Annotated in this window: 50 protein-coding genes and 2 tRNA genes (1 of these 52 running past the window's edge); 24 read left to right on the forward strand and 28 right to left on the reverse strand. The window is 66.5% G+C overall.

What is annotated here, in order from left to right; translation table 11 throughout:
- Positions 1–1213 carry the 3' end of a bifunctional diguanylate cyclase/phosphodiesterase gene (locus ACSUZJ_RS16885; RefSeq protein WP_499410042.1) on the forward strand. It extends 1637 nt beyond the left edge of the window, so only the last 1213 of its 2850 coding nucleotides appear in the window; the start codon falls outside the window, past its left edge; its stop codon occupies positions 1211–1213.
- Positions 1214–1295: 82 nt separating this feature from the next.
- Entirely contained in the window at positions 1296–1511 is a 216-nt protein-coding gene (locus tag ACSUZJ_RS16890; RefSeq protein ID WP_499410043.1) for a hypothetical protein, read from the forward strand.
- A gap of 152 nt (positions 1512–1663) precedes the next feature.
- On the opposite strand, the gene ACSUZJ_RS16895 is transcribed toward ACSUZJ_RS16890, so the two are convergent.
- Positions 1664–2035, reverse strand: a complete 372-nt coding sequence (locus ACSUZJ_RS16895; protein WP_499410044.1) for a hypothetical protein — start codon at positions 2033–2035, stop codon at positions 1664–1666.
- A 61-nt stretch (positions 2036–2096) separates the two neighbouring features.
- Positions 2097–2234, reverse strand: a complete 138-nt coding sequence (locus ACSUZJ_RS16900) for a hypothetical protein (protein ID WP_499410045.1) — start codon at positions 2232–2234, stop codon at positions 2097–2099.
- A gap of 189 nt (positions 2235–2423) precedes the next feature.
- Here ACSUZJ_RS16900 and ACSUZJ_RS16905 point away from each other — a divergent pair, with 189 nt between their 5' ends.
- Positions 2424–2612: a hypothetical protein gene (locus tag ACSUZJ_RS16905; RefSeq protein WP_499410047.1), complete on the forward strand. Its 189-nt coding sequence runs from the start codon at positions 2424–2426 to the stop codon at positions 2610–2612.
- 55 nt (positions 2613–2667) lie between these two features.
- Here ACSUZJ_RS16905 and ACSUZJ_RS16910 read toward each other — a convergent pair whose 3' ends face one another.
- Both ACSUZJ_RS16910 and ACSUZJ_RS16915 read right to left on the reverse strand, forming a co-directional pair.
- Positions 2668–2865 carry a hypothetical protein gene (locus ACSUZJ_RS16910; RefSeq protein WP_499410048.1) on the reverse strand — a complete coding sequence of 66 codons (198 nt, stop codon included), beginning with the start codon at positions 2863–2865 and terminating at the stop codon, positions 2668–2670.
- Between the two features lie 62 nt (positions 2866–2927).
- The gene (locus ACSUZJ_RS16915) at positions 2928–3110 is read right to left on the reverse strand and encodes a hypothetical protein (RefSeq protein ID WP_499410050.1); all 183 of its coding nucleotides are present in this window, start codon (positions 3108–3110) and stop codon (positions 2928–2930) included.
- Between the two features lie 153 nt (positions 3111–3263).
- Between ACSUZJ_RS16915 and ACSUZJ_RS16920 the strand changes: the two genes are divergently transcribed.
- Positions 3264–4178, forward strand: coding sequence for an alpha/beta hydrolase (locus ACSUZJ_RS16920; protein ID WP_499410051.1), 915 nt, complete (start codon positions 3264–3266; stop codon positions 4176–4178).
- Here ACSUZJ_RS16920 and ACSUZJ_RS16925 read toward each other — a convergent pair.
- On the reverse strand, positions 4144–4461 hold the full coding sequence (locus ACSUZJ_RS16925; RefSeq protein ID WP_499410052.1) for a 2Fe-2S iron-sulfur cluster-binding protein: 318 nt from the start codon (positions 4459–4461) through the stop codon (positions 4144–4146). The two genes, ACSUZJ_RS16920 and ACSUZJ_RS16925, sit on opposite strands and share 35 nt — an antisense overlap.
- A gap of 125 nt (positions 4462–4586) precedes the next feature.
- Here ACSUZJ_RS16925 and ACSUZJ_RS16930 point away from each other — a divergent pair, with 125 nt between their 5' ends.
- Both ACSUZJ_RS16930 and ACSUZJ_RS16935 read left to right on the forward strand, forming a co-directional pair.
- The gene (locus ACSUZJ_RS16930; protein WP_499410054.1) at positions 4587–5597 is read left to right on the forward strand and encodes a L,D-transpeptidase family protein; all 1011 of its coding nucleotides are present in this window, start codon (positions 4587–4589) and stop codon (positions 5595–5597) included.
- A 33-nt stretch (positions 5598–5630) separates the two neighbouring features.
- Positions 5631–6329: a M23 family metallopeptidase gene (locus ACSUZJ_RS16935; RefSeq protein ID WP_499410056.1), complete on the forward strand. Its 699-nt coding sequence runs from the start codon at positions 5631–5633 to the stop codon at positions 6327–6329.
- Positions 6330–6438: 109 nt separating this feature from the next.
- On the opposite strand, the gene ACSUZJ_RS16940 is transcribed toward ACSUZJ_RS16935, so the two are convergent.
- From ACSUZJ_RS16940 to ACSUZJ_RS16960, 5 genes are all read right to left on the reverse strand, one after another.
- On the reverse strand, positions 6439–8226 hold the full coding sequence (locus ACSUZJ_RS16940) for a M4 family metallopeptidase (RefSeq protein ID WP_499410057.1): 1788 nt from the start codon (positions 8224–8226) through the stop codon (positions 6439–6441).
- 160 nt (positions 8227–8386) lie between these two features.
- Positions 8387–8992 carry a hypothetical protein gene (locus ACSUZJ_RS16945; protein ID WP_499410058.1) on the reverse strand — a complete coding sequence of 202 codons (606 nt, stop codon included), beginning with the start codon at positions 8990–8992 and terminating at the stop codon, positions 8387–8389.
- A 10-nt stretch (positions 8993–9002) separates the two neighbouring features.
- On the reverse strand, positions 9003–10187 hold the full coding sequence (locus ACSUZJ_RS16950; RefSeq protein ID WP_499410060.1) for a zinc-dependent alcohol dehydrogenase: 1185 nt from the start codon (positions 10185–10187) through the stop codon (positions 9003–9005).
- A 199-nt stretch (positions 10188–10386) separates the two neighbouring features.
- Positions 10387–11274, reverse strand: coding sequence for a KPN_02809 family neutral zinc metallopeptidase (gene ypfJ / locus ACSUZJ_RS16955; protein ID WP_499410061.1), 888 nt, complete (start codon positions 11272–11274; stop codon positions 10387–10389).
- Positions 11271–11447, reverse strand: coding sequence for a hypothetical protein (locus tag ACSUZJ_RS16960; RefSeq protein ID WP_499410062.1), 177 nt, complete (start codon positions 11445–11447; stop codon positions 11271–11273). Before ACSUZJ_RS16960 ends, ypfJ begins: the two co-directional genes overlap by 4 nt.
- 184 nt (positions 11448–11631) lie before the next feature.
- On the opposite strand from ACSUZJ_RS16960, the gene ACSUZJ_RS16965 reads away from it, so the two are divergent.
- A complete protein-coding gene (locus ACSUZJ_RS16965) occupies positions 11632–12573 on the forward strand; it encodes a methyltransferase (protein ID WP_499410064.1) in 942 nt (313 codons plus the stop codon).
- Between the two features lie 145 nt (positions 12574–12718).
- Positions 12719–14770 (forward strand): tetratricopeptide repeat-containing diguanylate cyclase, encoded by a 2052-nt coding sequence (locus tag ACSUZJ_RS16970; RefSeq protein WP_499410066.1) that lies wholly within the window; start codon positions 12719–12721, stop codon positions 14768–14770.
- 10 nt (positions 14771–14780) lie between these two features.
- On the opposite strand, the gene ACSUZJ_RS16975 is transcribed toward ACSUZJ_RS16970, so the two are convergent.
- From ACSUZJ_RS16975 to ACSUZJ_RS16995, 5 genes are all read right to left on the reverse strand, one after another.
- Positions 14781–15554: a sulfite exporter TauE/SafE family protein gene (locus ACSUZJ_RS16975; protein WP_499410067.1), complete on the reverse strand. Its 774-nt coding sequence runs from the start codon at positions 15552–15554 to the stop codon at positions 14781–14783.
- An 89-nt stretch (positions 15555–15643) separates the two neighbouring features.
- Positions 15644–15733 (reverse strand) — tRNA-Ser (locus tag ACSUZJ_RS16980).
- A gap of 352 nt (positions 15734–16085) precedes the next feature.
- Positions 16086–16175 (reverse strand) — tRNA-Ser (locus ACSUZJ_RS16985).
- Between the two features lie 107 nt (positions 16176–16282).
- Positions 16283–17578 (reverse strand): serine--tRNA ligase, encoded by a 1296-nt coding sequence (serS, locus tag ACSUZJ_RS16990; protein WP_499410069.1) that lies wholly within the window; start codon positions 17576–17578, stop codon positions 16283–16285.
- Positions 17579–17715: 137 nt separating this feature from the next.
- Positions 17716–19017, reverse strand: coding sequence for a replication-associated recombination protein A (locus ACSUZJ_RS16995; RefSeq protein ID WP_499410070.1), 1302 nt, complete (start codon positions 19015–19017; stop codon positions 17716–17718).
- Positions 19018–19250: 233 nt separating this feature from the next.
- On the opposite strand from ACSUZJ_RS16995, the gene ACSUZJ_RS17000 reads away from it, so the two are divergent.
- Positions 19251–23129, forward strand: a complete 3879-nt coding sequence (locus ACSUZJ_RS17000; protein ID WP_499410071.1) for a hypothetical protein — start codon at positions 19251–19253, stop codon at positions 23127–23129.
- Between the two features lie 23 nt (positions 23130–23152).
- On the opposite strand, the gene ACSUZJ_RS17005 is transcribed toward ACSUZJ_RS17000, so the two are convergent.
- From ACSUZJ_RS17005 to ACSUZJ_RS17015, 3 genes are all read right to left on the reverse strand, one after another.
- Positions 23153–24088 carry an NADP-dependent oxidoreductase gene (locus ACSUZJ_RS17005; RefSeq protein WP_499410072.1) on the reverse strand — a complete coding sequence of 312 codons (936 nt, stop codon included), beginning with the start codon at positions 24086–24088 and terminating at the stop codon, positions 23153–23155.
- Between the two features lie 134 nt (positions 24089–24222).
- Positions 24223–24858, reverse strand: coding sequence for an outer membrane lipoprotein chaperone LolA (gene lolA, locus ACSUZJ_RS17010; RefSeq protein ID WP_499410074.1), 636 nt, complete (start codon positions 24856–24858; stop codon positions 24223–24225).
- Positions 24859–24996: 138 nt separating this feature from the next.
- Complete coding sequence (locus ACSUZJ_RS17015; protein ID WP_499410076.1) at positions 24997–27519, reverse strand: DNA translocase FtsK; 2523 nt, start codon at positions 27517–27519, stop codon at positions 24997–24999.
- A gap of 185 nt (positions 27520–27704) precedes the next feature.
- Between ACSUZJ_RS17015 and trxB the strand changes: the two genes are divergently transcribed.
- The 4 genes from trxB (at position 27705) to ACSUZJ_RS17035 (ending at position 32355) form a co-directional block, all read left to right on the forward strand.
- A complete protein-coding gene (trxB, locus tag ACSUZJ_RS17020) occupies positions 27705–28661 on the forward strand; it encodes a thioredoxin-disulfide reductase (RefSeq protein ID WP_312549466.1) in 957 nt (318 codons plus the stop codon).
- A 10-nt stretch (positions 28662–28671) separates the two neighbouring features.
- Positions 28672–29340, forward strand: a complete 669-nt coding sequence (locus tag ACSUZJ_RS17025; protein ID WP_499410079.1) for a Smr/MutS family protein — start codon at positions 28672–28674, stop codon at positions 29338–29340.
- A gap of 111 nt (positions 29341–29451) precedes the next feature.
- Complete coding sequence (locus ACSUZJ_RS17030; RefSeq protein ID WP_499410081.1) at positions 29452–31659, forward strand: ATP-binding protein; 2208 nt, start codon at positions 29452–29454, stop codon at positions 31657–31659.
- An 87-nt stretch (positions 31660–31746) separates the two neighbouring features.
- Complete coding sequence (locus ACSUZJ_RS17035) at positions 31747–32355, forward strand: trimeric intracellular cation channel family protein (RefSeq protein WP_312549489.1); 609 nt, start codon at positions 31747–31749, stop codon at positions 32353–32355.
- Positions 32356–32653: 298 nt separating this feature from the next.
- Here ACSUZJ_RS17035 and ACSUZJ_RS17040 read toward each other — a convergent pair whose 3' ends face one another.
- The 3 genes from ACSUZJ_RS17040 to ACSUZJ_RS17050 form a co-directional block, all read right to left on the reverse strand.
- Positions 32654–33223 carry a hypothetical protein gene (locus tag ACSUZJ_RS17040; RefSeq protein WP_499410083.1) on the reverse strand — a complete coding sequence of 190 codons (570 nt, stop codon included), beginning with the start codon at positions 33221–33223 and terminating at the stop codon, positions 32654–32656.
- Positions 33224–33305: 82 nt separating this feature from the next.
- Positions 33306–33644: a P-II family nitrogen regulator gene (locus tag ACSUZJ_RS17045; RefSeq protein ID WP_499410085.1), complete on the reverse strand. Its 339-nt coding sequence runs from the start codon at positions 33642–33644 to the stop codon at positions 33306–33308.
- Between the two features lie 35 nt (positions 33645–33679).
- Positions 33680–35728: an NAD(+) synthase gene (locus tag ACSUZJ_RS17050; protein WP_499410087.1), complete on the reverse strand. Its 2049-nt coding sequence runs from the start codon at positions 35726–35728 to the stop codon at positions 33680–33682.
- 88 nt (positions 35729–35816) lie between these two features.
- On the opposite strand from ACSUZJ_RS17050, the gene ACSUZJ_RS17055 reads away from it, so the two are divergent.
- Complete coding sequence (locus ACSUZJ_RS17055; RefSeq protein WP_499410089.1) at positions 35817–36968, forward strand: GNAT family N-acetyltransferase; 1152 nt, start codon at positions 35817–35819, stop codon at positions 36966–36968.
- A 115-nt stretch (positions 36969–37083) separates the two neighbouring features.
- Here the strand turns inward: ACSUZJ_RS17055 and ACSUZJ_RS17060 are convergent.
- Positions 37084–38444, reverse strand: a protein-coding gene (locus tag ACSUZJ_RS17060) for an IS3 family transposase (protein ID WP_499408834.1) whose coding sequence is annotated in 2 segments (ribosomal slippage) — positions 37084–37965 and positions 37968–38444 — 1359 coding nt in all. Because the reading frame shifts where the segments join, the coding sequence is not laid out codon by codon here.
- Positions 38445–38499: 55 nt separating this feature from the next.
- A complete protein-coding gene (locus tag ACSUZJ_RS17065) occupies positions 38500–39393 on the reverse strand; it encodes a LysR family transcriptional regulator (RefSeq protein WP_499410091.1) in 894 nt (297 codons plus the stop codon).
- Between the two features lie 318 nt (positions 39394–39711).
- Between ACSUZJ_RS17065 and ACSUZJ_RS17070 the strand changes: the two genes are divergently transcribed.
- The 10 genes from ACSUZJ_RS17070 to ACSUZJ_RS17115 all read left to right on the forward strand — a co-directional run bounded on the left by ACSUZJ_RS17070 (position 39712) and on the right by ACSUZJ_RS17115 (position 50821).
- A complete protein-coding gene (locus ACSUZJ_RS17070) occupies positions 39712–42000 on the forward strand; it encodes a TonB-dependent receptor (protein WP_499410093.1) in 2289 nt (762 codons plus the stop codon).
- 102 nt (positions 42001–42102) lie between these two features.
- Positions 42103–42999: an alpha/beta fold hydrolase gene (locus tag ACSUZJ_RS17075; protein WP_499410095.1), complete on the forward strand. Its 897-nt coding sequence runs from the start codon at positions 42103–42105 to the stop codon at positions 42997–42999.
- 33 nt (positions 43000–43032) lie between these two features.
- Complete coding sequence (locus ACSUZJ_RS17080; RefSeq protein ID WP_499410097.1) at positions 43033–44232, forward strand: substrate-binding domain-containing protein; 1200 nt, start codon at positions 43033–43035, stop codon at positions 44230–44232.
- A 1-nt stretch (position 44233) separates the two neighbouring features.
- On the forward strand, positions 44234–45028 hold the full coding sequence (locus ACSUZJ_RS17085) for an ABC transporter ATP-binding protein (protein ID WP_499410099.1): 795 nt from the start codon (positions 44234–44236) through the stop codon (positions 45026–45028).
- Positions 45021–45758 (forward strand): ABC transporter ATP-binding protein, encoded by a 738-nt coding sequence (locus ACSUZJ_RS17090; RefSeq protein WP_499410101.1) that lies wholly within the window; start codon positions 45021–45023, stop codon positions 45756–45758. Before ACSUZJ_RS17085 ends, ACSUZJ_RS17090 begins: the two co-directional genes overlap by 8 nt.
- Before the next feature lie 10 nt (positions 45759–45768).
- The gene (locus ACSUZJ_RS17095) at positions 45769–46803 is read left to right on the forward strand and encodes a branched-chain amino acid ABC transporter permease (protein WP_499410103.1); all 1035 of its coding nucleotides are present in this window, start codon (positions 45769–45771) and stop codon (positions 46801–46803) included.
- A 3-nt stretch (positions 46804–46806) separates the two neighbouring features.
- Positions 46807–47880 carry a branched-chain amino acid ABC transporter permease gene (locus ACSUZJ_RS17100; RefSeq protein ID WP_499410105.1) on the forward strand — a complete coding sequence of 358 codons (1074 nt, stop codon included), beginning with the start codon at positions 46807–46809 and terminating at the stop codon, positions 47878–47880.
- A gap of 407 nt (positions 47881–48287) precedes the next feature.
- Positions 48288–48971, forward strand: a complete 684-nt coding sequence (locus ACSUZJ_RS17105; RefSeq protein ID WP_499410107.1) for a choice-of-anchor J domain-containing protein — start codon at positions 48288–48290, stop codon at positions 48969–48971.
- A gap of 19 nt (positions 48972–48990) precedes the next feature.
- Entirely contained in the window at positions 48991–49410 is a 420-nt protein-coding gene (locus tag ACSUZJ_RS17110; protein WP_499410109.1) for a post-PEP-CTERM-1 domain-containing protein, read from the forward strand.
- Positions 49397–50821, forward strand: a complete 1425-nt coding sequence (locus ACSUZJ_RS17115; protein ID WP_499410111.1) for a PA domain-containing protein — start codon at positions 49397–49399, stop codon at positions 50819–50821. Before ACSUZJ_RS17110 ends, ACSUZJ_RS17115 begins: the two co-directional genes overlap by 14 nt.
- A gap of 91 nt (positions 50822–50912) precedes the next feature.
- Here ACSUZJ_RS17115 and ppa read toward each other — a convergent pair whose 3' ends face one another.
- The 5 genes from ppa to hemC all read right to left on the reverse strand — a co-directional run bounded on the left by ppa (position 50913) and on the right by hemC (position 55778).
- Entirely contained in the window at positions 50913–51455 is a 543-nt protein-coding gene (gene ppa / locus ACSUZJ_RS17120; protein WP_499410113.1) for an inorganic diphosphatase, read from the reverse strand.
- Between the two features lie 243 nt (positions 51456–51698).
- Positions 51699–52865: a heme biosynthesis protein HemY gene (locus ACSUZJ_RS17125; protein WP_499416575.1), complete on the reverse strand. Its 1167-nt coding sequence runs from the start codon at positions 52863–52865 to the stop codon at positions 51699–51701.
- Between the two features lie 33 nt (positions 52866–52898).
- Positions 52899–54038: a uroporphyrinogen-III C-methyltransferase gene (locus ACSUZJ_RS17130; protein WP_499410115.1), complete on the reverse strand. Its 1140-nt coding sequence runs from the start codon at positions 54036–54038 to the stop codon at positions 52899–52901.
- Positions 54035–54814: a uroporphyrinogen-III synthase gene (locus tag ACSUZJ_RS17135; RefSeq protein WP_499410117.1), complete on the reverse strand. Its 780-nt coding sequence runs from the start codon at positions 54812–54814 to the stop codon at positions 54035–54037. The genes ACSUZJ_RS17130 and ACSUZJ_RS17135 overlap by 4 nt, the downstream gene beginning before the upstream one ends.
- Complete coding sequence (gene hemC, locus ACSUZJ_RS17140; protein ID WP_499416577.1) at positions 54807–55778, reverse strand: hydroxymethylbilane synthase; 972 nt, start codon at positions 55776–55778, stop codon at positions 54807–54809. Before hemC ends, ACSUZJ_RS17135 begins: the two co-directional genes overlap by 8 nt.
- Between the last annotated feature and the right edge of the window lie 62 nt (positions 55779–55840).

Genomic DNA, 55840 nt, shown 5'->3' on the forward strand with positions numbered 1-55840 from the left:
CCGCTTCAAGTTCGTCAACGACAGCATGGGCCACAAGGCCGGCGACGTGCTCCTGATGACGGTGGCGGCGCGCCTGCGCTCCTCGCTGCGCGATTCGGACACGGTGGCGCGCCTGTCGGGCGACGAATTCGTGGTCATCCTGTCCGAGCACGGCGAACAGTCGCTGAGCCCGGACATCGTGCAGCGCGTGATGGATGCGGTGGCCCAGCCGGTCATGCTCGGCACCAAGGAGTTCTTCGTCACCTGCAGCATCGGCGTGGCCGTCTACCCGAGCGAAAGCACGCCGGCCGACGCCCTGATCGAACACGCCGACATCGCGATGTACCGCGCCAAGAAGCTGGGGCGCAACAACTTCCAGTTCTACACCCCGGCGATGAACGAGGAATCGCTGGAACGCGTGCGCATCGAAAGCGCCCTGCGCAACGCCCTCGAGCGCGAGGAATTCGTGCTGTACTACCAGCCCCAGCTCGACATCCAGAGCGGCAGGATCGTGGGCATGGAAGCGCTGATCCGCTGGCAGCATCCGGAGCTGGGCATGGTGCCGCCGGGGCGCTTCGTGAGCATCGCCGAGGAAACCGGACTGATCGTGCCGATCGGCGCCTGGGTAATGCGCACCGCCTGCGCCCAGAACAAGGCCTGGCAGGATGCCGGCTTCGAGAAGCTGCGCGTGGCCGTGAACCTCTCGGCGCGCCAGTTCGGCGCCGCCGACCTCATCGAGAGCATCGAGCAGGTGCTGCAGGACACCGGGCTGGAGCCGAAATACCTGGAGATCGAGCTCACGGAAAGCCTGTTCATGAGTGACGTCACGCCGGCAGTGGAACTGCTGCACCGGATGAAGGCGCTCGGGGTGAACCTGTCGATCGACGACTTCGGCACCGGCTACTCCAGCCTGTCCTACCTGTCGCGCTTCCCGATCGACGTGCTGAAGATCGACCGCTCGTTTGTCGCCGACATCACGCGCGACGCCAACGACGAGGCGATCGTCACCTCGATCATCGCGCTGGCGCACAACCTGAAACTGGCCGTGATCGCGGAGGGCGTGGAAACCGGCGAACAGCTCGACTACCTGCGCCGCCACGGCTGCGACGAGATCCAGGGCTATTATTTCAGCCGTCCGGTGCCGGCGCCCGAATTCGAGCAGCTGCTGGTGGAGGGTCGCGGCCTGGCGCCGAGCGCCGCGCTCGCGGACGAGCTCGATCCTGCGACGGCATAATTGCTTGTAGGATCTATCCTTGTAGCAATTTCTGCATCATTCCTCTACAATGACAGTTTCTGTATTGCAATTGATGGGATTAATGAAGATGGAAGAAGTGCAAGGCCACGCGCCGGCCACGGCGCGGCCGCGGGTCATCCGAACCGACCTGCGCACGCGCGACCTGGTCAACCAGGCGGTGGCCTCGATTCCCACGCTCGGCCTGCAGCGTGCGGCCGAATTCCTTGCGGCGATGAACGTCCCGGCGGAAATCGCCGTGCGTACGCTGGTGTATCCGCAGCGGCGGCGGCGCGGCTGAAAAAAACCGGCCGCAACAGCGCTGTCTGCACAAGACATCGTTCGGTAGGGGTGGGCACTCCCTGCCCACGCGTTACGCACCTGCCGAGCAGTCAGATGCGGCGAGGTGTCGCCCACAACCTATGCCATGGACGCAAAACCGGCCAGGACGCCTTACTTGCGCGGTTCCTGCGCCAGGATGTCGGCGAGCGACTCCTGACCCTTGGCGGTCACCTCGAAACCACCCTCCGCGCGCGGCGCGATGTGCGATTTGCGGCTGAGGAACTGGACGACGTCGCCCGCCACCGGGGCCGCCGGATCCTGGGCCAGGGCTTTCAGGGCCTCGATACAGCTGCGCAGGAACAGGACCTCGCGGCCTTTCTCGGTCAGGTCCAGGCTGCCGTTCCTGGCGTACTGGATCATCTTCAGGCCCGCGAGGCGCTTCGCGTTGCGTCCGACGCAGGCATTGACCCGGTCGGTGCGCGCGCCGCCGCGAATGAATTCGAGCGCGTTGTATTCGTCAGTCGTCAGTTTTTCGTTCTTCATTGCCGCTTTCATGGTTCGTTGCGGGCGTCATGGTAACCGCCGCAACGCCCCACGGGCAAATTTATCGCAAGGTCCGCAGGGCAATCCAGACCAGGCCGGCGCCGACGATGCCGGCAACCGCCAGCACGCCCTGGAAGCGGCGCGAGGTGAAACCGTAGTGACGGCCGAGGTAAATCTTGTTGTGCAGCGAATTGCCCATCTGTGTGTCTCCGTGTTGAAACTGGCTATGTAGAGATATTATAAAAAACTTCACAAATGGGGAACGTTCGGCACCGAACATAATTGTAACTTTGTGTGAATAACAACACCGTCGGCAAGTCTAGCGCGCGCCGAAGGCGAGGCTTGGCTGTTAGGATTGTTCCAACATTGTCCATGCAAGGAGCACACCATGAGTAATCCACGACAGAGTTCGGACCCGGCGGCCAAGGGCGGCGTCATCCTCCACGAGGACGACATCGGCAGCGGCGAAAAGACGCCGGGCGAGAAGGAAACGGAAGCGATGATCCGCGAGATTCCGCCGCTGGAGTCGGGCGGGAAGAAGGATCAGGAGCCAGGCGGGAACAAGGGCCAGGCTTGAGGGAATGAATCGGTGGGCGGCGCGCCGCCCACGCGAGACTGCATTTTTTCCGCCGTTACTCCGCCCGAATCGGCGGTTCGGGAATCGAGGGTTCCTCGACCGGTGCGTGCGCCGGATCGGGCACGTCGTCGGGCACCGGAATGGTGGGTGGGGTCGGGGTCTGCTCCGGATCGGGCGTCGAATGGGCGCGCAGCGCGCCGTGCTCGCCGCGCGGGTCGTTCGTTTCCATCATCGTCCTTTCTGCACTTTCCATGAATTCCCCGCGGACCGGGCTGCTTGCCCGTCCGCGGGACGTCGGCGATTACCTTGAATCGCTCAGTGATTCTGCTTCTGCTTGGCGCCGCCGCCGGCGCCTTCACCGGTGCCGGCGCGCACGCGCGACTTGGCGTCGTGGCTGCTCTTGTCCTGCTTGCCGGCGCGCTGCTTGGCCAGGTCTTCTTCCGACATGTGTTCCGACTGCTTGTTTTGCGGGCTGCCGCCCGATTTCGACTGGCTCATCGTGATCCTCCCATGGTTGTGAAAACATTGACGTTTTGCGCAGCCTAGCATGGAAGAACAGGAAAGGTTTTCAATCGTGCGCGTCCAGAAAACGCCGCAAAGTTGCAGCATGGTTGGAGGTATAGTGCAGGCTTTCCCCAACAATTTTCTTCGATGACACTGCGATCCATGATTCTTGCCGCCCTGCTCCCCGCGACCGTTGTTGCCGCCCCGATGAAGCTCGACGACTACATGGCCCTAAGCGGCCCCGCGCCGGCCGAGCGCGTCGCCTACGGCCCCGCGCCCTCGCAATACGCCGAACTGTTCGTCCCCGAGGGCGCCGGTCCCTTCCCGGTCGCGGTGCTTGTGCACGGCGGCTGCTGGACCGAAAAATTCGGCGGCATCACCCAGTTGCGCAACATGGCCGGGGCCCTGCGCGAGCGCGGCATCGCGGTGTGGAACGTGGAATACCGGCGCGTCGACGAGCCGGGCGGCGGCTACCCCGGCATGTACCAGGACATGCACGCGGCGCTCGAACGCTTGCGCAGCCAGGCCGGGGCGCACCGCCTCGACCTGGAGCGCGTGGTGGCCGTCGGCCATTCGGCGGGCGGGCAACTGGTGCAGTGGATCGCCGGCCGCGAGCGCATCCCGAAGACCAGCCCGCTGTATCGCGAGCGCGTGCTGCCGGTGCGCGCGGTGGTGAGCCTGGGCGGCCTGGCCGACCTGCGCCGCGAACGCGCGTTGATCAAGGCCAGCTGCGGACGCGACACGGCGGAACTGGCCGGCCACCCGAGCCCGCAGCGGCCGGACGTGTATGCCGACACCAATGCCGCCGAGCTGATGCCCAACGGTACACACACGATCCTGGTGACGGGGGAACTGGACACCATCTCGCCGCCGCGGGTGGCGCAGGACTACGCCGCGCGCGCCAGGGCGGCCGGCGACAGCGCCGAGGTCGTGATCCTGCCGGGCGCCAGCCACTACGACGAGGTGGCGGCGACTTCGCCTGCCTGGCCGCTGGTGGCGGCCGCGATCGAACGGGCGCTGGCCGCTGCTACCCCGCCTTCCGCTTCGCCAGCGGCGCGTTGACGACCACGTCACCGGTCGGCACGGCGACGCAGGGCAACAAGTAATTTTCGCGTTTCTCCTCGATCGACAGGCCGGGCCAGTCGACGAGGTAGCGCACCGTGCCGCTCTCGAGGCGGCAAAGGCAGGTGCGGCAGGTGCCGTTGCGGCAGGAGCTGGGGAGCTCGACGCCGGCGCTTTCCGCGGCCTGCAGGATGGTCCTGCCGCCGCCCGGGAAGCTGGCGCCGAGCGGTTGCAGCGTGATTGCGCAGCTTATGGCATCGTGAGTCTGGACGTCGTGGGTCATGGCTGGATTGTAGCGCGTGGCGGCGGCGCGGCGCCTCAGTTCGTTTCCGCACAGACCGTAAAAGGTCGCACGCCTACGCTGAGCTTTCCCTTAGCAAGTATCGCAGGTGCCATATGCAGAAAATCATGACTCCCCTCTTCCTCGCCGTCCTGGCCGGCGCCGTTCCATTCGCATCCGCCCAGGTTGCAGCGCCTGCCCAGAATGCCGCCGCCATCCAACCCGGCTTGCCGAATGCCGCGCCGCTGCAGGCGGCCCAACAACAGGCGCCGACCGACCAGGCCGCTGAACGCGCCGAATTCGAGCGGATGCTGCGCGCCCAGGTCCTGCTCGACCGCCTGCACATCTCGCCCGGCGAGATCGACGGCGCCTATGGCTCGAACATGCGCCAGGCGCTGTCCACCTTCCAGAAGACACGCAATCTCGACGTGACCGGCAAGCTCGACGACGCGACCTGGAGCGCGCTGAACCAGGACACCACGCCGACCCTGACGCAATACGTGCTGACCGACGAAGACGTCGCCGGCCCTTTCCAGAAAATTCCCGAAGACATGATGGAGAAGGCCAAGCTGCCCAAGCTCGGCTATGCCTCGCCGCTTGAAGGCCTGGGCGAGAAATTCCACGCCAGCCCCGAGCTACTGGAACGCCTGAACCCGGGCAAGAATTTCGCGCGCGCCGGCGAACAGATCGTGGTGCCGAGCGTGCACGGCGGCGCGCCCCTGCCCCAGGCCGCCAAGGTCGTGGTCAGCGACAGCCGCAAGGTGCTGATGCTGTTCGATGCCAACGACCGCCTGATCGCCCAATACCCGGCCTCGACCGGCAGCGAACACGATCCTCTCCCGGTCGGCAACTGGAAGATCGAGGGCGTGCACCCGAACCCGACCTACCACTACAACCCGAAACTGTTCTGGGACGCCGAACCGGGCGACAAGAAGACGACGATTGCCGCCGGCCCCAACAATCCGGTCGGCGTGGCCTGGATCGACCTGTCCAAGCCGCACTACGGCATCCACGGCACGCCGGTGCCGAAGTTCATCGGCAAGACCGAGTCGCATGGCTGCATCCGCCTGACCAACTGGAGCGCCGCCGAAGTGGCGCAGGTGGTCGCAGCGGGGACGAACGTGGTTCTTCAGGAGTAGTCACCCAAGGCAAATCAACGAAGGGAGGTTCGCATGAGATGGCTGGTCACATTCCTTCTGGGCGTGCTGGTGGGCGCCGGCGGTCTTTTCGTCTACCTGCGCGGGTTCGCCGACGCGCCGGATCCGATCGTCACCGACGGCGGCGCGCTGCCGGCCCCGCCCGCCGACCCACCGCAAGCCAGCACGGCCGACAGTCCGCTCGTGCAGACCGACCTGGCGGACGCCGACCTGCCGATCCGCCCCGCCCCGCAAGCCTCGACCGGCGCGCCGGCCGCGCCGGAACTGACGGCCGACGGCAACATGCCGGGCAAGCTCCTGGTGCCGGTCGAAGGCATCGCCTACAGCCAGCTGACCGACACCTTCGATCAGCCACGCGGCCAGGAACGCCACCACGAAGCGCTCGACATCATGGCGCCGACCGGCACCCCGGTGCGCGCCGCCGGCGACGGCAGGCTCGTCAAGCTCTTCAACAGTAAACCAGGCGGCATCACGCTCTACCAGTTCGACCCGACGGAGAAATATGCCTACTACTACGCCCACCTGGACCGCTACGCCGACGGCATCAAGGAGGGCATGCAGCTCAGGCGCGGCGACCTGATCGGCTACGTCGGCGCCACCGGCAACGCCGACCCGAACGCGCCGCACCTGCATTTCGCGGTGGTGGCGCTCACGCCCGAGAAACAGTGGTGGAAAGGCACGCCGGTCAATCCCTACCCGATGCTGGGTGACTAGCACTATGGGGCCGGGGTGGTAGGGTGGACACCTGTGTCCACGCGGTATGGAACGCCTGATGAAAGATTATTTCACCGAAGCCGCTAAAGTGAAATAATCTTCCATCACGCTACTGTACCGCCACCTCATCCACATCCGCCCCCACATTGATCGCCGCGTACGCCCGCTGCACCGCAATGTCCTCGGGGCTGCCGGCCCCGTACAACTCCTGGGCCGCCTCGATCATCCTGGCGCGCGCATCCGCGTAATTCGTGCTCGAGGTGAACTTGGTCGTGTTCGCCTTGAACCAGATGCGGAAGGCCTTGTCGGTGCCGATGCCCGTCATCGCGGCCGGCTGCTTGACCAGGTACTTGCTGTAGTAATCGCCATCCTTGTCCGCCTTCGAGCCCTGGGACAGGAAATAGAACATGCGGTTGTTCGGCCCGCTGCTGTAGTGGACGTCGAGGCGGCGCAGCGAAGTGCTCCAGGCGTCCGGGCTGCTGCCGTCCTTGCTCGGCCGGTACATCCAGCGCAGCGGCGTCTTGTTGCGGCCGATCTCGGCACCCAGCATCCAGTCGTTGCCGCCGTTCGGGATGGTCTCGCCCTTGCCGCCGGCGCGCGCATAGGCTTCGGCGATTTCGCCGCCGATGTCCGAGCTCGATTCGTTCAGGCCGCCCGATTCGCCGGAGTACACCAGGTCCGAGGTGGCGGCGGTGACGCCGTGGCCCATCTCGTGGCCGATCACGTCGATCGCGCCCAGGCTGGTGAAGGTCGAGCCGTCGCCGATGAACATGCAGCGGCAGGTATCGCTGTAGTAGGCGTTGTCGTAGGCGGTGTTGACGTGCACGGCGATGTAGCTGGCGGTGTTGTGGCCGTCGAGCGATTGCCAGCCGAGCGCGTTCTTCAGCGAATCGTAGGTGTTCATCAGCCCCCACATGGCGTTCACCGCCGCGGTCTGGCCGTTGGCATCAAGCGTGCTGCCGCCGCGGATGTACTGCTTGCCGTCGCCCCAGGTATTCGTGCTGTTGGTGTAGAGCTTGCCGGCGCTGCTGGTGTTGTTGGCGTTGGTGATCGCCATCGCGCCATAGGTGCCGCCGGTGCCGCGCTCGGGGTCGAGCATCTGGTAGGTTTCGCCCGACAGCGTGGTGCTGATCGGCACCTCGCCGTTGTACTGGCTCTTGCCTATGCCAATCACGGTCTGCAGCATGCTCCAGCGGTCGATGATGTGGGCGTCCTTCGCGCTGACGACCGTGTCGTGGTAGACCAGCTTGTTGGCGCGCTGCATGCGGGTGCGCACCAGGTAGGCCAGCTCGTAGTGGTCCACGACCTCGACCACGTCGAGCGCGTTGAGCTCGGCCTCGAGCTTGTTGACCGCCGCGGGCACGCGCTCGATCTTCATCACCGGGTAGATCAGGAGCTCAGCCTTCGGCGGCGCCACGTGGGTGAGCTTGGCTCCCGCCGCAGCGCCGGCGCTTGCGCCTGCCGCCGCGATGGCCGCGTCGATCGCCGCCTTGGCCGGGATCGAGGGCTTGACGCTGAAATCGAGCGTGACGGCCCCAAGCCGGTTCGCATTGCCGCGGCCGAGATGGACACGGCGGTCGGACGCCGCTTCGGACATGATGTTGCCCGCCGCGTCGACCACGACCACCGATTCGGAGCCGAACACGCGCAGGCCCTTGTAGGTGTGCGCAGCCCGCACGACCTGGGTTCCCTGCATGCCCGGATGCTGCTTCGCGACCAGGAAGCCGTGGTTGTTGTCGAGGCCGCGGGCGGCGCGCTGGGCCGCCAGCTTGGACACCAGGGCCGCGTTCGATTGGCTGCTTGCCGCCTTCGGGGCGCTCATCATGGGCGCGGCGGCCGCGCCGTTCGCGAACAGGGCGGCCACCAGAGCCGCCAGCAGGGTTGCACGCAGGTTCATCTCGTCTCCAGTCTGAACATGCCGGCCTCAGGCGTGGGCCGGATACTCCAGCAGTGTGGACGAGCCTCAAACGAGCAATTTTGCTCAAACGCAAGAAGCCCCGTCCGCAGCGCCGGGACGCAACGGACGAGGCTTCTTTTTTAATGCAGGCGCGGCGAGATCAGTAACGCTCGTTGCGCCGCTTCATCAGGTAGTATGCGGCCGCGCCGATGGCGCCGGCGATCGCCACCTTCTTCGCCAGGCCGGCCTTGTTGTGCTGCCATTCGGACTTGATGCCCATCTCGCCCAGGATATTCGGCACATGGCCCTGGGCCAGGTCCTCGATGACGCCTTCGACCACGTTCACGCGGTCCGCGGCCAGCAGCAGCAGCCAGTGGCGGATGTCGTTCTCGGTCATGGTGAAGGCGGCGCGCCTCAGCATGCCGGACAGGCCCGAAGGCGGCTGCACGGTGCCGAACACCTGGGTGATGCCCGGACGCTCGGTCGAGACCAGCACCTCGACCTTTTGCGCCTGCGGTACCGGCTCGGGAATGTCGGCCGGGGTGTAGCGCGGCGGCGTGCGCTCCATCGGCACGCCGGGGCGGTTGGCGCGGTCCAGGTCGGCGCCCCAGCCCTTGATGTGGCTCAGCTGCTCGCGCGTCGGGCGCTGCATGCGCAGCTGCGGCTGGACCTCGTGGGTATGCCCGTGGTGGTTGGGGTGGTCGAGGTCCTGCCCGTGGTGATGGTGATGATGGTCGTGCTCTTTCACGTCGGTGCGATCGTTCATGCATGACTCCTCAAATCGTTGCGCTGGCCTTCACCGCGCGGATCTCGTGGGCGCGTGGCGGGATCAGGATGGGCTTGATGCAGTTGTCGAGCTTGCTCGAGAAGATGTGGTAGGCATCGGCCACCTCTTCCAGCGGCACGCGGTGCGTGATGATCTGCTTCGGATCGATGTGGCCGGCGCGGATGTGCTCGATCAGGCGCGGCAGGTGGCGCTTCACGCTGGCCTGGTTCATGCGCATGGTAATGCCCTTGTTCAGCGCGTTCCCCATCGGCACCATGTTGAAGGTCGGGCCGTAGACGCCGACGATGGACACGTTGCCGCCCTTGCGCACCGCATTGATGCACCAGTGCAGCACGGTGGCGGCGCCGGCCTGCATCTTCATCAGTCGGCCGGTGAGGGTCTGGGCTACGCTGCCGGCAGCGTCGCACCCGACCGCATCGATGCAGACGTCGGCGCCCAGCCAGTCGGTCATCTTCTTGATGTGCAGCGCCATGTCGCCCACCTCCTTGAAGTTGACCACCTCGCACTGGGCGTAGCGCTTGACGAATTCCAGGCGGTACTCGACCTCGTCGACCACGATCACGCGCCCGGCGCCGAACAGCCAGGCCGACTTGGCGGCGAAGATGCCGACCGGGCCGGCGCCGAACACGACGACGGTGTCGCCTTCCTGGATCGAGCCCATCTCGGCGGCCTGGTAGCCGGTCGGCAGCGCGTCGGTCAGCAGCACGGCGTCGTCGTCGACGATGTCGTCGGGGATGACCATCGGGCCGACATCGGCCATGGGCACCCGCACGTATTCGGCCTGGCCGCCGTCGTAGCCGCCGGCCGTATGCGAATAGCCGTAGATCGAGCCGACCGCGGTGGACTCGGCGTTCATGTTATGACAGTTACCGTAGAGTTCTTTCTGGCAGAAGAAGCAGGAGCCGCAGAAAATGTTGAACGGCACCAGCACGCGGTCGCCCACCTTCAGGTTCTGCACGCCCGATCCGACGTCTTCGACGATGCCGATGAATTCATGGCCGAAGGTGTGGCCGACGCGGGTATCCGGCACCATGCCATGGTACAGGTGCAGGTCGGAACCGCAGATGCAGGAGCGCGTCACGCGCACGATGGCGTCGCCCGGGTGTTCGATCACGGGGTCGGGCTTGTGTTGGGCGCGAACGCGGTAGGGCCCGCGGTAGTTCATTGCCAGCATAGAATCCTCCTCGATGGTTTGCAGCACACGCAAATACGCAGGTGCATGAGTAATTCCAAACTTATGTCAAAACGCTATCCATTACGATACGCGCACGGCAATAAATGCAAATTTTTGTCGGTCCAGCCCTGCTTTTATCGCATATTATTCACAGCAGGAAACCGTCTGTTCCTGTCGGCAGCACAAATCATTGCCACGCTTAAAGCTGGCGCGCCTCGAAGGTATTGCACTGCTGAACATCCCCGCTCTCGATGCCGCGCCGGAACCAGCGCACGCGCTGGGCCGAGCTGCCGTGGGTGAAGGAATCGGGCACCACCACGCCGCGCGACTGCTTCTGCAGGGCGTCGTCGCCGATCGCCGTGGCCGCCGCCAGCGCGGTCTCGACGTCGCCGCTCTCCAGGATGGCTTCCTTCTGGTTGGCGTGATAGGCCCAGACGCCGGCCAGGCAGTCCGCCTGCAATTCCAGCCGCACAGAAAGCGCATTGCCCTCGGTCTCGGAAGCCTGCTGCTGGGCGTTGTGAACCTGGTCGGAAATACCCAGCAGGTTCTGCACGTGGTGCCCGACCTCGTGCGCGATCACGTAGGCCTGGGCGAATTCGCCGCTGACGTTGAAGCGCTGCTGCATCAGGCGGAAGAAGCTCAGGTCGATGTAGACGTTCTGGTCGGCCGGGCAGTAGAAGGGTCCGGTGGCGCTGTTGCCGGCGCCGCAGGCGGTGTCGGTGCGTCCCTCGAACAGCACCAGGGTCGGCGGCCGATAGCTCGCGCCCTGGGAGCGGAACAGCGGCGTCCAGACGTCCTCGGTGTAGCCGAGCACGGTGCGCACGAAGCGCGACTCGCGGTCGGTCGCCTGGGGCGCGTCCGGATCGCGCTGCTGCACCACCTGGGGCGCCGGTCCGCCGCCGCCGAGCAGGCCCAGCACCACGCGCGGATCGACGCCGAAGAAGAACGAGGCCACCAGCGCGATCGCCACCGTGCCCAGGCCGATCGAGCGGCCCCCGAGGCCAAAGCCGCCGAAGCCGCCGCCACCGCCGCCACCGCCGCGGCGGTCCTCGACGTTCTCGCTCTCGCGGTCCCCTTCCCACCTCATCGCGACCTCCGCAGATTGGTCGCGTTCATGCTTTCGCGGGCGTCCTTCAGGCGGAATTCCTCCTCGACGGCAAGGTGTGCGCGGGCGTCGTCCAGCAGGTGGCGCTCATGGCGTTCGCGCTCGACTTCACGGTCGATGCGCAGGTGTTCCTGGTCCGGCAGCAATGGCTTCATGATGATCCTTGGGCAATGGCAGGCCCGGCCGGCACCCCTTATGCCGGCCCGCAGCGTGTTGCCAGTATGGACGCGCCGCGCCCGCCGGTATGTTCGGGCATTCACATAAAGCGCGCCGCCGCGCCGGGCGCGCTATGTGCGCCACCGTACAGCCGGCGGCCCGCCGATCCGCGATGCTCGTGGAATGACCTCGACCATCCACGATCCCGACGCCCTCCTCGAACTGGGCCAGGCCCTGCAGCGCGCAGGCTACCGCTTCACCACCGTCACGCCCGCCACCCACCGGCGCGTGAACGACCGTCCCGGCAATGAGCGTGCGCGCGACCTGCGCGGCGTGTTCGGATGGAGCCGGCCGTTCGGCGAAGACACCCTGCCGGGCGAGATCCTGGCCCTGATGCGCCGCGCCGGCGTGGTGCGCGAAGTGAAGAACGGCCTGTGCGCCACCGTGCGCGCCTCGACCATCGGCGAGCGACTCTACTTTCACTCGGCCTTCCCGACACGCGAGGACAACGCGGTCTTCTTCGGTCCGGACACCTACCGCTACATCGCCGCCCTGAAGCGTTCGATGGAAACCCTGGCGCCGCCCCGGCGCGCGGTCGACATCGGCACCGGCAGCGGCGCCGCCGCGATCGAGGTGGGCTGCCGCTTCCCCGGCTGCGAATCGATCGGCGCCGACATCAACGACTACGCACTCGAACTGGCCGCCGTGAACGCGCGGCTGGCCGGCTGCGCCATCCTGCCGACCGTGCATTCCGACCTGCTGAACGGCCTGGACGGCGGCTTCGACCTGGTACTGTCGAATCCCCCCTACATCCTCGACCCGTCGAAACTGCGCTACCGCCACGGCGGCGACATGCGCGGCGCCGGCCTGTCGGTCGCCATCGTCGACGCGGCCCTGGCGCGCCTGCATCCCGGCGGCAGCCTGCTGCTGTACACCGGCATCGCCATCGTCGATGGGCGCGACGAATTCCTGGACACCATCCGGCCGAAGCTCGCGGCGCGCGGCGCCAGCTGGACCTACGAGGAACTCGATCCCGACATCTTCGGCGGCCAGCTCGACTGCGAGGGCTACGAAGAGGTGGACAGGATCGCCGCGGTCTGGTTGCAGGCGACGCTGCCCGCATGAGGCCGCGCAGCCAGCTGTTGCGCGCAAACATCAGCGTGCCTGCCGGCCGCCGCCCGGCGCAATATTCCCACAAGCCAACTATTATTTCCGTGGATAATTAGCGATCCTGCGCGTCCCGCGCCTGTTCCCCGCCGAATCGTCCACCATGCCGCTTGCCGCCCGCCTCGTCCTGTCCGCCGCAGCTTCCCTGCTCTGTGCCAGCCTGTGGGCAGCGCCCGTCAGCCAGGATGCTGCGCAGGCCGAGCTGCGGGCGATCCGCAGCTTGTCCGAAACCTCGGCCCGGCAAGCCCTGCAGCGCCTGGTCGCCCTGCAGTCGGCAGTAGGGAAGGACGCTCCCTACGCTTTGCGGCGCGAACTGCTGCGCACCGAAGTCTGGCTGCGCGAGGACGCCGGCCAGCTCGACCAGGTCTATCGCGCCGACCGCGAGGCCCTCGCGCTGGCGCTCGCCAACCACGACCGTGCCGGCGCCGTGCTTGCCAGGCTCGGCCTGGTCAAGCAGCTCATCGACGAAAACCGCGCCAACGAAGCCCAGGCCGAACTCGAACGCATCCTGAAGGACCTGCCGCACGACGCCCCGCTCCAGGTCAAGGTCGCGGTGGCGAGAATCCAGGGCGACGTGCTCAATGCGCGCGCCCAGTACGACCAGGCCATCGCCGCCTTCCTGGGCGGCCTCAGGCTGCAGCAGGACCAGCCCGACGCGGCCGAGAGCCGCGCCTACCTGCAGTCGCGCATCGCCAAGGTCTACATCAACGCCGACAATGCCGGCAAGGCCCTCGAGACCGCCCGCCTGGCCCTGCGCGAGCCGGGCGTGCCGCCGCGCACCACGGGCACGCTGCAGTTCCTCCAGGGGATGGCGCTGCTGCGGCTGGACCGGCCGGTCGAGGCCATCGCCGCATTCCGCCGCGCGCTGGCCACGGCCGAGCGCGGCGGCCTGGCCGGGCTCGAGGCCGAAGTGCGCGGCAACATCGCCGACTACTACCTGCGCCAGCACGACTACGTGGCCGCCGAGCGCGAGGCGCGCCTGGCGCTCGAGGCATCGAACCGCGTGAACAACGAGAACCTGACCCTGATGGCCAGGGCCAACCTCGGCTTTGCCCTGTTCGGCCAGCGCCGCATCGCCGAGGGCACGCCGTGGATCGACGGCGTGATCGCCGACCTGCGCAAGGCCGGCGCCAGCGCGGACCTGGAAGCGATGTACGACGAACAGAGCCGGATGCAGGAAAACGCGGGCCTGTACAAGGACGCGCTGGCGACCGTGCGCCGCCAGCAGCAACTGCAGCAGACCAGCGCCAGGGCCGACCGCGACCGCGCGATCGCGGCCCTGCAGGAGGAGTTCGACGCCAGCCAGCGCACCCGCCAGATCGACTTCCTGCACCGCGAGAACGAAGCCAAGGAAGCGCAGTTGCGCAGCCGCCGCCAGGCGCAGCTCGTCACCAGCTTCGCGGCCGTGCTGACGGTGCTGGCGGGCGCCGTCGTGTTCGTGCTCTACCGTCGCGCGAAGCGCAGCGCGGCGCGCCTGCAGCAGCTCAATACGCAACTGGAATTCCACTCGCTGCGCGACGCCCTCACCGGCCTGTACAACCGCCGCTCCTTCCTCGACAGGATGAGCGCGCGCGAGGCCCAGGGCGCGCTTGAGCGACGCAGGACGGCGCCGGCCGAGGCCGACTGCTACATCCTGATGGACGTCGACTACTTCAAGAGCATCAACGACCGCTGGGGCCACGGCGTGGGCGACGCCGTCCTGGTCGAAGTGGCGCGGCGCCTGACGCAGGCGGTGCGCGACACCGACATGGTGCTGCGCTGGGGCGGCGAGGAATTCCTGGTCCATGCGCCGGGCGCCAGTCCCGCCCACCTCAAGGAAATGGTCAAGCGCGTGCTCGACGCCGTCGGCAGCGCGCCGGTCGATGCCCAGACCTGCAGCGTGCCGGTGACGCTCAGCGCCGGCGTGGTCGCCCTGCCCGCCGGCGCCGGACTCGCCGGTGGCGACACTGCACCCGACTGGCAGCGCGGGCTGCGCCTGGCGGACTGGGCGCTATACCGCGGCAAGGCGAACGGCCGCAACCAGGCCTGGATCGTGACCGGGCTGAAGGCGCCCCTGGAAACGGTGCTGGGGGCGATCGACGGGGGCGGAGAAGGCGCGGCGGTCGAGGCGATGGTCGAGATGCGCTGCGTGCGCGGGCCGGTGCAGGTAGCCTAGCGCCGCCGGATTAGCGCATGCCGACCAGCATCGTGACCGCCGTCCCGAGCAGCACGGCGCAGAACAACATGCGCAGCCGTGCCGCGGGGAAGCGGTGCGCCAGCGCGACACCGGCCGACACGGTCGCGATGCCGCCGACCGCCATCGGCACGCCGATGTCCCAGGCCACGTGCTGCCCCTGGGCGTAGGCGAACAGGGCGATCAGCGAGCTGGGAACGACCAGCGCCAGCGCCATGCCTTGCGCGCGGGTCTGCTCCATGCGGAACAGGCCGACCAGTGCCGGCACCACCACCAGGCCGCCGCCGATGGTGAAGATGCCCGACATGGCGCCGCTGGCGATGCCCAGCATGGGCAGGGCCGCGTTCGGCATCCGGCGCGGGGGCGCCAGGACCTTGCCTTGATGCCGCCTGCGCAGCAGGTCGAGGCCGAAGTACAGGGCCAGGGCGATCAGGAACAGGGCGAAGGCGACCCGCAAGGCGCCGGAGTCGATGCCGCTTGCCAGCCGGCCGGACACGTAGGCGGCGATCATCGAGAACACGCTGATGGCGGCGACCGCGCGCAGGTCGATGCGGTGCTTCTGGTGGTAGCGGAAAAAGCCGATCAGGACGTTCGGCGCGATCATGACCAGGGCGGTGCCCTGGGCCAGGTGCTGGTCCATGCCGTAGAGCCAGGCCAGCATGGGGATGGCGATCAGGCCCCCTCCGATGCCGAGCAGGCCGCCGGCAAAGCCGAGGCCGGCGCCAAGGGCGGTGTTCAGGAGAATGGCGGGAATGGCGATTTGCATAGGTGGGCGGGCCGGGAAGTGGGTGATGCAGAGGCGCGCACTGTCCGAAAACAAAAAAGGCTCCCGTTCGGGAGCCTTTTTCTTACTACTGGCGGAGAGGGTGGGATTCGAACCCACGGTACGGTCACCCGTACGCCTGATTTCGAGTCAGGTACATTCGACCACTCTGCCACCTCTCCTGATTCGGTGCGTTGCGGTCGTTGCAAGCGAGGCCGCATTATAGCGAAGGTTTGGGGTTTGTGGGAAGGGAAAGATGTGCTGTGCGTAAATTTTTTTTGTGGCTCTTTTAAGCGGCCCGCAGCCAGTCGACGGCGTGCTCAACTGCATAAACCCAAAAGCGAACGGCGCAAACCCGAAAAGCAATTAAGGTTCCCTGCGGTCGCAAAGGGGGTGGGATTCGCCCACGTGCCGCGGGCCGCGGTTGCGCGAGTACGCGCAACCCTTCGAATCCCACACGCAGAGCCCGCAGGGGCTCTGCTCCTCTCCGCCAGCAAATAAAAAAGCTCCCTCGAGGGGAGCTTTTTCATTTACTGGCGGAGAGGGTGGGATTCGAACCCACGGTACGGTCACCCGTACGCCTGATTTCGAGTCAGGTACATTCGACCACTCTGCCACCTCTCCTAATTCGGTGCGGCGTGATCGCTGCAAGAGACACGCATTATAGCGATGCTCTACCGAAAACGGAAGAGCTAATTCGTTTCAAGCGAACTTGCCCTCCCCTTCCCGGCTCAGGCCTTCGGCGACAGACGCTCCAGCCCGCCCATGTAGGGACGCAGCACTTCCGGAATGATCACGCTGCCGTCCGCCTGCTGGAAGTTCTCCAGCACCGCCACCAGGGTGCGGCCGACCGCCAGGCCCGAGCCGTTGAGCGTGTGCAGCAGCTCCGGCTTGTTCTGGGCGTTGCGGAAACGCGCGGCCATGTTGCGGGCCTGGAAGGCTTCGGTGTTCGACAGCGAGGAAATCTCGCGGTAGGTGTTCTGGGCCGGCAGCCAGACTTCCAGGTCGTAGGTCTTGGCGGCACTGAAGCCCATGTCGCCGGTGCACAGCGCCATCACACGGTAAGGCAGGCCCAGCGACTGCAGGATGAATTCGGCCTGGCCGACCATCTCTTCCAGCGCCGCGTAGGACTGCTCCGGATGCACCACTTGTACCAATTCGACTTTATCGAATTGATGTTGCCGGATCATGCCGCGGGTGTCGCGGCCGTAGCTGCCCGCTTCCGAGCGGAAGCACGGGGTGTGGGCGGTCATCTTGATCGGCAGCGTGTCGAGCGGCACGATCTCGTCGCGCACGATGTTGGTCAGCGACACTTCCGAGGTCGGGATCAGGTAGAAATTCTCGCCCTCGCCTTCCGCGCCGCCCTTCTTCACCGAGAACAGGTCGGCTTCGAACTTCGGCAGCTGGCCGGTGCCGCGCAGCGAGTCGGCATTGACCATGTAGGGGGTGTAGCACTCGGTGTAGCCGTGCTTTTCGGTGTGGGTGTCCAGCATGTACTGGGCCAGCGCGCGGTGCAGGCGCGCGATGCCGCCTTTCATCACCGAGAAGCGCGAACCGGTCAGCTTGGTCGCGGTGTCGAAGTCCAGGCCCAGCTTCTCGCCGATGTCGACGTGGTCCTTCACGTCGAAGTCGAAGCTCGGCGGGGTGCCGAACTTGCGCACTTCCACGTTGCCGGTTTCGTCCTGGCCGACCGGGACCGACTCGTGCGGCAAGTTCGGGATCGCGGCCATGAACTCGGCCATCTTGCGCTGCACTTCGCCCAGCGCCACCTCGTTGGCCTTCAGTTCGTCGCCCAGGCCGGCCACTTCCGCCATCACGGCCGTCGTATCTTCGCCTTTGCCCTTGAGCATGCCGATCTGCTTGGACAGCGAGTTGCGCTTGCCCTGCAGTTCCTCGGTGCGGGTCTGGATCGACTTGCGTTCGGCTTCCAGCGCGTTGAAGGCGCTCACGTCGAGCTGGAACTTGCGGGCCGCCAGGCGGGCGGCGACGGTGTCGATGTCTTTGCGGAGAAGTTGGATGTCAATCATGTCGGGTTGGACTTGGCTATGTCGAAACCACAATTGTACCAAGCCGACCCGTTTTATTCGGATGATTCGGTCATCGATTTGCGGTGCAGCGGCATGCACCGCGGCAGGGCCCACCCTTGCGGCGGCGCCCTGCCTCTTCACTCCTGCGCGTCGGCGTCGAGCTGGCGCAGGAAGGCCAGCTTGTCCGCGATCTTCGCTTCCATGCCGCGCGGCACCGGCTGGTACCAGCCCGGCTCCGGCATGCCTTCCGGCAGGTAGGTTTCGCCGGCCGCATAGGCATGCGGCTCGTCGTGGGCATAGCGGTACTCGTGACCGTAGCCGAGCTCCTTCATGAGCTTGGTCGGCGCATTGCGCAGGTGCACCGGCACCTCGCGCGACCTGTCCTTGCGCACAAAGGCCATGGCCGCATTGAAGGCGTTGTAGCCGGCATTGCTCTTGGCCGCGATCGCGAGATACACCACGGCCTGGCCCAGCGCCAGCTCGCCTTCAGGCGAACCCAGGCGCTCGTAGGTTGTGGCGGCGTCGTTGGCGATCTGCATGGCGCGCGGGTCGGCCAGGCCGATATCTTCCCAGGCCATGCGCACGATGCGGCGCGACAGATACTTGGCGTCCGCCCCGCCATCGAGCATGCGGCACAGCCAGTACAGGGCCGCATCCGGATGCGAGCCGCGCACCGACTTGTGCAGGGCCGAGATCTGGTCGTAGAAATTGTCGCCGCCCTTGTCGAAACGGCGCGAATTGAGCGTGAGCGCGTTGTCGACGAAGTCGCCGGTAATGTGGGTGATGCCTGAAGTCTCGGCCGAAGTCTTGGTCTGCTCCAGCAGGTTCAGGAAGCGCCGCGCGTCGCCGTCGGCATAGCCGACCAGGGTGTTGATTGCCACCTCGTCGAACGTGAGGTGCTTCAGCACCCGCTCCTGGGCGCGCTTGAGGAGCTGGCGCATCTCGTCCTCGTTCAGGGCCTTCAGCACATAGACCTGGGAACGCGACAGCAGTGCGGAATTGACCTCGAAGGACGGGTTCTCGGTGGTGGCGCCGATCAGCGTGACCAGGCCGGACTCGACGAAGGGCAGCAAGGCGTCCTGCTGCGACTTGTTGAAGCGGTGGATCTCGTCGATGAAGAGGATGGTGTGCTTGCCGCGCGCCAGGTACTGCTCGGCCTGCTCGATGGCTGCGCGGATGTCCTTCACGCCCGACAGCACGGCCGACAGCGCGATGAATTCGCAATCGAATGCGTAGGCGGTCAGGCGCGCGAGCGTGGTCTTGCCGACGCCGGGCGGGCCCCAGAGGATCATCGAATGCGGCTTGCCCGACTTGAACACCAGGTTCAGCGGCTTGCCCTCGCCCAGCAGGTGGCTCTGGCCGATGACTTCGCCGATGGTGCGCGGGCGCAGCGCCTCGGCCAGCGGGGGCGCGGGTTCGTTCTTGAACAGGTCATCCATCGGATTCATTCGTTGATGTCAGCAGCATTGTTGGGCAAGGTCCCCAGTTTATCCGATGCGCCGCTCCCCTGCGAGCCGCGCCCTTTTCGAGGCCGAGCGGTTTGCGCTGGCGCACGGCACGGCCGGCTTGATTAATGGCAACAACGCACTTTCCGCACGGCAGTTAAATAGGCGTTTTCTGCCCTGCCACAAGCGCCGGCCTTCCCTGCCGGACCACCACAAGGAAACGCGCCATGATCCCAGCACATGCCCTCTTGACCGGCACCGTCACCCGCAGTGACACGCACCAGGGCGTGCACGGCCTGCGCGTCGAAGTGTGGGATGCCGAGCATCCGTCCGACAAGCCGCTCGCCGTGACAAGTACCGGACGCGACGGCGCCTGGCTGATCGACCTGCGCGACCCGCGCGACCGCTGCGATCACCACGGCAAGCCCGACTGCTGCGACTGCCCCAGGGTCTACATCAAGCTGCGCGACCGCGACTGCCGCCTGGTCCACGACGGCTGCGCCGACCGCCGCTGCTGCGAACCCGGGAAGCCGCTGCGCATCGACGTGGCGCTGGCGCCGCAAGCCTTGTGGTGGCACCTGTCGCGACCGCTCTCCTGGGAACGCATCGACGAGCCGCTGCTGCCGGTGCGGGTGATGCAGGAGATCGAGGACGCGATCGAACTGCTGCAGGCGAACGGCATGGCGCCAGGCGCCTCGCGCGCGCTGGCGACCTGCGCCACGCCGCCAATCGAAGGTTTCGACCGCCTGCTGCGCGACGCCTGGGACGCGCTGCAGGGCGACCTCGACGCGGCGCGGCGTTACCGCGAGGTGCTCGAGGCCCTGTGCGGCCTGGATGAGGGCTGCTGCGGCATGGAATCGCCCTTCGCCTGCGAAGTCGACAAGCTGTTCGACGGCGCCTGCTGCACGCCGCCCGGGTGCGAGTGCAAGGAACCGGAGTCATGCGGCTGCTGCTCGCCGGAGGACTGCGCCGAGGCCGGCTGCGGCTGCGGCGAGCCGCCCGTCAGCGACGACAAGCTGCTCCTGCTGGCCATGGCCGCGCTGCACGTCGCCTGCGGCAAGGAGGAAGCCGCGCGGCGCTACTTCGAAGTCCTGCTGGAACAGTTCTGCCGCTTCGCCACCCTCGGCGCGCTGCACAAGGCGGCGCTCGGCGCCCTGCTCGGCGACGCCGCCGCGCGCGGCCATGCGCGCGACCTGCTCGAACTGCTGTGCGCCCGCTGCGCGCCGGCGCATACGCAGGACCGGACCGGCTGCGTGGAACGCCATCCCCTGGCCTGCTGCACGCCCTGCCTCGACCACAAGCTGGCGCGCTGCCTGCGCGAGGCAATCGAGCGCTGGTGCGCCATCCATTGCTACCGCGTGTGCGAGGTGCGTCCGGCGCGCGCCTGCCCGGGCGAGGAAATCGTCATCGTCGGCTGCGGCTTCGGCGAACGGCCAGGCCGGGTGATCTTCCGCGGCCACGCCGGCTCGCGCGGCAATCCGGCTGGCGTCGTGGTCAGCTGGTGCGACGACCGCATCGTGGTCAAGGTGCCGGAAGGCGCCGGCTGCGGCATGTGGCTGGAACTGGCGCCGTTGACGGTCGCCGTCTGCGGGCGCTACCTGGAACTGCGCCCGACCGGCTGCATCGAGCACGGTTTCGAGGGCACCTCGGCCGAGATCCTGCGCTTCGACGTCAAGGGCCACACCAGCGGCGAATGCCCGCTCGAGCCGGGCGAACCGCTGCGCCTCCGCTGGAACACCTGCGCCGCCGACCGCGTGCGCATCGAACTGATCGACCTGGCGACCAACGCCATCATCGCGGTGCAGGACCCGGCGCCTGCCAACGGCCGCTGGGATTTTATCGCCACCAATTTCAACCGCACGGTGCGCCTGCGCGTGCGCATTGTCGCCAGCGGGCGCTGCGAACCGCCCCAGGTGTCGCGCCAGATCGACCTGGTGTTCCAGAAGCGTCCGAACCTGCAGGTGCAGGGGCTGGAAGTGACGCAGTCCATCCAGTACTACCGCGCCGACCAGCACCTCACCGATCCGGCCGACCGCGGCCCCGACAACAGCCTGCGCCTGGTCACCAACAAGCCGGCCTGGGTGCGCACCTACCTGCGCAGCGGCCAGGACCCGGCCTTCGACAACGGCCAGCTGGCCGGCGTCACCGGCAGCCTGCGCGTCGAGCGCCGGGTCGGCGGCGTGTGGGGCACGGTCGCCACCCTGCTGCCGCAGAACGGTCCGGTCGTCGCCGAGGACAGCTACCCCAGCTACGACGCCGAACGCGGCGACATCGCCACCACGCTCAACTTCGTCGTGCCGGCCTCCTTGATGACGGGGCTGCTGCGCTTCACGGCGGACGTCGCCTCGCCCTTCGGCCACTGCCCGGGCAACAGCGCCAGCGGCAGTACCCAGGTCGAGGTCAACCTCCGGCAGACCCTGAACGCGGCCTTCATCACGATCGGCTACAACGGCCCGAACGCCACCAACACCGGCAACATCGTACTGGCCGCGCCGACGCTGGCGCAATGCCAGGCCGAGACCAGCTGGACGATGCGCGCCTACCCGGTCTCCGGCGCGCCGAACGTGCGCATCGGCGGCACCTTTGTCACCACCACGCCGCTGAACGATCCGCGCAGCTGTCCCGGCTGCTGTTCGCCGAACTGGCAGCCGCTGCTGCAGCAGGTTGCGGCCCTGGTCGCGCTCGACCAGGCGGCCAACCCGGGCACCCAGTGGGTCTACTACGGCATCGTCGCCGGCGGCATTCCCGTCAATGTCCCCGGCTGCAACGGCTGGGGCGCCACCGGCGGGCTGGCCGGCCAGCCGGTCACCTATGGCCACGAGATCGGCCACCAGTTCGGCCTGCCGCATGCGCGCTGCGGCAACGCCGGCCCCGGCAACGCGGCCTATCCGGTCTACGAGCCCTACGACCTGCCGGTCGACCCGCCCGGCACCACCAACTGGACCATGGCCAGCATCGGCGAGTACGGCCTCGACATCAACGACGGCTCGATCGCGAACCCGAACGACGCCGAGGACTTCATGTCGTATTGCGGGCCGCGCTGGATGTCGCTCTACACCCACCAGTACCTGATCAACCGGCCCGGGCTCGATCCGCAGCCGGTCCCCAGCGGCAGCGGCAGTGGCGGCGGCGCGCTGCGCGCCATCCGCGATCCCGGTCCGGGCTTCGAGCGCGACGAGCTGGCGATCCTGCCGCTGATCCACATGCTCGGCGTGATCGACACCGTCGGCGCCGTGAAGGTCGTCAGTGTCGCGCGCATCGATACCCGCTACCTGCGCGCCAACGGCCGCCAGACCGGCTATATCGCCCAGCACCTCGATGCTGCCGGCCGCATCCTCGCGCAGGACACGGTGTACGGCTACCACAGCGAAGGCGGCGGCTGCGGCTGCCACGGTGGCAGCAACAGCGGCGGCGGCGACGGCGGCGAGGCCCCGCAACCCATCGTGTTCAAGGCCATGCTGCGCGACACGGCGCCCGGGGCGCTGCTGCGCATCGTGAAGGACAACAAGGTGGTGTGGGAGCGCAAGGGCGCGGCGCAGCCGCCGGTGATCCGCGAAGCGCACGCGAGGCTGGGCGAGGACCAGCAGCTCGCCCTGTCCTGGCGCATCGACCACGACGGCCAGCACGAGGACCCGCATGCGCAAATCGACGTCTGGGTGCGCTGGAGCGCCGACGACGGCAAGACCTGGCACGCGCTCACCGTCGGCCTGCACGGAAGCGCGGCCAGCGTCGACGTCTCGCAACTGCCCGCGGGACCGGTACGCTTCGAGCTGCTCGCCAACGATGGCTTCTACACGACGCGCCAGACCACCGAGCCAGTCACCCTGCCGGACAAGCCGCCCGCGGTCGCGATCCTGTATCCAGCCGATGGCCAGCAAGTCTACCCGGACCGCCTGATCCACCTGGCCGGCAGCGCGGCCAGCCACGCCGGCACGGCCATCGATCCGGACAGCGCCGCGTGGTTCATCGACGACAAGCCGGTGGGCACGGGGCTGGACCTGTGGGTCGAGAACCCCGGCGCGGGGCGCCATGTGGTGCGGCTGCAGGTGACTGCGGATGGGCTGACGGGGAGCGCCAGCAGCGCGATCGAGGTGCTGGCGGACTAGCGCCGGGGCTCAGGGCTTGCCGCTCAGGGCTTGCCGACATAGAGCACGATCTTGCCCACGGCCCGGCCGCTTTCGCTGAGCGCATGCGCGGCCGCGATGTCCTCCAGCGCGAACTCGGCGCCGACGATCGGTCGCAGGCGTCCACTGTCGACCATGCCGGCCAGGCGCTCGAGCACTGGCGCGTTCGGTCCGATGAAGACGAAGCCGGCGCGCAGGCCCATCGCGTTCGCCTTTTCCTCGCTGGGCGGGCTGATGATCGAGACCTGGATGCCGCCCGGCTTGAGGATGGACCAGGCCGCTTCCTGCACCTCGCCGCCGATGGTGTCGAAGACGGCGTCCACCGGCTCGACCGCCTCGGCCACCCTGGTCGTCGTGTAGTCCACGAACTGGTCCACGCCGAGCGACTCCACCAGCGCGCGATTGCGGCCGGAGGCGGTGGCGATGACCGTGGCGCCGGCGGCTTTCACCAGCTGGATCGCGAGCGAGCCGACGCCGCCGGACCCGGCCTGGACCAGCACGCGCTGGCCGGGTTGGACCTGGGCCGCGTCCATCATCGCTTCCCAGGCCGTGATGCCGGCCAGCGGCAGCGAGGCTGCTTCCACGTGCGAGATGGTGCGCGGCTTGCGCGCGCATTCGTTGGCACGGATCGCGACGAACTCGGCATAGGTGCCGTTGCGCGCCAAATCAGGGCGCGAGAAGACGGCGTCGCCGGCCTGCCACTGCGCGACCTGGGCGCCGACTTTTTCCACCACGCCGGACACGTCCCAGCCAAGGGTCAGCGGCAGCGCGTGCGGAATCATTTGCGCCAGGTAGCCCTCGCGGACTTTCCAGTCGACCGGGTTGATGGAGGCGGCCACGACCCGCACTAGCACTTCGTCCGGGGCGATGTCGGGAACCGGGATGTCGTCGATGGAGAGGACCTCGCGTCCTCCGTATTGATGGATGCGTACTGCCTTCATGGGGTTTCCTCGCGTTGCCGTTTATCGTGGAGCGATTCTACGGCGTGCGCGGGGAAGCCCTGTTCCGCATGAAGCGGAGGCAAAGCAGAGACCAACAATTGTTGGGCCCGCCAAAACTAATGTTTAGTTCGTAGTTAATTGTTAATGACGTCCGCGCCCTTCGGGATCTCGAACTTGAACTGCTGGGCGCCCAGCGACGGATTGCGCTGGAAGTTGGTGAACTTCAGCACCGAGGTCTGGCCAAACGTGTCCTTCAGTTCCATCGCCTGCGGCGTGCCGTCGCGCAGGCCGATGCTGATCTGCTCGAAGGTCGTGTCGCGCGCCTTCGGCACGGCGTTCAGCCATTCCAGGCCGTCGCGGGTACCGGCTTCGGACAGGGTGAAGTTCTTTTCCAGGTCGTTGCTGCCGAACAGGATCGCGGCCGGCGACGAGCCCAGGGCATTGCCCAGCTTCTTGACCGTGACCTGGTTCAGGTCCTTGTCGTAGATGTAGAGCTGGTCGCCGTCGGCCTGCAGCAGCTGCTCATAGGGCTTCTGGTAGTTCCAGATGAACTTGCCGGGACGGGCGAAGACGAAGCTGCCGCTCGAGGGCGGGGTGGCCTTGCTGTTGGCGGACTTGCGCAGTTGTTGCTGGGTGAATTCGCCTTTTGCCGATTTGGTGCCGGAGACGAAGGCCTTGAACTGGTCGAGGGCGGCGGCGTGGGCGGCGCCGGTGACGAAGGCAGAGGCGGCCAGGGTGGCGGTGAGCACTGCGGCGAGAGTCGTTTTCATGTTCTTGTTCATCGTGATCCTTTTTGACGTTGCGGCATGCATGGGTACGACCGCGTGGGCACGAGTGCCCACCCTACAAAGACGAGTCGCGGCATGCGGCTCGCCCGGTGGACACCCGGCACCGTTAAACGGGACGGCTTACTCGGCGTTGGCGGCCGGGACGAGGATGTCGCGGTTGCCGTTCGATTGCATCGACGACACCACCCCGCTCTGCTCCATCTGTTCGAGCAGGCGCGCGGCGCGGTTGTAGCCGATGCGCAGGTGGCGCTGGACCAGCGAGATCGAGGCGCGGCGGTGCTTCAGCACCACCGCCACGGCCTGGTCGTACATGGCGTCGGACTCGCCGCCGCCTTCGCCGGCCATGGCGCCATCGCCGCCGGCGCCACCCTCTTCCATCGTGCCGCCTTCGAGTATGCCTTCAATGTAATTCGGCTCGCCCATCGATTGAAGATGTTTTACAACTCGATGCACTTCGTCGTCCGACACGAAGGCGCCGTGGACGCGAACCGGCAGGCCGGTGCCCGGCGGCATGTAGAGCATGTCGCCCATGCCGAGCAGGGTTTCGGCGCCCATCTGGTCGAGAATCGTGCGCGAGTCGATTTTCGAGCTGACCTGGAACGCGATGCGGGTCGGGATGTTGGCCTTGATCAGGCCGGTGATCACGTCGACCGACGGACGCTGGGTAGCAAGAATCAGGTGAATCCCCGCCGCGCGCGCCTTCTGGGCGATACGGGCGATCAGTTCCTCGACCTTCTTGCCGACGACCATCATCAGGTCGGCCAGCTCGTCGATGATGATGACGATGGTCGGCAGCTTCTCCAGCGGCTCGGGATTGTCCGGCGAGATCGAGAACGGGTTCGGGATATGCTCCTCGCGCTTTTGCGCGTCCAGGATCTTGGCGTTGTAGCCGGCCAAATTGCGAACGCCCAGCTTCGACATCAGCTTGTAGCGGCGCTCCATCTCGTTCACCGCCCAGTTCAGGGCGTGGCCGGCCTGGCGCATGTCGGTCACGACCGGCGCCAGCAGGTGCGGGATGCCCTCGTAGACCGACATTTCCAGCATCTTCGGGTCGATCAGGATCAGGCGCACGTCGGCCGGGTCGGCTTTATAGAGCAGCGAGAGGATGGTCGCATTGATGCCCACCGATTTACCCGAACCGGTGGTACCCGCCACCAGCAGGTGCGGCATCTTGGCCAGGTCCGCCACCACCGGTTTGCCGGCGATGTCCTTGCCCAGGGCCACGGTCAGGTTCGAGGCGCTGTCGTTGTAGACCTTGGAGCCGACGATTTCCGTCAGGCGCACGATCTGGCGCTTCGGATTCGGCAGCTCGAGCGCCATGTAGTTCTTGCCGGGGATGGTCTCGACCACGCGGATCGAGGTCAGCGACAGCGAACGCGCGAGATCCCTTGCCAGGTTCACGATCTGGCTGCCCTTCACGCCGGTCGCCGGCTCGATTTCGTAGCGGGTGACGACCGGGCCCGGATAGGCGGCCACGACCTTGGCTTCGACGCCGAAGTCGGAGAGCTTCTTCTCGATCAGGCGGCTCGTGAATTCCAGGGTATCGTTGGCCACCACTTCCTGGGCCGCGGGTGGCTCGTCCAGCAGGGCCAGCGGCGGCAGGGTCGAGTCGCCCGGCAGGTCGCGGAACAGCGGGGTCTGCTGCTCCTTCTGGGCGCGCTCGCCCTTCGGCACCGACAGCATCGCCGGTTCGATCTTGATCGGCGGCAGGCTCGGCGCGGCGCCCGCGGACGCCGTCATGCTCATGGCGGCCGCCACCGGCTTCGCGTCGAATTCGTCGTCGTCCTCGAAACGCGGCTCCTTCGGCGCGGTGATCGGACGCGGCGGCGCCATCTCCAGCTGCGGCTCGGCGCGCGCGGCCCGCGCTTGCTTCTCGCCCTGCTTCTCGGCCTGCTTGTCGCCCTGTTTTGCGCGCTCCGTGACCACGGCCTCGTCGCGCTTGACGGCGGCAGCCTCGCCCTGGCGGCGGTCTTCGCGGTCCTCGATGCGCAGGCGGAACCAGTCCAGCGTCAATTCTAGCGTTTCGCCGATGCGCTCGGCCACGGCCAGCCAGGAGACCTGGAAGAACAGCGAGAAACCCAGGCCGAACAGCAGCAGCAGGAGCAAGGTCGCGCCGGTGGAGCCGAAGGCCGATTGCGAGGCGTGGCCGAGCAGCTGGCCGAGCACCCCGCCCGGAGCGCGCGGCAGGTCGACGTCCCAGGACCACATGCGCAGGTATTCCAGGCCGACGCTGCCAGCGAACATCAGGGCGAAACCGATCCAGCGGATGATGAACTCGTCCTGGTGCTCGGGTTCGCGCGGTTGCGGGTTCTTGTCGGTCAGGCGGCGGTAGCCGCGCCAGACCACGCGCAGGAACAGCACGCCCCACCACCAGGCGGAAAAGCCGAAGATGAACAGCAGCAGGTCGGCCAGCCAGGCGCCGGCGCTGCCGCCCAGGTTGGCAATCGCCGGGACCGTGTTGGCGTGCGACCAGCCCGGATCGGCCTTGTTGTAACTTAACAAAATCAGGACGAAATACAGGAACGCGACCGCCGTGGCGATCCAGCGCGCCTCGAGCAGGAGGCGCGCGAGCCTGCCCGGCAGCGGCGCGCGTGCCGGGTTGCGGGGGACGTTCGAGGGAGGGGCGGAACTCTTCTTGCTCATGCTGGGTGATGCTGTTCTGTTCGCTTGGTGCGGAATCCGTCCATTCTAAGCCATATATTGCCGAGACGGCCTCATCATTCATGCTTGTGCGCATCATCGTCTATAATCGATGTTGTTTCCGGCGACCTTGATTCTGCTCGCCGCGCCCCCAGTTTCCCATTTTCCACATCATTATTTCGCTCCCCATGACCACTAAGAAACACGCCAAAGTCCTGATCCTCGGTTCCGGTCCGGCCGGCTACAGCGCCGCCGTCTACGCCGCCCGCGCCAATCTGAGCCCGATGCTGGTCACCGGCGTCGAGCAGGGCGGCCAACTGATGACCACCACCGACGTGGAAAACTGGCCTGGCGATCCCCTGGGCGTGCAGGGTCCGGAGCTGATGCAGCGCCTGCTGCAGCATGCGGAGCGTTTCAACACCGAGATCGTGTTCGACCACATCCACACGACCTTCCTGAACGAGAAGCCGATCCGCCTGCTCGGCGATTCGCACGAATTCACCTGCGACGCCCTGATCATCGCCACCGGCGCCTCGGCCCAGTACCTCGGCCTGGAATCGGAACAGGCCTTCATGGGCCGCGGCGTGTCGGCCTGCGCCACCTGCGACGGCTTCTTCTACCGTAACCAGGAAGTGGCGGTCATCGGCGGCGGCAACACCGCGGTCGAGGAAGCCCTGTACCTGGCCGGCATCGCCTCCAAGGTCACGTTGATCCACCGCCGCGACAAGTTCCGCGCCGAGCCGATCCTGGTCGACCGCCTGATGGCCAAGGTTGCCGAAGGCAAGATCGCGCTGGAACTGAACCACACCCTGGACCAGGTCGTCGGCGACGACAGCGGCGTGACCGGCCTGAAACTGAAGTCGACCGTCGACGGCGCCGCCAAGGACCTGACCGTGCACGGCCTGTTCGTGGCGATCGGCCACAAGCCGAACACCATGATCTTCGAAGGCCAGCTCGACATGCACAACGGCTACATCAAGACCCGCAGCGGCACCGAGGGCATGGCGACCGCCACCAGCGTGCCGGGCGTGTTCGCCGCCGGCGACGTGCAGGACCACATCTACCGCCAGGCGATCACCAGCTCGGGCAGCGGCTGCATGGCCGCGCTTGACGCCCAGCGCTACCTGGAAGCCCTGGGGGAGTAAAGGAAGCACGATGGCGGGCATGAAGGACTTCGGCGACCTGAAATCCTTGCGCGACAAGCTCAAGGAAGAGGAGCGCCTGCGCGCCATCGAACAGGCCAGGCGCGAGCGGCAGGAGCGGATCGCGCGCGAGCGCGCGGTCGAGTTCCGCGGCGCCATGGAAGGCGTCACTAAGATGCCGGAATCGGACCGCTACGTCTACCGCCCGGTACAGGAAGCCCTGCTGCGCGCCACGCCGGAACAGCGCAGGCTGAGCCAGGAGGAAGACGACGCCCTGGTACTGCAGGAATCCCTGTCCGACCTGTTCGACGTCGACGGCCTGCTCGACGACGACCCGACCCTGAGCTACGCCCGCGAGGGCGTGGGTCCCGATGTTGTAAAAAAACTGCGCAAGCGCCACTGGCCGGTGCAGGACGAACTCGACCTGCACGGCATGACGCGCGACGTCGCGCGCGGCCAGCTCGGCGATTTCCTGCGCCGCTCGACCCGCCGCGGCGTGCGCTGCGTGCGCATCATCCACGGCGTCGGCTATGGTTCGCCGGGCGGCGAACCGGTGCTGCGCTCGGTGGTGCACAGCTGGCTGGTGCAGAAGGACGAAGTGGTGGCCTTCTGCGTGGCCAACCGCAACGACGGCGGCAACGGCGCCCTGATCGTCCTGCTCAGGCCGGCGCTCGACTTCTGATCCCGACTTCCAATAACCGTCTGATACAAACCGGTACGTTCCCGGCCGGCGTCGCGTTGTAGAATGCGACGGTAGCCGCTCATGCGGCCCACCCAAGATAAGGGACACTCTTTGAAGTCGCTTCCGGCCATCCCGATGCCCGTGCCCAGCCAGGTCGACCTGGCTTCCTGCGCGGACGAACCCATCCATATTCCCGGATCGATCCAGCCGCACGGCTTCCTGCTGTTCATGGACGCGCGCGGGGGCATCGAAGGCTGGAGCCAGAACGTTCCCGCGCCGCTCGCAGCCCTGCTGCAGCTGGGCCTGGACTACACCGCCCTGCCCCTGCCGGCCGCCTGCCTCGAGCTGGTCGCCGAATGCGCCGATGCGCTGGCCGAAGGCGAATGCGCCCCGGCCGTGGCCGCGGTGTCCTTCGATGGCCGCGACTACGACGTCATCGTCCACGGCAGCCATGGCCGCATCATTGCCGAGTTCGAAACGCGCGACGTGCCGGCCGACACGGTCGCCCTGTTCGCGGTCAAGGCGCACAGCTCGATCGAGCGCGTGCGCCGCCAGCGCAGCGTCGAGGGGCTGCTGGAAACCGCGGTGCGCCAGGTGCGCGAATTCACCGGTTTCGACCGCGTCATGGCCTACCGTTTCCGCGAAGACGACAGCGGCGACGTGGTGGCCGAAGCGCGCCGCGACGAGCTCACCCCCTACCTCGGCCAGCGCTACCCGGCCGGCGACATCCCGGCCCAGGCGCGCCGCCTGTACGCCCTGAACACCCTGCGCATGATCGCCGACATCGGCTATACCCCGGTGCCCCTGCTCGGCGCGCCGGGCGCGGCGCCGCTCGACATGAGCTTCGGCGTGCTGCGCAGCGTCTCGCCGGTGCACGTCGAGTACCTGCAGAACATGGGCGTGTGCGCCTCGATGAGCGTGTCGATCGTCATCAACGGCCGCCTCTGGGGCCTGATCGCCTGCCACCACATGGCGCCCAAGCGGGTGCCGCACGCGATCCGGATGGCGGCCGACGTGCTGGCCCAGGTCATGGCCTCGACCGTGCAGAGCATCGAGGCGCGCCTGGACGCCGAGCTGGTCGAGCAGTCGGCCAACGTGCGCACCGCGCTGGTCGAGTCCCTGCTGATCGACGAGGAACCGCTCGACGCGCTGGCGCGCCATGCCGGCGCCCTGCTGGCGGCGACCCGCTCGCAGGCATTGGTCAGCGTCCACAACGGCAAGATCATCACCCATGGCCCGATCGAACGCGACGCCGCCGAGGCGATCGTGCGCGCCCTGCCGGAGGACGCCAGCGACATCCTGGTGCGCGACAAGCTCGACGAGTGGCCGGCCGGACTGCAGGCTAGCCTGGGCAAATGGGTCGGCATCCTGGCCCTGCCCTTCGACCCGCCCGGCGGCGGCTGGTGCCTGCTGCTGCGCACCGAGCAGATCGAACATGTGTCCTGGGGCGGTCGTCCGGAGAAGACCACCCAGGTCGGGCCGCTCGGCGCGCGCCTGACGCCGCGCGGCTCCTTCGACGCCTGGCACGAAACGGTGCGCGGCCACGCCCACCCCTGGGAAGCGGCGGTGCTGGCCAATGCCCGCCTGACCCAGTCCGAACTGCTGCGCGCCTCGAACGCACGCCGCGCCCAGCTCGACGCGACACGCGCCCAGCTGCTGGCCATGCTCGGCCACGACCTGCGCGACCCGCTGCACTCGATCAACATGGCCGGCACCCTGCTCGAGCGCGGCAGTACCCAGCCGACCCTGGGCCGGCGCATCCAGTCTTCCAGCAACCGCATGCAGCGCCTGATCGGCCAGGTGCTCGACATGAGCCGCATCGACGGCGGCCTGGGGCTGGGCATGGTGCTCGAGCCGCTCGATTTGTCGACCCTGGTCGAGGACGTGATCGACGAAGCGCGCATGGCCTACCCCACCATCGACTATTCCTTCGCCAACCCGGGCGAGATCTGCGTGCGCGCCGACAGCGGCCGCCTGGCCCAGGTGCTGTCCAACCTGCTCAGCAATGCGCGCCACCATGGCGACATCGGCCGCCCGATCGCGACGGCGCTGGCGCAGGAACATGGCTGGGCGCTGCTCGAAGTGGCGAATGCCGGCGCTCCGATCGCGCCGGACGTGGCGGCCTCGCTGTTCAATCCCTTCAAGCGCAGCTCGCTGCACAACCCGCGCAACCGCACCGGCATGGGCCTGGGGCTGTACATCGCGGCCCAGATCGTGCGCGAGCACCAGGGCGAAATCGCCTACCGCCACGAGAACGGCCAGGTCGTGTTCACGGTGCGCCTGCCGCTGGCGGAGATGGAGCGCGCCGGCCCGACCTGAGGGGACAGGCTCCGAGCACGCGCCGCGCTTTCGCGCGATGCGCTTGGCATGTTAGGCTAGCAACATGCCAACAGCCACCTGCCCTGCATGACCCTCATCAAGTTCATCGAGATCGTGGCGATCCTGGTCGGCGCGTTTTCCGGATTCATCGAAGCGCGCCGCAAACGCATGGACCTGGTGGGCGTATTTACGGTCGCCTTCATCGCGGCCTTCGGCGGCGGCACCCTGCGCGACATCCTGCTCGACCGCCGCCCGCTGTTCTGGGTCACGCACCAGGAATACGCGATCGCCATCTTCGTGCTGGCCCTGATCGCCTCGCCCCTGATCCGCACCCTGCGCCACATCGTCTCGGAACGCCTGATCGTGATCGCCGACGCGGTCGGTCTCGGCCTGTTCTCGATCGCCGGCGTCTCGGCCGCGCTGGACGCCAACATGCCGCTCTTCATCGCCTCGATGATGGGCGTGATCACGGGGATCTTCGGCGGCGTGCTGCGCGACATCGTCTGCAACGAGGTGCCGATGGTGTTCAGGGACGGCAAGCCGTATGCGATCTGCGCTTTCCTGGGTAACTGGATGTTCCTGCTGATGGGGCTGTACACCAGCGTGTCGCACGACTTCGCGCTGTGGAGCAGCGCGCTGTTCATCAGCGTGCTGCGCTTGATTACCTGGAAGTTCGATATCCAGATGGGGCGCTGAGCCTGCTCGGAAACTGCTGGGACTGATTCGCTTTTCGTAGGGTGGACACCTGTGTCCACGCGGTCGAACGGTGAGGTGTCGAAACACAACCCGGCAGCCAAATCAAATGGTATTCCCGTCGGTGCCGCGTGATATCAGCGGGTGATCCGCATGGGCACAGGTGCCTCCTACGACAACTGCGCCTGATTACCCTGAGTTCGTCATTCAGATGGGACGCTGATCGGCCAGAAAAACGGGCTAAGCTAAGATCATTTCAGAAGTGGCCATTTGCCCCCCTACTATCTCGACCGTCACTACCCTACGATCCGGGCGTACCCGCATCACGTAGAGCCATAATCCAACCTCTATTATGTTGGAGAAACGCGGACGCAACCGCTAAAACGCGGTCTCGATCGAGTTTCTCTAATGCTGACACTTGAGCGGTGAGATCGCGTCCGTAATGTGCTGCAGCTTGATTGCGAATCTCCGGATATATACGACGCAACTCCTTGAACTCATCGGCCCACGTTGATGCGAGTTTCTTAGAAAGCTGCTTGTCTAGGATGATCCCCCTCTCATCTGCATGGTTGAGCAGCTCCGGCATTAAATGCTTCAGGCACAACTGGTCGTATTCATAGACCCGAAGGACGAGGCCTTTTAGCGCGACCTTTGCAGCAAATCCAGTCGCGGTACTGCGCGCGATGTTGGCAATTTCATTCCAGACGTCATATTGGAATATGAACGTCTGCAAGATGAAATCACGAACAGTCGGGGAAATACCGTCGACATCACCTCGATATCGTTCGTGAAACGCATTTAGGTTGGCCTCGGCCTTAGCCAACCTTTTCAGGATTTTTTCAAGTCGGTGATGGGATTCAGCAAAGATCATCGGAACTTACCCCTTCCATTATTATCGACAGCTCTGTTCGTGTGTCGTGGTGTGGAAGTAGTTCGTTGAAATGCTCAGACTCTTACACCGCGTCCGGCCCGGTCTCGCCGGTACGGATGCGGATCACCTGCTGCACGTCCTGGACAAAAATCTTGCCGTCGCCGATCTTGCCGGTGCGCGCGGCCTTGATGATGGCGTCGACCACCTGCTCGACGATGCCGTCGTCCACCACCACCTCGATCTTCACCTTCGGCAGGAAGTCGACCACGTATTCCGCGCCGCGATACAGCTCGGTATGGCCCTTCTGGCGTCCAAAGCCCTTCACTTCCGTGACGGTCAGGCCGGTGACGTTGACGTCGGCCAGGGCCTCGCGCACTTCGTCGAGCTTGAAAGGTTTGATCACGCAGGTAATCTGCTTCATGTCTGCTCCTTTTCTAATAATGAATTCGGGTCCCGTCAGTCGGGGATGTTCGCCAGGTCGTCGAGCCAGACGGTCGCTTCCGAGTCGCTCGGGGCGCGCCAGTCGCCGCGCGGCGACAGCGAGCCGCCGTTGCCGACCTTCGGTCCGTTCGGCACGCAGCTGCGCTTGAACTGGCTGGTCTTGAAGAAGCGCCACAGGAAGATGCCGAGGTTGCGCTTGATCGCGCCCAGGTCGTATTCGTTGCGCGCGCCGTGCTCGTCGGGCCAGCGGCCCTCCAGGCGCGAATGCCAGGCGCTGTAGGACAGGAAGGCCACCTTCGACGGCGCGAAGCCGTAGCGCAGCGTGTAGTACAGGTTGAAGTCCTGCAGCTCGTAGGGGCCGATCACGCTCTCGGTGATCTGGGCCGGCTTGTCGTCGCCTTCTTTTCCCGGCACCAGCTCGGGGCTGATCTCGGTGCCGAGGATGTTCAGCAGCACCTCGGCGCCGCCGGCCACGACCGATCCGGTCTCGGCCACCCAGCGCACCAGATGCGTAATCAAGGTCTTCGGCACGCTGGCGTTCACGTTGTAGTGCGACATGTGGTCGCCCACGCCATAGGTGCACCAGCCCAGCGCCAGCTCGGACAAATCGCCGGTGCCGATCACGATCGCGCCCAGGTGGTTCGCGAGCCGGAACAGGTGGTTCGTGCGCTCGCCCGCCTGCACGTTCTCGAAGGTGACGTCGTACTGCTCCTCCCCTTCGGCAAAGGGGTGGTTCAGGTCCTTCAGCATCTGCAGGCAGCTCGGGCGGATGTCGATTTCCTGGGCCGTGCAGCCGACCACGCGCATCAGGTCGTGCGCCTGTTTCAGGGTGCGTCCGCTGGTCGCGAAGCCGGGCATGGTGTAGGCCAGGATGTTGGTGCGCGGCAGGCCGAGGCGGTCCATCGCGGCGGCGCAGACCAGCAGCGCATGGGTCGAGTCGAGCCCGCCGGAGACGCCGATCACGACCTTCCGGATACCGCTGGAGGACAGGCGCTGGATCAGGGCCTGGACCTGGATGTTGTAGACCTCGGTGCAGCGCTCGTCGCGCAAGGCGCGGTCGGCCGGCACGTAGGGGAAGCGCTCGATCTCGCGGGCCAAAGGCAGCGTACGGTCGAGCGGCAGCGCCAGCGTGAAGCGCTGCACGCGGAATTTCTTCACCTCGTCCGCATGGCGGCGCGCCGACTGCGCGAAGGTGGTCGCGCGCATGCGCTCCTGCGACAGGCGCTCCAGGTCGACGTCGGCGAAGATGATGTGCGACTCGTCGAGGAAGCGCTGGGACTCGGCCAGCAGCTCGCCCTTCTCGTAGATGATGGACTGGCCGTCCCAGGCCATGTCGGTGGTCGATTCGCCGCGTCCGGCCGATGTGTAGAGGTAGGCCGCCATGCAGCGCGCCGACTGCTGGCTGACCAGCTGGTGGCGGTAGGTGCTCTTCCCGACCAGCACGTTCGAGGCCGAAAGATTAACCAAGACCGTCGCCCCCGCCATGGCGGCGAACGAGGACGGCGGCACCGGCACCCAGACGTCCTCGCAGATCTCGACGTGGAAGCGCAGCAGCGGGAAGTTCTCGACCTCGAACACCTGGTTCGGGCCGAAGGGGACAAGTTCGCCGAACAGCGCGACGCTGTCGACATTCGCGCTGTCTGCGGCGCTGAATTGGCGCGACTCGTAGAACTCGCCGTAGTTCGGCAGGAAGCTCTTCGGCACCAGGCCATGCACGCGCCCGCCCGCGACCACGGCCGCACAATTGAACAGCTGGTGATTGACCCGTAGTGGCAGGCCCACTACCATCGCCACAGGCAGCTCGCACGAAGCCTCGACCACGGCGGCCAGGGCTTCTTCGCAGGCTTCCAGCAGCGCACGCTGGTGGAACAGGTCCTCGCAGCTGTAGGCCGACAGGCCCAGTTCCGGGAAGGCGACCAGGGCCGCGCCCTGCTCTGCCGCCTGGCGCGCAAGCGCGATGGTCTGCTCGACGTTGTAGGCGGGGTCGGCGATGCGGCAGCGTGGAATGGCCACCGCCACGCGGGCGAACTGGTGTGAATACAGGTTGAAGAATCGGTTGTTCATCTTGGGGTCTTCCGCATAGCAGGCAGTGCGGGAGCGGACCTGCTCCACCGCACTTTTCCTCGTCATGAAAGCAATTTTGGACGCAATTTTGAACGCAGTTAATCATTATCGCACGCATATCGTTTCTTCCTTGTCCGAGATCGGGCAGGCTGCATGGGATGGCTTGCTGGCCCTGCAGGGCGACGCCAATCCCTTCCTGTCCTACGCCTTCCTGCACGCGCTGCACGAATCGGGCAGCGCCTGCCCGGAAACCGGCTGGCAGCCGCAGTACATCGCGCTCTACGACGACGACGAGCTGGCCGCCGCCCTGCCCCTCTACGTCAAAGGCCATTCCTACGGCGAATACGTGTTCGACTGGGCCTGGGCCGATGCCTACCGGCGCCATGGCCTCGAGTACTACCCGAAGCTGCTGAGCGCGGTGCCGTTCACGCCAGTGGCGGGACCGCGCCTGCTGGCGCGCGACGCCGATGCGCGCGCGGCCCTGATCGAGGTGCTGCGCGCCACCCAGCAGGCGACCGAGGTCTCGTCCACCCACATCCTGTTCCCGCCCGAGGAGCACGCGCGCCAGCTCCAGGACGCCGGCTTCCTGCTGCGCAGCGGCGTGCAGTTCCACTGGCTGAACGCGGGCTATGCGAATTTCGAGGAGTTCCTGGCCACGCTGGAGCAGAAGAAGCGCAAGAACATCCGCGCCGAGCGGCGCAAGGTGCGCGACGCCGGCGTGACGCTGCGGCGGGTGCGCGGGGTGGACGCGACGCAATCCGATTGGCGCTTCTTCAACCGCTGCTACCGCCACACCTATGCGGCGCACTACTCGACGCCTTACCTGAACCTCGACTTCTTCCTGCGCATCGGCCAGGCGATGCCGGAAAATATCCTGCTCGTGATCGCCGAGCGCGACGGCCGGCCGATCGCGTCCTCGCTCGTCATTCATACGAAAGACACCCTGTACGGGCGCTACTGGGGAGAGATCGAACACGTGCCCTGCCTGCATTTCGAGTCGGCCTACTACCAGCCGCTGGAGTTCTGCATCGAGCAGGGCATCAAGACCTTCGAAGGCGGCGCCCAGGGCGAGCACAAGATGGCGCGCGGCTTCCTGCCCACGCGCACGTATTCGGCGCACTGGCTGGCGCACCCCGCGTTCGCGGATGCGATCGAGCGCTTCCTGGAGCGGGAAGCGGGCGGGATCGACGACTACATGGACGAGCTGAACGAGCGCAGCCCTTTCCGTAGCCGGGACTGACCGCGGCGCACTGGTGGGCACGGGGCGCCCACCCTACGGCTGCCCACATTCTGTTATTACGATAGAACGTAGGGTGGGCGCCCCTGAACTGACCCCAGAAAGTTGGACAGTTGATCTATGCTGCCAATTGCTGAGTCCTGAATTGTACAGGGCTCAGCCCGTTGAGTCTGAGCTTGCCGCGGTCATTGTTGTAGTAGCGAATATACTCATCAATCCCAGCTTCCAGCTGATCGATGCTGGTGATTTTTTCCAAGTAGAAGAACTCGGTCTTGAGCACGGCAAAGAAGCTTTCCATGGCCGCATTGTCGTGACAGTTACCCTTGCGCGACATGCTCTGCACGATCCCATGCTCGGTCAGTGCCTGTTGATAAGCGGGCATGCGGTATTGCCATCCCTGGTCGGAGTGGAGCATTGGTTTGTCCTCCGGGCCAAGTCTTGAAAATGCCTTGGTCAGCATGGATGTCACCAGTTCGAACCGAGGGCGCCTGTTCGTTTCGAAAGCGATGATCTCACCATTGTATAGGTCGAGCACAGGCGACAAATAAAGCTTTTCACCTGCGACATGAAACTCGGTGATGTCGGTCACCCATTTCTGCTTTGGCGCCTTTGCTTCGAACCGGCGCTGCAATTCGTTCGGCGCCGTCTTGCCCACTTCGCCTTTGAAAGACTTGTATTTCTTGGGACGAACCAGGGACTTCAACTTCAGTTGCCCCATCAAACGCTGTACGGTTTTATGATTGATGCGTTCGCCAAGCTGGCGAATGGCTGAGGTCACACGGCGGTAACCATAACGTCCCTTGTGGCGCTCGAATACGTCCTTGATCGTCGCTTTCAATTGTCCGTACTTGTCATCGGCAGCTTGCGCTTTGAGCCGGTAATAGAACGAGCTTCGAGGAAGTCCTGCCAGCTTGAGCAGACCGTCGAGTCGATATTGCTGCCTTAGTTCTTGGACCGCTTGGGTTTTTTCGCAGACTCCGCTTCCTGCCTTGCCTGAACTAAGGCTCTCAACTTTTTTAGGTAGGCGTTCTCCATCCGCAGGTACTCCAACTCGGCCAGCAATTCTTCGCGGCTACGCTTGTCTTCATGCGCTACTTCCGGCTTTGTCGTCGGTATGATCATCTTCTCGGATCTGCTTGTTGGAGGGCGAGCCAATGCCTCGCTCCCCCCTTCTTGATAGGCACGCTCCCAGACTCCTACCGTCGAATGACCGCGGATATCGAACCGGGCAGCGGTCTGGGTGATCGAAAGGCGATTTTCCCACATGTACTGTAGTACCGACAGCTTGAATGCGGCCGTATATCTGCTCCGCTTCTTGCGCAGTCCAGCATCCCCATGCAGTCGATACGCTGTTACCCAGCGCTCCACCAGCGAGCGATTGGCCATGCCATGGCGCTGAGCCACAGCCCGGTAGCCTCCCCGACCAGACAAATAGTCCTGGACAACCGTTATCTTGAACTGCTCCGTGTGCTTACCCATATCACCCCAATAAGTTGTGTCTAACTTATTGGGGTCAGTTCACCCGTGCCCACCTTTACACGAACAGCCCCGGCTGGCTGTCCGCATAATCGCGCAGCAGGTTCCACACCACCTTTACCCGCCGCAGGCGGTAGAGGTCAGTTGGCGCGGCCAGCCAGAACGAGCGTTCGGCGAAGAAGCCGGGCAGCACCTTGACCAGGCGGCCGTCGTCGGGCACTGCGTAGGGCGGCGCCATCATCAGCCCCATGCCGAGCGAGGCCGCCTCGATCTGCGCCGTCATGCCCGAGCAGCACAGGCGCCGGCGCGGAGTGAAGCCCAGTTCGCCCATGTAGGACAGCTCGCGGCTGGCCAGGCGGTCCTGCACGTAGTCGACGAAATAGTGCTTCGCCAGGTCGGCCTGCTCGCGGATCGGCGGGTGTTTTGCCAGGTAGCCGGGCGAGGCGTACAGGTAGAAGCGGAACGAGGCCAGGCGCGTGACCATGTAGCGGCCGGTGGTGGGCGGGTCCAGCATCACGCCGAGGTCGGCCTCGCGGTTGGCGAGATTCGCGAAGCTCGGCAGCGCCAGCAGGTCGATTGACAGCTCGGGATTGATGTCGAGCAGGTCGGCCAGCAGCGGCGCCACCACCTTCACCCCGAACACCTCGGGCACGCCCAGGCGCACCACGCCGTGCGCCGCCACTTCCGCCCCGCCGAGCTGTTCGGCCGCGGCCAGCGCGGCGCCCTCCATCGCTTCCGCATGCGGCAGCAGCGCGTGGCCCATCTCGGTCAGTTCGTAGCCTTCGCGCGAACGGTCGAACAGGGTCGAGCCGAGCTCCTTTTCCAGGCGGTCGATGCGGCGCGCCACCGTGGTGTGCTCGACATCGAGGCGGCGCGAGGCGCCCGACAGCGTGCCCGCACGCGCCAGTTCGAGGAAGAATCGGAGGTCGGTCCACTCAGGCAGGGTATTCATCGGCACACTTGTTTAATATCAAGATGTCATATTGTGCACCAGTGCACATTCCTCCTGCAATCAATTCCCTACTCTGGCGCTGCGGTCCCGAAAATTGTGCGACCGCAGCATTTTCCCTCGACGCGAACCGCACCAGCATGGCGCACCGGACTGTGCAAATCCGCACAGTTGGTGGGCGGATTGTTATCTTTTCAGCCAGTTCCGGCCGAGGCACACTGCAGGGCGTGCGAAACCCGGCTGAAAGCGCGAGCCAAGAACGGGAGCCAAGGCGGGAGCTGTTCGCGAGCATGTTCGCCATTCCAAAAACAGGAGACAACGATGCGTCTGACAAAGAGAAAAATGAAGCTGCTCAACCGTTCCGCCGCTGCCCTGCTGGCCCTGTCCAGCAGCGCGATGGGCGCCGCCCACGCCCAGCAGTCGGCCGGCGCACCCGCGCCTGACGGAGAAGCGGCCAGCGACGTCCAGAAGGTGGTCGTCACCGCGCGCCGCCGCGAAGAGTCCTTGCAGGACGTGCCGGTGTCGGTCACGGCCTTTTCGGCCGACCAGCTGTCGAAGCAGGCCACGCCGGACGTGACCGCGCTGGCCCTGGCGCTGCCGAACACCACCCTGAAAGCCTCGCGCGCCACCAATTCGACGCTGACCGCCTTCATCCGCGGCGTCGGCCAGGCCGACCCGCTGGCCGGCTTCGAGTCGGGCGTCGGCATCTACATCGACGACATCTACCTGGCCCGCCCGCAGGGCGCCGTGGCCGACATCTACGACGTCGAGCGCATCGAGGTGCTGCGCGGCCCGCAGGGTACCCTGTACGGCCGCAACACCATCGGCGGCGCGGTCAAGTACGTGACCCGCAAGCTCGGCTCCAAGCCCGACCTGCGCCTGCGCGCCACCGCCGGCACCTACGGCCAGATCGAAGGCGTGGCCACCGCCAGCACCCCGCTCTCCGACACCGTCCGCATCGGCGGCACGGTCGCCCGTTTCAAGCGCGACGGCTTCGGCACCAACCTGTACACCGGCGCCGAGAACTACGACAAGGACGTCACGGCGGCTCGCCTGTCGGCCGAATTCACGCCGACCGAGGATCTGTTCATCCGCCTGGCCGCCGACGGCACCCAGGACGACTCGAACCCGAAGAACGGCCACCGCCTGACGGTCGGCCGCACCAGCGGCGCGCCGATCCTGGACAACGAATTCGACACCCGCGCCAACCTGACCCAGGCCCTCGGCCACGACCAGGAAGTGAAGGCGTACGGCGTCTCGGCCCTGGTCGAGTACCGCTTCAACGACCAGTTCAGCGCGAAGTCGATCACGGCCAGCCGCAAGGACAAGTCCTGGGCGCCGATCGACTTCGACGCCCTGCCGACCGTCGACATGGAAGTGCCGGCCCTGTACAAGAACAAGCAGTTCAGCCAGGAATTCCAGCTGACCTACACGGGCGACCGCCTGCAGGGCGTGGCCGGCGTGTACTACATGGACGCCAACGCCTACAACAAGTTCGACACCATCCTGGCCGGCGCCTTCCCGAGCTCGACCTTCACCAGCGGCGACATCGACACCAAGGCCTGGGCCGCCTACTTCGACGGCAGCTACAACATCTTCGACGGCCTGTCGCTGTCGCTCGGCGGACGCTACACCGTCGACGAGCGCACCGCCTCGATCTACCGCCAGATCTACCTGGGCCTGGCCGGTTCGCCGGAGATGGGCAACCCGAACGCGATCCTGTTCCGCACCGACACCGACTTCCGCAATGGCGCCTTGCAGCGCAAGGACAAGAAGTTCACCCCGCGCGTCGCCGTGAACTACAAGCTCAACAGCGACCACAACGTCTACGCTTCCTACTCCGAAGGCTTCAAGGGCGGCGGCTTCGACCCGCGCCTGAACATGGTCGGCACCCGCCTGACCGATGCCGTGGCGCGCGCCGGCTACGAGCCCGAGACCATCGAGACCTACGAACTGGGCCTGAAGTCGGCCTTCAACGGCGGGCGCATCACGACCAACGCGGCCGTGTTCTACAGCGATTACCAGAACGTGCAGATCCCGGGCTCGGTGGCCATCGACACCAACGGCGACGGCCGCGACGACAGCTTCGCCGGCGTGACCACCAACGCCGGCAAGGCCAAGATCAAGGGTGTGGAACTGGAGGCGATCGCCAACCTGACACGCGACTTCATGATCGCCGGCATGTACAGCTACATCGACGCCGAGTACAAGGAATACATCGTGAACGGCCTGAACGTGGCCGACCAGCGCTTCTTCCAGAACACCCCGAAGAACTCGGCCAACCTGCGCGCCAACTACGACATCGCCATGCCGCTGCTGGGCCGCAACGGCAAGCTGTCGCTGATCGGCAGCGCCTCCTACAAGGGCGCCATCCACCAGTTCGAGTACGCCTCGGTGCTGGACGAGAGCTCGTACACCCTGTACGACGCGAGCATCGTCTGGACCCGTGCCGACGGCAAGATCCGCGCCGGCATCCATGGCAAGAACCTGAGCGACGAGCGCTACAAGACCGCCGGCTACTTCTTCCCAACCCTGGGCAACGAAGGCACGCTGACGGCCTTCTACGGCAACCCGCGCACGGTCTCGGCCACGCTCGAGTACCGCTTCTGACCCCAGCCGGGTCGCCACAGGAAAACGCGCCGCCCGCCCGCGGGCGGCGCGTACCCTTCTTCACCCTTCCATCCCGGAAGAACCGAACAGGATTTTGCCAGCGTGCTTAACTTCACCCCTATCAGTTTCCAGAGCAGCGACGGGCTGGCGCTGTATGCACGCGACTACGCCGCCCGGGCCGGGACCGACGATGCGTCGCTGCCCCTGCCCGCGAGGCTGCCTGTGATCTGCCTGCACGGCCTGACCCGCAACTCGGCCGACTTCGACGAGCTGGCGCCCGAGATCGCCCGTATGGGCCGGCGCGTGATCGCGCCCGACGTGCGCGGCCGCGGCCACTCGGCGCGCGACCCGCATCCCGACAACTACAACCCGGCGGTCTATGCCGGCGACGTCGCCAAGCTGCTGCACGACCTGGGCATCGCGCGCGCCGTCTTCGTGGGCACCTCGATGGGCGGCCTGATCACCATGACGCTCGCCATGCGCCACCTCGAGCTGATCGCCGGCGCCGTACTCAACGATGTCGGCCCGGTGCTCTCGACCCGCGGCCTGGCGCGCATCGCCGGCTACGCGGGACGCTGCAACGTGCTCTCGTCCTGGGACGATGCGGCCTGCTACCTGAAGGACATCAACGCCTGCGCCTTCCCCGACAACCCGGACGAGGAATGGGGCAAATGGGCGCGGCGCGCTTTCGAGCCGGACGAGACGGGCAAGCTGGCTCTGCGTTACGACCCGAATATTGCGATAGCATTGCAAACAGGTAAACTGCGGCCGACGTCGCTGGCGGCGCGCATGGCCTTCCGGCGCCTGGCACACCGCCGCCCCACCCTGCTGGTGCGGGGCGCGCTGTCGGACCTGGTCGAACCCAGCCAGGTCGCGTGGATGCGGCGCGCCGCGCCCGCGATGCAGTACACCGAAGTGCCGAACATCGGCCATGCGCCGATGCTCACCGAACCGGAAGCGCTGGGCGCCATCCGCCAGTTCCTGTCGCAGCTTCCATAAAACAGAATCAGAGTCAGAGTCAGAGGAGACACCATGAACCACCTGATCAAACCCTTGTCGGCAGCCGTGCTGGCCGCCTTCGCCGCTACCTGCGCCCCGCTCGCGCTGGCCGCCGGCCCGGACCTGAAGATCGCCCTCATCGCCGGCAAGACCGGCCCGCTCGAAGCCTATGCCAAGGAAACCGAGACCGGCTTCATGATGGGCCTGGAATACCTCACCGGCGGCAAGATGGAGATCAACGGCCGCAAGCTGAAGGTCATCGTCAAGGACGACCAGAGCAAGCCCGACCTCGGCCGCACCCTGCTGGCCGAAGCCTATGGCGACGACAAGGCCCACATCGCGGTGGGCACCACTTCCTCGGGCTCGGCGATCGCCATGCTGCCGGTGGCCAAGGAATACAAGAAGGTGCTGATCATCGAGCCGGCCGTGGCCGACGCCATCACCGCCGAGAAGTGGAACAAGTACATCTTCCGCACCGCGCGCAGCTCGATGCAGGACGCACTGGCCGCCGCCAGTACCCTGAAGGGCGGCAGCGTCGCCTTCCTGGCCCAGGACTACGCTTTTGGCCGCGATGCCATCAAGGCCGGCAAGGAAGCGCTTGCGGCCACCGGCAGCAAGGCCAAGGTCGTGCACGAGGAATACGCCCCGGCCACCGCCACCGACTTCACCGCCTCGACCCAGCGCCTGTTCGACGCATTGAAGGACAAGCCGCAACCACGCGTGCTGGGCATCGTCTGGGCCGGCCCGAACCCGATGAACAAGATCGCCGACATGAAGCCCGAGCGCTACGGCATCGCGCTGGCCCCTGGCGGCAACATCCTGCCGGTGATGAAGACCTGGAAGAGCTATGCCGGCACCGAAGGCACCATCTATTACTACTACGCCTTCCCGAAGAACAAGATGAACGAGTGGCTGGTGGCCGAACACCAGAAGCGCTTCAAGGCGCCGCCCGACATGTTCACCGCCGGCGGCTTCGCGGCGGCCAGCGCCGTGTTCAATGCGCTCTCCAAGGTCCCGGACGGCAACAGCGAGAAGCTGGTCGCGGCGATGGAAGGCATGAGCTTCGATACGCCCAAGGGCAAGATGAGCTTCCGCAAGGAAGACCACCAGGCGCTCCAGTCGATGTACCACTTCCGCATCAAGAAGAACCAGGCCAACGAGTGGGACCTGCTGGAACTGGTGCGCGAGATCCCGGCCGCCGAGATGCCGCTGCCAGTGAAAAACAAGCGCTGACATGGCGGCCACCAACGCACAGCAGCCGTCGCTGTCCACGCGTGACCTGACGATCCGCTTCGGCGGCCACGTTGCGGTCAACGCGGTGACGGCGGACTTCTTCCCGGGGACGCTGACGGTCATCGTCGGTCCCAACGGGGCCGGCAAGACCACCTACTTCAACCTGGTCTCGGGTCAGTTGCCGGCCACCAGCGGCAGCGTGCTGGTGAACGGCCAGGACGTGACTCGCCACGGCGCCGCGCGCCGCACCCACCTCGGGATCGGGCGTGCCTTCCAGCTCACCAACCTGTTCCCCAACCTGACGGTGATCGAGAACGTGCGCCTGGCGGTGCAGAGCCGCGCCGGCCTGGGGATGAACATGTTCTCGGTCTGGTTCGGCCACAAGGAGCTGATCGAGCGCGCCGAGCATTACCTCGAGCGCGTGGCCATGCTGGCCAAACGCGAGGCGCGCGTCGGCGCCCTTTCGCACGGCGACCAGCGCAAGCTGGAAGTGGCGATCCTGCTGGCGCTCGAACCATCCATCCTGATGTTCGACGAACCGACCGCCGGCATGAGCGTGGACGAGGTGCCGGTGGTGCTGGAGCTGATCCAGTCCGTCAAGCGCGACACGAACAAGACCGTGCTGCTGGTCGAACACAAGATGGACGTGGTGCGCCAGCTGGCCGACCGCATCATCGTGCTGCACAACGGCACCTTGGTGGCGGACGGCATGCCGCTGGACGTGATGCAATCGAAGATCGTACAGGAAGCCTATCTTGGAACACCCGAAACCGAACCCGCCGCGGCCCATGCCTGAGCCGGGAAACGCACCGCTGCTCACGCTCTCGGGCGTGCACACCCACATCGGCCAGTACCACATCCTGCAGGGCGTGGACCTGGTCGTGCCGCGCGGTGGCCTCTCGGTACTGCTGGGCCGTAACGGCGCCGGCAAGACCACCACCCTGCGCACCATCATGGGCTTGTGGAAGGCCAGCGCCGGCGCCATCACCTTCGACGGCCAGGACATCACGAAACTGGCCACGCCCGACATCGCGCGCCTGGGCATCGCCTATGTCCCGGAGAGCATGGCCGTGTTCTCCGACCTGACGGTGCGCGAGAACCTGCACCTGGCGGCGCGCAACGGCCCGATGGACCAGGCGCGTCTCGACTGGATCTTCGGCTTCTTCCCGGCCCTGAAGAAGTTCTGGAACTACCCGGCCGGGAACCTCTCGGGCGGCCAGAAGCAGATGGTGGCGATCGCCCGCGCCATCGTCGAGCCGAGGAAGCTGCTGCTGGTGGACGAGCCGACCAAGGGTCTGGCACCAAGCATCGTGCAGAGCCTGATCGCGGCCTTCCGCGAGCTGAAGGAACTCGAGACCACCATCCTGCTGGTCGAGCAGAACTTCAACTTCGTGCGCTCGCTCGGCGACACCGTCAGCGTAATGGACGACGGCCGCGTCGCCCATGCCGGCAGCATGGCCGCGCTGGCGAACGACGACGCGCTGCAGCAGCGTCTCCTGGGCCTGTCGCTCGCCTCCCACCAATAGGAACTACACGATGAGTGCTACCCTTCCCCGCGTCGCCGCCCTGCCCAAGGCCGACACGCCCCTGCCCGCAGCGCCGCGCGACATCGCGCCGCTGCTGCTGGTGCCCGCCATCGCCCTGCTCATGCTGCCGCTGGTGGGCAGCTTCCCGACCTGGGTCACCCTGACCGTCGCCGGTCTCGCCATGGGCATGATGATCTTCATCATGGCCAGCGGCCTGACCCTGGTGTTCGGCCTGATGAACGTGCTGAACTTCGGCCACGGCGCCTTCGTGTCGGTGGGCGCCTTTGCCGCCACCATGGTGCTGCTGCCGATGCGCGGCTGGCTCGAAATGGACTCGCTGCTGGTCAACCTCGGCGTGCTGGGCCTGGCAGTAACGGTCGCGATGCTGGTCACGGCCCTGCTTGGCTGGGCCTTCGAGCGCGTGATCATCATGCCGGTCTACGGCCAGCACCTGAAGCAGATCCTGATCACCATGGGCGGCATGATCGTCGCCGAGCAACTGATCAACGTGATCTGGGGCGCCGAGACCATTGCCCTGCCCCTGCCCACCGCCCTGCGCGGCGCCATCTTCCTGGGCGACGCGGCCATCGAAAAATACCGCCTGGTGGCGGTGATCGTCGGCCTGTTGGTTTTCGTCGGCATGTTCCTGACCCTGAACCGCACCAAGATCGGCCTCCTGATCCGCGCCGGCGTCGAGAACGGCGAGATGGTCGAGAGCCTGGGCTACCGCATCCGCCGCCTGTTCGTCGGCGTGTTCGCGGCCGGCTCGGCGCTGGCCGGCCTGGGCGGCGTGATGTGGGGCCTGTACAAGGAAACCCTGTCGGCCGCGATGGGCGGCGAGATCATGATCATGATCTTCATCGTCATCATCATCGGCGGCCTCGGTTCGGTCGGCGGCTGCTTCATCGGCGCCCTCCTGATGGCGCTGGTGGCCAACTACGCCGGTTTCCTGGCGCCGAAGATCGCGCTGGTTTCGAACATCATCCTGATGATCGCGATCCTGCTGTGGCGCCCGGCCGGGCTGTATTCGAAGATGCGAGGCTAACCCATGACCCGACTGCTTTCCGGCGACCTGCCGCGCAGCCGCATCCTGTCCGCGGTGCTGCTGCTGATCTTCCTGGGACTGGCGTTCGCGCCCTTCCTGACCAGCGGCGCGCGTCCGCTCAACACCGCCGCCACCATCTGCGTCTACATCGTGCTGGTCGCTTCCTACGACCTGCTGCTCGGCTACACCGGCATCGTCTCCTTCGCGCACACCATGTTCTACGGGATCGGCGCCTACGGCATCGGCCTGGCACTGGCTTCCGTCGACGAGCCGACCTGGGGCGTGGCCATGAAGGGCCTGGGGCTGGCGCTGCTGCTGGCGCTCGCGCTCGCGTTCGTGGTCGGCCTGTTCGCCCTGCGCGTGCGCGCCATCTTCTACGCCATGATCACGCTGGCTGTCGCTTCTTCCTTTGCCGTGCTGGCCTCGCAGCTGTCGGACTTCACCGGCGGCGAGGACGGCAAGACCTTCAGCGTGCCGGAAGTGCTCACGCCGGGCTTCACGCTGGTCGAGAACGAGGTGTTCGGGCGCGCCATCGACGGCAAGCTGCTCACCTATTACCTGGTGTTCTTCGGCTGCCTGCTGCTGTTCCTGTTCCTGCTGCGGCTGGTGAACTCGCCCTTCGGGCGGGTGCTGCAGGCGATCCGCGAGAACGAGTTCCGCGCCGAAGCGCTGGGCTACCGCACCGTGGTCTACCGCATCTGGGCCAACTGCCTGGCGGCCCTGGTGGCGGCGCTGGCCGGCGCCCTGATGGCCCTGTGGCTGCGCTACGTCGGCCCCAAGACCTCGCTCGGCTTCGAGGTCATGACCGACATCCTGCTGATCGTCGTCATTGGCGGCATGGGCACGATGTACGGCGCGGTGGTGGGCGCGGCCCTGTTCATCCTGGCGCAGAACTACCTGAAGGAGCTGATGGCGCACGGCTCGAACGCCCTGGAAGGCGTGCCGCTGCTCGCCGCCGCCGTGCACCCGGACCGCTGGATGCTGTGGCTGGGCGTGCTGTTCGTACTGTCGATCTATTTCTTCCCGATCGGGATCGTGGGCAAGCTGCGGCTGCGCAGCTGGCTGGCGGCGCGCTGATCGTTCTCCCGGCGCGGACGGCTGCCGTCCGCGCCTGTCGTTCCTCTCCCCCTCTTCTTCGCCTTTCGCAGGATGGGCTCTCCCGAGCCCACGCGGTCTCACCGTCTGCAAGTCGCAAGCGCCCCGTCGTCGGCGCCTGCCGAATAACACGGTGGTGTGATCGAGTGCCCTACTGCGTGGACACAGGTGTCCACCCTACGCCCCCCGCTTAACGCATACGGTACAGCTGGCCAGTTCCGGCCAATGCGCACAGCCGCAGCCCCTCCCACCGCCGAGCCTCTACTCACATTGAATGAAAATCAAGATTCCTTGTCGTTCAGCTCATATGATGAACTCAACCATGGCCTCGTGTCAGCCAGCGCGAGTGGACAAGCCATCCTTCTGGCTCCGCATGAAAGCACATTCCCATGAAACTACTCAAGTCGTACACCGCGGCCGGTGCGCTGGCGCTGGCGGCCCTTGCTCCCGGGGCCGCCCATGCCGCGTATGGATCCGGCGGCACCGGCGTCCTGGTGCTGAACGAGGGCTTCGGCAACCTTGCCGGGCTGCCGGGCTGGACCCTGGTCAACAACAGCGACCCGGCAGGCAGCACCTGGTTCCAGGGCAATGCCGACATCTTCGGCGCCCAGTCCGGGGCTGCCAACTCCTATGCCGCCGCCAGCTTCCTGGGCGCGGCAAACGGCTTCGGCACGGTCGACAACTGGCTGATCACCCCGGTGCTGTCACTCAGCGGGCTGACCAACCTGTCCTTTTACACCACGCACGAGGCCACGCCCGGCTTCGCCGACTACCTCGAAGTGCGCTGGGCGCCCGGCAACGGCGGCGGCACGGACGCCTTCTCGACGCTGCTGACCAGCTTCGGCGGCGCCGGCGCTTCCTACCCGACCGACTGGACCCGCTGGAGCACCGACCTGAACTTCCAGGGCGAAGGCCGCTTCGCCTTCCGCTACACGGGTGATGCGAATTCATTGAACTATATTGGTCTCGATACGGTCCGAGTGGTCACGGCGGTGCCGGAACCTTCGCTGTACGTAATGCTGGCCCTGGGCCTGGGCGCTCTGAGCTTCATGCGCCGCAAAACACTGAACTGAAGTTTCCGGAGACCCCACCATGTCATCCAAAAAATTCCTGGCGGCGCTCCCCCTCGCCGCCATGTGCGCCTTCATGCCACACCACAGCTCGGCCCAGGAACAACAACAGGGCATGGTCGTCGTGCGCGACGCCCAGACCGGCCAGCTGCGTGCGCCCACGCCAGCCGAAGCCCGCGCGCTCGCGCCGAAACCGACGAGTTCCCTGACGACGACCTCCAAACCGTCCATGATCACCCACCCCAGCGGCGCGCGCCAGGTGCGGCTGGGCGAGCGCGGCCTCGTGTATTCGGTCGTCACGCGCGATAGCGACGGCAAGCTCGCCGAACAGTGCGTGCATGGCGCGGCCGCCGCCGACCAGGCCGTCCACCAGCACGGCCAGCACGACGATCACGGCAAGCAGGCCGGGCACGACAAGGAGGGTCGCCATGAAACCAAGTAAGTTCGCGCTGCGCCTCGCCGCAGCCCTCGCCATCTCCACCGCCGCGCTCGCCAGCCAGGCCGCCATCATCACCATCGTCAACCAGAACGCCCCCGGCATCGGCTTCAACGACCCGACCCCGGCCACCCCGGTCGGCGGCAATCCCGGCACCACGCTCGGCGCCCAGCGCCTGTACGCCTTCCAGCACGCCGCCAACATCTGGGGTGCGACCCTCACCAGCAGCGTACCGATCCGCATCGGCGCCTCCTTCGTGCCGCTGAACTGCACCGCGAGCAGCGCCGTGCTCGGCTCGGCCGGCGCCAACGAGATCTGGTCCGACTTCGCCAATGCCCCGCGTCCGAACACCTGGTATCCGAGCGCCTTGGCGAGCAAGCTGGCCGGCACCGATGTGGCCACCCCGGGCGAGCCGCACATCATCGCGCGCTTCAATTCGCGCCTCGGCCTGTTCCCCGACTGCCTGCCGGGTTCCGGCTTCTACCTCGGCACCGACAACAATGCCGGCAGCCAGATCGACCTGGTGACGGTGCTGCTGCACGAAATGGCGCACGGCCTGGGCTTCCAGACCTTCACCGACGACGAGACCGGCGCCGAGATCATGGGCATACCCTCGATCTGGGACTATTTCCTGGTCGACAACCGCACCGAGCGTCCCTGGGTCGACATGACCGACGCCGAGCGCGTCGCCTCCGCAATCAGCGGCAACGGCCTGTCCTGGAACGGGCCAAACGTCACGGCCGCGGTGCCCCAGGTGCTCGATCCGCGGTCGCGCCTGACGGTGAGCGGCAGCGCCGCCGGCAACGCGGCCGGCAACTATGACGTCGGCGACGCCTCCTTCGGCCCGCCGCTCGGCGCCACGCCGGTCAGCGGGCAGCTCATGCCGGTGATCGAACAGCCGACGGGGCTCGGGCTGGCCTGCAATCCTCTGAGCGATCTCAACGCCCTGGCGGTGCGCGGCAACATCGCCCTGGTCTCGCGCGGCACCTGTGACTTCGTCTCCAAGGCGCGCAACGTCCAGGCCGCCGGCGCGATCGGCATGATCGTGGCTGACAACGCACCGGGCGAGGCGGCCGGCATGAGCGGCGATGCGCCTGATGTCACCATCCCCTCGGTGCGCGTCACCCAGGAAGCCGGCGCCACCCTGCTTGCCGCGCTGCAGGCCAGGTCGCGCACCCGTTCGGGCGTCGTCGCTTCCCTCGGCATCGACCCGAACCGCCTGGCCGGCACCGACCCGCAGCGGCGCATCCTGATGTACACGCCGACGACCAACGCGCCGGGCTCCTCGGTCTCGCACTACACGACCGACGCCAAGCCGAACCAGCTGATGGAGCCGTCGATCAACGCCGACCTGACGCACACCGTCACCCCGCCGCGCGACCTCACCTACCCGCTGCTGCAGGACATCGGCTGGTAAGCCGGGCAGCCGTTTCGTCGAGGCAAAAAAAGGCCGGCCGCCCTTCGGGGCGCCGGCCTTTCTTCGTACGCAGGCCGTGCCTGCGCCGGTATTACTGCTGTTCCTGCTTTGCCTTGAATGCGGCAACGCCGTTGACGATTTCTTCTTTCGCTTCGTCCGGGCCAGCCCAGCCTTCGACCTTGACCCACTTGCCCTTTTCCAGGTCCTTGTAGTGCTCGAAGAAGTGCTGGATCTGCTGCAGGCGCAGGTCCTGCAGGTCTTCCGGCTTCTGCCAGTGGCTGTAGATCGGCAGGATCTTGTCGACCGGCACAGCCAGGATCTTGGCGTCGCCGCCGGCTTCGTCGGTCATCTTCAGCACGCCGATGGCGCGGCAACGCACGACCACGCCCGGGATCAGCGGGAACGGGGTGATCACCAGCACGTCGCACGGGTCGCCGTCGGCCGACAGGGTCTGGGGGACATAGCCATAGTTGCACGGGTAGTGCATCGCGGTGCCCATGAAGCGGTCGACGAAGATCGCGCCGGTGTCCTTGTCCACTTCGTACTTGATCGGATCGGCGTTCATCGGGATTTCGATGATGACGTTGAAGTCATTCGGCACATCGCGGCCGGCTGGGACGTTGTTCAGGCTCATGGGTTATTCCTTGGTTGCTGAAGATTCAATAAAGGGAAGCATTATATCGAATAGGCATCAGCTTGTGCGGCGCAGCAGTCTATGCGGTGCGGCAACTGCTTGCGAGGAAGGATGCTGCAGACGGTAGGGTGGGCGCCCGGTGCCCACCAATTGCCTGCTGCATCTGGGTGGTGGGCACCGGGACGCCTACCTCGCCGCCTTCACGCTGTCGGGCACGAATAGGCGGCGGGCGGAATCGTGTTTCTACAGAATATTCGCCAGCGCGCTATGCCGGTAATGCCCGGCAGCGCGTTCTTCCTGTCCCAGCACCTCGTGCAGCTGGGCCAGCTTCAGGTGGATGTCGCGCACCATCGTCGGATCGAGCGCGTCCGACAGCGCCTGCTCCAGGTAACGCTGGGCCTTGCCCCACAGCTTCTGGCGCAGGCACAGCGAGCCCAGCGTGAGCGCCAGTTCAGCGTCGTTCGGGCGCTCGCGCAGCCAGGCTTCGCACTTTTCGATCTGGGCCAGCAGGGTGGCCGAGCCGGCAGGGCCGGCAGCGTCGCGGTAGGCCCGGATCACCCGCTCGTCCCAGCCGGCCCTGAGCGCGTCTTCCGCGATCACGCGCGCTTCGTCGTGCAGGCCGCTGGCGTTGAAGGCCGTGGCCGCGCGCGCGGCGATATAAGGCTTGGTGCGGTCGGCCACGGGCACGCCGGCCCAGAAGCGGCGGATCGCTTCCGGATCCTGTCCCTCTTCCGACAGCAGCGCCTCATAGGCCATCTCGCGCAGGCGCGCCGAGAGCGCGGGATGCAGGGCATTGCGCTTGTCCAGGATACGCACCAGGCGCAGCACCTCGGGCCAGTTGCGCGCCTGCTGGTGCGCCTTCATCGACCACTGCAGCGCGTGGATGTGGCGCTGGCCGCTGGCGTTGAGCTCGGCCACGGCTTCGAGCGCCGCCTCCGGCTGGTGGTCGTCGACCAGCAGCTCAATGACCGTCATCAGGCGCGCCGTCTTCATGCTGTTGTCGCCGGCGATGCCGGCCAGCCAGGCGTCGCGCCGCGCCGGCTCGCGCATGCGGTGCGCGGCGCGCGCGCCGATCAGGGCGGCCACGCCGGCGTTCTCGGGCAGCTCGGCGGCGCGCATCGCGGCCTTCTCGGCGTGGCCGAAGCGGCCCTCGAGCAGGGCCTTGAGGGCGTCGCGCAAGCCCTTGTTGCCCTCGCGCTCGCGCTTGCGCTGGCGGTAGGCGGCCACCCGGTCGGGCATGCGCATGGTCGCATTGACCGCGCGCACCAGGCCGTACAAGGTCAGGAACAGCAGCGCCAGCAAAACCACGAACAGGTTCAGCGACATGTCGATCCGGTGCGGCGGATAGAACAGCACCACGTTGCCCGGATTGAAGCGCGCCGTCACGGCGATACCGATGGCGGCGGCCATCAGGGCGACTAACCAGAGGAGTAAACGCATGGATTAAGGCTTCGTCTTGTAGTTGCGCACGGCGTTCAGGCTCTCTGCCAGGGTCGGCATCTCGATCGACAGGTTGTTGGCCCGCACCTGGCGCAGCACCGCCTGCGCCTGCTGGGTGGTGCGCGCGCCGGTGTCGAAGTAGCGCGCCAGCGTATCCTGGGCGGCAGTGAGGTCTTCGGCGAAGGTGGTCTCGTCGCGCGACAGCAGGGCCATGCGCGCGTTGAGCAGGCGCAGCTTGAGGTTTTCGCGCACGAAATAGCGCTGCTCCGGCGAAAGCATCAGCGCGTCAGGCGTGTTCACGCTGCGCACGCGGATCAGCTGGCGCACGTCGTCCCACATCTCGGCGGTCCAGTTGCGCCAGGTCTGCAGCATGCGCTCGCCGACCGTCAGCGGAACCGCCGGCGCCGCGTCCTTCCGCGCCCCCTGGCTGCGCACCGGGGCCGCCGGCAGCAGCGGCTTCTCGTCCGACAGCAGCGGCAGGGAGTCGACCTGGGCGATCACGCTGTCCAGGCGCACGGCCACGCCCGCCAGGTCCACCGCCGGCAGCGCCTTGAGTTTTTCCATGTCGCTGGCGATTGCGCGGCGCACGGTAATGAACTGCGGCTTGTCCGAACGCGACAGCGAACGGTCGGCGTTCTGCAATGCGATCAGCGCGCCCTGCACGTTGCCGGCCAGTTGCAGCTGCTGGCTGGCGGTCGAGAGCACCTGCTCGACTTCCGACAGCGCCCATTCGTCGCGGCTCTTCGACAGGTCCTGGTAGAGCTGCTCGAGGGCCAGCTGCTGGCTCTGGTTTTCCAGCTGGCGGCTTTCCAGCACGCCGACCTTCAGCTGCAGCGCCTTGGACTGCTCGGCGACGTCGCGCGCCAGCGCAGCCGTTTCTGCGTTGATCTCGTTGCCCTTCTGCAGGCTGATCGCCATTTCCTTGCGCAGCGTGTTGATGCGGCCGTGGCTCGACCAGGTCTGGAGCGCCAGCAGGACCGCCAGCGCGATCAGCGCCAGCGGCATCGGGCGCATCAGCTTGTCGGCCGTGCTCGGTCCGCGCAGCGGAGCGCGCGCCCCGGCATAGGGTTCGGGGACCGGCGCCTGGGGCGCGGTGGAAGGCTGCGTCGGCGGCAGCTCTGGATGATTCGGCAGTTCGTTCATGTTCGAGATTGTAACGCGGCAAGAAGACGCTCGTCGCCCGAGCCGGTGAGCGTGACACGGGCCAGTCCCAGCGACCGGGCGGTCTCCGCAATGCGCGCATGGGGCACGATTACATGCTGTTGTTGCAGCTTTGCCAGCAGATCAGTATCGCTCGCGGTATCAAGCTGCCGCAGCAGTTCGAGCAGGCCGCGCAGGGCTTCCGAGCTCGTGATTATCCAATCGTTCGGCGAGGCCAGCAAGGCGCGCAGTCGGGCCGCCAGCGCGGGCGTGAGCGCAGGCACGCTGCGCCGGTAGGCCGGCACGATCGTGACCTCGGCCCCGGCGCCGCGAAATCCCTCGGCCATCAGCTCGCGCCCGGTTTCGCCGCGCACGATCAGCACGCGCCTGCCGCGCAGGGTGGCAAGGTCGAGCGAGGCCAGCAGGTTCTCGGAGTCGCTGCGCGTCGGGTCCTGCGGGCCGAGGATGGTGGCGTTGGCCTCGGTCAGGCCGTGTTTCGCCAGCGCGGCGCGGCTGCCCTCGCCCAGCACGGCCAGCGCCACCTGCCGCGGCCAGGCCGGCACGTGGGCCAGGGCGGCGTCGATCGCGTTCGGCGAGACGAAGGCCACCAGCGCATAGCGCTCCAGGTCTTGCAGCGCCGCACGCAGGGCCGACTGGTCTTCCAGGGGCGCGATTTCCAGCAGCGGCAGCAGCACCGGCGTGCGCCCGATGGCGGCCACGGCGCGCACCAGGCCGTCGGCCTGGGCGCGCGGGCGGGTGATGACGACGGACTCAGGCATCGGGGGCGGCGTCCTGCCGGCAGGCTTCGAGGATGGCATGCGCATCCTGTTGCCCCAGCAGTTCGGAAACGCGCTCGCCCAGCAGCTCGGGATGGCCGGCTGCGCCCTTCAGTTCGGCGTGGGCGCTGCGCTTGCCGTCGGGCGTGGCGACCATCGCGCGCAGGTGCATGGTCTCGCCCTCGACCGTGGCGTGCGCCGCCAGCGGGATCTGGCAGCTGCCCCCGAAAATCTTCGACACCTTGCGCTCGGCCATGACGGCGCGCGCGGTATCGAGGTGGTTCAGCGGCGCCAGCAGGGCGCGCAGGTCGGCGCCGTCCAGGCGCTCGCCGCTCGCGATCTCGATCGCCATCGCGCCCTGCCCCGCGGCCGGCAGGCTCAGCTCCGGCGGCAGCACGCTGCGGATGCGTTGCGGCAGGCCCAGGCGCTTGAGGCCGGCGGCGGCCAGGATGATGGCCGCGTAGTCGCCGCGGTCGAGCTTGCCGAGGCGGGTGTCGAGGTTGCCGCGCAGCGGCTGGATCACCAGGTGCGGGTAGCGCGCCGCCACCAGGGCCTGGCGGCGCAGGCTGCTGGTGCCAACGACGGCGCCGGGCGGCAGCTCGTCCAGGCTGGCGTAGTCGTTCGAGACGAAGGCGTCGCGCGGGTCTTCGCGCTCGAGCACGGCGGCCAGCTCGAATCCTTCCGGCAGGTCCATCGGCACGTCTTTCAGCGAATGGACGGCCAGGTCGGCGCGGCCCTCGGCCATCGCCACTTCCAGCTCCTTGACGAACAGGCCCTTGCCGCCGACTTTCGAGAGCGTGCGGTCAAGAATCTGGTCGCCGCGCGTCGTCATTCCGAGGATGCTAATGTGGCAATCTGGATATAATGCGGCCAGACGGTCGCGCACATGTTCCGCCTGCCACATGGCCAGGCGGCTCTCGCGCGATGCGATAATCAATTGCGACGGCACTTGCACCTGCTGCGTCATTTCGGATGCTTTCAAAACGAATTCTTTCACTGTCGTTGCGCTCACCGGCCGATGCCAGTAAA

Origin of the sequence: Telluria sp. B2 (genome assembly GCF_051789535.1) — a bacterium.
Taxonomy (GTDB): domain Bacteria; phylum Pseudomonadota; class Gammaproteobacteria; order Burkholderiales; family Burkholderiaceae_D; genus Telluria.

What these genes read in the sequence shown, in the direction of transcription:
- ACSUZJ_RS16890 (WP_499410043.1), top strand. Translation starts at nt 1,296, where the DNA reads ATGAAGATGGAAGAAGTGCAAGGCCACGCGCCGGCCACGGCGCGGCCG.
- ACSUZJ_RS16895 (WP_499410044.1), bottom strand. Translation starts at nt 2,035, where the DNA reads ATGAAGAACGAAAAACTGACGACTGACGAATACAACGCGCTCGAATTC.
- ACSUZJ_RS16900 (WP_499410045.1), bottom strand. Translation starts at nt 2,234, where the DNA reads ATGGGCAATTCGCTGCACAACAAGATTTACCTCGGCCGTCACTACGGT.
- ACSUZJ_RS16905 (WP_499410047.1), top strand. Translation starts at nt 2,424, where the DNA reads ATGAGTAATCCACGACAGAGTTCGGACCCGGCGGCCAAGGGCGGCGTC.
- ACSUZJ_RS16910 (WP_499410048.1), bottom strand. Translation starts at nt 2,865, where the DNA reads ATGGAAAGTGCAGAAAGGACGATGATGGAAACGAACGACCCGCGCGGC.
- ACSUZJ_RS16915 (WP_499410050.1), bottom strand. Translation starts at nt 3,110, where the DNA reads ATGAGCCAGTCGAAATCGGGCGGCAGCCCGCAAAACAAGCAGTCGGAA.
- ACSUZJ_RS16920 (WP_499410051.1), top strand. Translation starts at nt 3,264, where the DNA reads ATGACACTGCGATCCATGATTCTTGCCGCCCTGCTCCCCGCGACCGTT.
- ACSUZJ_RS16925 (WP_499410052.1), bottom strand. Translation starts at nt 4,461, where the DNA reads ATGACCCACGACGTCCAGACTCACGATGCCATAAGCTGCGCAATCACG.
- ACSUZJ_RS16930 (WP_499410054.1), top strand. Translation starts at nt 4,587, where the DNA reads ATGACTCCCCTCTTCCTCGCCGTCCTGGCCGGCGCCGTTCCATTCGCA.
- ACSUZJ_RS16935 (WP_499410056.1), top strand. Translation starts at nt 5,631, where the DNA reads ATGAGATGGCTGGTCACATTCCTTCTGGGCGTGCTGGTGGGCGCCGGC.
- ACSUZJ_RS16940 (WP_499410057.1), bottom strand. Translation starts at nt 8,226, where the DNA reads ATGAACCTGCGTGCAACCCTGCTGGCGGCTCTGGTGGCCGCCCTGTTC.
- ACSUZJ_RS16945 (WP_499410058.1), bottom strand. Translation starts at nt 8,992, where the DNA reads ATGAACGATCGCACCGACGTGAAAGAGCACGACCATCATCACCATCAC.
- ACSUZJ_RS16950 (WP_499410060.1), bottom strand. Translation starts at nt 10,187, where the DNA reads ATGCTGGCAATGAACTACCGCGGGCCCTACCGCGTTCGCGCCCAACAC.
- ypfJ (WP_499410061.1), bottom strand. Translation starts at nt 11,274, where the DNA reads ATGAGGTGGGAAGGGGACCGCGAGAGCGAGAACGTCGAGGACCGCCGC.
- ACSUZJ_RS16960 (WP_499410062.1), bottom strand. Translation starts at nt 11,447, where the DNA reads ATGAAGCCATTGCTGCCGGACCAGGAACACCTGCGCATCGACCGTGAA.
- ACSUZJ_RS16965 (WP_499410064.1), top strand. Translation starts at nt 11,632, where the DNA reads ATGACCTCGACCATCCACGATCCCGACGCCCTCCTCGAACTGGGCCAG.
- ACSUZJ_RS16970 (WP_499410066.1), top strand. Translation starts at nt 12,719, where the DNA reads ATGCCGCTTGCCGCCCGCCTCGTCCTGTCCGCCGCAGCTTCCCTGCTC.
- ACSUZJ_RS16975 (WP_499410067.1), bottom strand. Translation starts at nt 15,554, where the DNA reads ATGCAAATCGCCATTCCCGCCATTCTCCTGAACACCGCCCTTGGCGCC.
- serS (WP_499410069.1), bottom strand. Translation starts at nt 17,578, where the DNA reads ATGATTGACATCCAACTTCTCCGCAAAGACATCGACACCGTCGCCGCC.
- ACSUZJ_RS16995 (WP_499410070.1), bottom strand. Translation starts at nt 19,017, where the DNA reads ATGGATGACCTGTTCAAGAACGAACCCGCGCCCCCGCTGGCCGAGGCG.
- ACSUZJ_RS17000 (WP_499410071.1), top strand. Translation starts at nt 19,251, where the DNA reads ATGATCCCAGCACATGCCCTCTTGACCGGCACCGTCACCCGCAGTGAC.
- ACSUZJ_RS17005 (WP_499410072.1), bottom strand. Translation starts at nt 24,088, where the DNA reads ATGAAGGCAGTACGCATCCATCAATACGGAGGACGCGAGGTCCTCTCC.
- lolA (WP_499410074.1), bottom strand. Translation starts at nt 24,858, where the DNA reads ATGAAAACGACTCTCGCCGCAGTGCTCACCGCCACCCTGGCCGCCTCT.
- ACSUZJ_RS17015 (WP_499410076.1), bottom strand. Translation starts at nt 27,519, where the DNA reads ATGAGCAAGAAGAGTTCCGCCCCTCCCTCGAACGTCCCCCGCAACCCG.
- trxB (WP_312549466.1), top strand. Translation starts at nt 27,705, where the DNA reads ATGACCACTAAGAAACACGCCAAAGTCCTGATCCTCGGTTCCGGTCCG.
- ACSUZJ_RS17025 (WP_499410079.1), top strand. Translation starts at nt 28,672, where the DNA reads ATGGCGGGCATGAAGGACTTCGGCGACCTGAAATCCTTGCGCGACAAG.
- ACSUZJ_RS17035 (WP_312549489.1), top strand. Translation starts at nt 31,747, where the DNA reads ATGACCCTCATCAAGTTCATCGAGATCGTGGCGATCCTGGTCGGCGCG.
- ACSUZJ_RS17040 (WP_499410083.1), bottom strand. Translation starts at nt 33,223, where the DNA reads ATGATCTTTGCTGAATCCCATCACCGACTTGAAAAAATCCTGAAAAGG.
- ACSUZJ_RS17045 (WP_499410085.1), bottom strand. Translation starts at nt 33,644, where the DNA reads ATGAAGCAGATTACCTGCGTGATCAAACCTTTCAAGCTCGACGAAGTG.
- ACSUZJ_RS17050 (WP_499410087.1), bottom strand. Translation starts at nt 35,728, where the DNA reads ATGAACAACCGATTCTTCAACCTGTATTCACACCAGTTCGCCCGCGTG.
- ACSUZJ_RS17065 (WP_499410091.1), bottom strand. Translation starts at nt 39,393, where the DNA reads ATGAATACCCTGCCTGAGTGGACCGACCTCCGATTCTTCCTCGAACTG.
- ACSUZJ_RS17070 (WP_499410093.1), top strand. Translation starts at nt 39,712, where the DNA reads ATGCGTCTGACAAAGAGAAAAATGAAGCTGCTCAACCGTTCCGCCGCT.
- ACSUZJ_RS17080 (WP_499410097.1), top strand. Translation starts at nt 43,033, where the DNA reads ATGAACCACCTGATCAAACCCTTGTCGGCAGCCGTGCTGGCCGCCTTC.
- ACSUZJ_RS17085 (WP_499410099.1), top strand. Translation starts at nt 44,234, where the DNA reads ATGGCGGCCACCAACGCACAGCAGCCGTCGCTGTCCACGCGTGACCTG.
- ACSUZJ_RS17090 (WP_499410101.1), top strand. Translation starts at nt 45,021, where the DNA reads ATGCCTGAGCCGGGAAACGCACCGCTGCTCACGCTCTCGGGCGTGCAC.
- ACSUZJ_RS17095 (WP_499410103.1), top strand. Translation starts at nt 45,769, where the DNA reads ATGAGTGCTACCCTTCCCCGCGTCGCCGCCCTGCCCAAGGCCGACACG.
- ACSUZJ_RS17100 (WP_499410105.1), top strand. Translation starts at nt 46,807, where the DNA reads ATGACCCGACTGCTTTCCGGCGACCTGCCGCGCAGCCGCATCCTGTCC.
- ACSUZJ_RS17105 (WP_499410107.1), top strand. Translation starts at nt 48,288, where the DNA reads ATGAAACTACTCAAGTCGTACACCGCGGCCGGTGCGCTGGCGCTGGCG.
- ACSUZJ_RS17110 (WP_499410109.1), top strand. Translation starts at nt 48,991, where the DNA reads ATGTCATCCAAAAAATTCCTGGCGGCGCTCCCCCTCGCCGCCATGTGC.
- ACSUZJ_RS17115 (WP_499410111.1), top strand. Translation starts at nt 49,397, where the DNA reads ATGAAACCAAGTAAGTTCGCGCTGCGCCTCGCCGCAGCCCTCGCCATC.
- ppa (WP_499410113.1), bottom strand. Translation starts at nt 51,455, where the DNA reads ATGAGCCTGAACAACGTCCCAGCCGGCCGCGATGTGCCGAATGACTTC.
- ACSUZJ_RS17125 (WP_499416575.1), bottom strand. Translation starts at nt 52,865, where the DNA reads ATGGCCGCCGCCATCGGTATCGCCGTGACGGCGCGCTTCAATCCGGGC.
- ACSUZJ_RS17130 (WP_499410115.1), bottom strand. Translation starts at nt 54,038, where the DNA reads ATGAACGAACTGCCGAATCATCCAGAGCTGCCGCCGACGCAGCCTTCC.
- ACSUZJ_RS17135 (WP_499410117.1), bottom strand. Translation starts at nt 54,814, where the DNA reads ATGCCTGAGTCCGTCGTCATCACCCGCCCGCGCGCCCAGGCCGACGGC.
- hemC (WP_499416577.1), bottom strand. Translation starts at nt 55,778, where the DNA reads ATGACGCAGCAGGTGCAAGTGCCGTCGCAATTGATTATCGCATCGCGC.